The following is a 57,671-nucleotide window of genomic DNA, read 5'->3' as shown; positions in this document are numbered from 1 at the left end:
GGAGGTTGAGTTGGTCTATCGCGATGATGGGCGCGGAATCGCTCCAGAGCATTTGGGGCAGGTCTTTGAGCCGTTCTTTACTACCCGGCGAAGCAGGGGCGGTAGCGGGCTGGGCATGCATATTGTCTACAATTTGGTAACTGTGCAATTGCTAGGCACCATTGAACTACACAGTGAGCCTGGTTGCGGTGTGGAAGTTAGGATCCGCTTCCCTGCGAATATTCACCCGGGAGCGCAAATTAACAATGGATAATAGCGTGTCGCAAGAAAACGATAAATTACAACTGGCGGCCGACAGTCCCGCTGCGAGCTGCAGACACAGTGACCCCTGGGTGCTGTTGGTGGTTGACGACGAAAAAGTCGTGCACTCAGTGACGAGGCTTGCTCTGGAAGATTTCGAGCTAGGCGGGCGCGGTTTGCAGATGATCAGTGCGTATTCGGCCGCCGAAGCACAAGCGCTACTTCAGCAACACGACGATATCGCCGTGATTTTGTTGGACGTCGTTATGGAAACTGATCATGCGGGGTTGGAGCTGGCACGTTATATTCGTGAAGAGCTCGGCAATAACTTGGTGCGAATTATCCTGCGTACGGGGCAGGCAGGACAGGCGCCTGAGCACGAGGTGATTACGCGCTACGACATCAATGATTATAAGGAAAAAACCGAACTGACCCGCCAGAAATTATTTTCTACCGTCTATACTGCTCTGCGCTCCTTTAGGGATCTCAGTGCGTTAGATAATAATCGGCGCGGACTATTGCGGGTCATTGAGGCCTCTGCAGCAATTTTCGAGCGCAGGCAAATGCATGCTTTTTATGACGGTGTGCTCGAGCAGATGATCGCGTTGTTATACCTGAATCGTGATGCGATGCTGATTCGTGCTTCGGGAATCGTAGCCGAAGCCAGTGCGCGTAAACTACAGATACTGGCCTCGGCAGGTAAATTTACGGATTTTGAGGGCGAAGTGAGTTGCAGTGCATTTGATGAGGTGACACGTGAGCGCTTGCGTAGCGCGTTTGAGAAAAAGACCAATAACTATGGCGACAATTACTGGGTGAGTTATTACCAAACACAGGCTGGAACCGAGCAATTATTGTACGTTTCCGCGCGAGATGATTTTTCGGTTCCCGATATCCAAATGATTGAATTATTTGTAAGGAACGTGGCGATCGCGCACGATAACGTGGAATTAATAGATAGCCTGCGAGATGGAAAGGGCGATGACGGGAGTGGGAGATAACAGTGGCTATCGATGACCCCCTAATGCTGGCGGCAGACACCTCGATACAGGGTGAAAATCAAACGCCAAATCAGGCGCTAAAAACGTGGAAGATCTTGATCGTCGACGATGAAGAAGAAATCCATGTAGTGACGCGTTTGGCACTGCATGACTTCACCTTTGGCGGCCGGCAATTGGAGTTTATCAGCGCATACTCGGGCGCTGAAGCGAAGGCCATGATTCGCGACAATCCCGATGTGGCAATTATTTTGCTGGACGTTGTGATGGAAACGGACAGTGCCGGTTTGGATGTGGCGCAATATATTCGTCAGGACCTTGGCAATCATTTTGTTCGCATTGTATTGCGAACTGGGCAGCCCGGCCTGGCTCCAGAGAGGCGGGTACTCAAAGTCTATGATATCAATGACTACCGCGCGAAAACGGAGCTTACTCAGGACCGTTTGTTCTCGGTTATTTACACGGCTTTATCATCCTATCGCGACTTGGTTTCCCTGGCGAGAAGCCGTCACCAGCTTATCGGCTTAGTCAATGAAATTGAGCAGTTGTCTCACTTGGCGGCAAGAGACCTGCAGGTGCCGTTAAACGACGTTGTCGGTACGATTCGGCGTTTGTCCTCGCAAAAGCAGGAGGCATTACCTGCTGCGATTGCCGAGGATGTCATGGATATGCGGGAAAATATTTATGCGATGCAATCGGCGTTGAATAAACTCGTTGCCCTGACGTCGGTTGGGCGTTTCAACGAGAGCCGTGAAACGGTCGACTGCAATGCGGTGATCCACGAGGTGCTGGTGAATCTCGATGCTGAATTTCGCGCTAGCAGCGCCAATCTCCACTGTGAGACATTGCCCACGATTCACGCCTGCCACCGGCAAATGGTTCAGCTATTCCAAAACTTGATCAGCAATGCCATTCGCTTTACAGAAGGTCACGCTCCAGACATTTACATCAATGCCGTTACCCATGAGCGGAATTGGTTGTTTTCGGTGACGGATACTGGTCGAGGTATCAGCCCTGAGCAGCACACCAGCTTGTTTAACTTGTTCCACCGCGATAGCACCGAGGGCGTCTCCAAAGAGTCTGGTGTGGGGCTGGCGATATGCGAAAAAATTGTGCGCTGGCACGGCGGGAAAATCTGGTTGGAGTCTGAAGTCGGCAAGGGATCGACCTTTTACTTCACCATTCCTCTGAGCGAGTAAGGGGCGAGCGATGCGTGCTGACTGGATCGTTTCGGGCCTCTCACGGGCGATACTGTGCGCAGATAGCGAGGTTAACATCTGTTATCTGAACCCAGCGGCTGAACGGTTGTTAGCGGTAAAGGGTGGCGATGTGTGCGGCAAGCCGGTCAGCGAAGCGCTCGGGTTAAAGGATGAGTATGGCGGCACGTTAACGGCGGCCGCGCTGAATGACATCAGCTTGCAGGGTCATGAAGCGAGGCTTCGTTTATCAGCAGACGGAGGCGCGCACGAAGCCGAGTTGGCAGCCTGCGTGTCGCCTGTTCACAATGGGGCGGGAGAGCAAGTGGGTTACAGTCTCATGCTTGCATCTCATACCTTGTCGAATCTCGACAATGCCGGCGCTGTGAGCCATCTCGACCCATTAACCTCCTTGGAGGGGCGAAAGGAGTTCGAGCACCGTATTGATAACTTGGTGAATGACGCCGCCACCAGCTCCCGCACTCATGCATTGCTCTACATCGATATTGACCAATTTAAGTTAATCAACGATACCAGCGGGCATGGCGCGGGTGACAACCTGATTAAGGTGGTAGGGGAGTGTATACATGATGAATTGTTTACCGGCGACCTACTTTACCGATTGGGCGGTGATGAGTTTGGTGTACTACTAAGCAATGTGGACGCGTTTGAAGCCCGCGCTGTTGCCTCGCGTTTGGTTAAGGCAGTTAAGCGCATCAATTTCAGCTGGGGTAATATCAGCCACCGAGTATCGGTAAGTATTGGCGTTGTCCTTATTGACCAGTATTCCCTGGAGCGTCAGACCGTGATGAGTCAGGCCGACGTGGCGATGTACTCCGCCAAGGATGATGGCCGAGATCGCGTTCACATATACGATGTACAGGATAAAAACCTCAGTCGCCTGCACGATGAGATGGATTGGGTGCACCGTATAAACGAAGCCCTGAGCAACGATGACTTTTGTCTGGTGCGCGAGCACATCGTAGCGCTAGGTGATGACACCTCAAAGCTATGCTATAGCGAGTTGTTGCTTCGCATGAAGTACAAAGGCGAGCTGCTCAGCCCCGGGCAATTTATGCCAGCGGCGGAGCGCTTTGGCCTCATGCCGCAGATAGACCGGTGGGTTGTGAATGCCGCCATTGCATACCTTCGCGCGAATCCGCAGTTAAAGCCTGGCGAAAATATGTTTTCGGTTAATATCTCCGGGCAGTCGCTGTGTCAGGAAGCCTTCCTGGAGTTTGTCTATAGAAAACTTCGCCGTGGTCATGTTGATCCGGGGCTGATTTGCTTCGAAATTACTGAAACGGTTGCGATCACCAATTATTCCGTAGTGACGCGCTTTATTGAGCGCGTGCATGAACTGGGCGGACAGTTCGCGCTCGATGATTTTGGTACAGGCATGTCGTCCTTCGGATACCTACAAGAACTGCCGGTAGATTTTGTCAAAATAGATGGGCTCTTTGTCCACGATATGGACACCAACCCCGTGCACGAGGCCATGGTGCGATCTATTAATGACATCAGTCATGTACTGGGTAAGCGGACCATCGCAGAGTTTGTCGAGCGAGAGTCAGTGCAAGACAAGCTGCGTGATTTAGGTGTCGATTTTAGTCAGGGGTATTTGCACGGTCGCCCAGCGCCGCTGCTAGATGACAGGGCTCAGGCCAATTCCTGATAAGTCCTGTTTGACTGGAATTCCTGCCACAATTTACTCAAATGCCCGGATTTCTACTCCATTTCGGCTCTAGTTCACACTCTTTTGGCATGCTATAACTGTGCGTTATTGTGCAGTAACCTGATTTCCGGGGCGCTGTGTCGACCAAAGAGTGTAGTTATGCTGCTTTCCAAGCAATGTAAGTCATTGAGTAACAAGATTTTTCGTGCGCCGGGTGCCGAGTACCTCACCACGAGTAAAGCGATTATTGATAGCGCTGAACTTTCTCCCGAAGGGACGGGAATGGAAGCAGGCGATGTCGATGCGATATGGCAGAAAGCTGAGGCTTTACACCGCAGTGGTATGCATCCAATGGTTAGCATGACTCTTCGTCGCAACGGTAAGCTTTTGATTAATCGCAGTATTGGCTACGCACGCGGCTTGGAAAGCGGCTCACCGGAGGTTGCTGAGCTTAATACCCCCGTGTGCTTATTTTCCGCCTCCAAGGTAGTAACGGCGGTACTGGTCCACAAACTTGCCGAAGATGGACTGATTGACCTCCTCAATCCGGTCAGTCACTACATTCCCGAATTTGCTCAAGGTGGTAAGGCAAATATCACCATTTACCAGTTATTGGCGCATCGCGCGGGCGTTCCAGGTGTGCCGCCGGGTACGCCAACCGACATTCTTTTCGATCCGCAGGCCGCGCTGGAGAAAATCTGCGCGGAACCGGCCTTGTGTGAAGACGGCAGGGTCGTTGCCTACCATGCAATCACCGGTGGTTTCGTGCTCGCCGAACTTATTCGAATATGTACAGGCAAAGACATCAATACCTACCTTGATGAGGTGATCCGCAAGCCAATGGGCATGCGCTTTTTCCGTTACGGGCTAGAAGAAGCGGACCACCATCACGTTGCAGAAAATTATATTAGTGGTGTGGCAAATATCGGCCCGGTAGGTCGGCATTTGGAGAAGGTGCTGGGAACCGACGTCGATTCCGTTGTGCATTTGTCCAACACCGCAGACTTCTTGAATGCGCAAATCCCAGCGGGCAACCTGTACGCGACGGCTGAAGAAGCCAGTCGTTTTTTTCAAATGCTGGTGCAGCAAGGGGAGTGGCAGGGCAAGCAGGTATTATCGCCGCTGACAGTCAACCGCCTTACTAGGGAAGCGGCGCGCCCACAATTTGATCGCTCGCTGATTATTCCTATGCGATATAGTGCTGGCGCCATGTTAGGTGGCCGCCACATTGGGGTATACGGACGTAATACGCCCTACGCATACGGGCACTTAGGATTTTCTAATATCCTCTGTTGGGCAGACCCCCAGCGGGATATCGCGGTGTCCATTCTCAATACCGGCAAGCCCGTTGTGGGCAATCACATACTGAGCTTGCTCGGCTTGGTGGACGGAATCAGCACGCGGTGCGCGCCATGCAAGAACATGGAGATATTGAACAGTAAAATGCCGCGATTTTCGTTGAACACCTAGTCATTTTATTGTTCGCCGACTCTGTTATTATTGTATAACTAACTGGCACTAGTGAACTAAGCATCAGTGCTGATACTCGGTTCGCACACAAGCTGCTACGGTGATGTGTGATTGCCTTGTTACACGGCCAAAACAGGAAGACCATGCCCTCTACAATTAAGAAGCTCGACAAGAAATTGCAGGAAGCCTCCAGCTTTGATGAGTGGAAGTCGCTGGCTCAGGAACACGACCGCAGCTCGGGCCGAGCTCACTGGAAGAAGATCGACAAGACTAGCTTGTACGATTACGCCTCGATTCGCTCTCGGCTCGAGCGGCTCAGGTATTTCCGCGAGAACAACGACAATATTGGGCTGCTGTTTACCCTCAATGAGGGGATACACGGCAATATGGGAGGCATGGGTAAGCCTGTGCTGTACTCCCGTGCAAAATTTGGTACCAAAGAGCTCATTGGCGACTACGTCGATGCCATTGTCGATGCCCTGGATCATCTGAGTAACTTGGACTGTGACCAGCCCGGCTTTGTGGAGCGCCTGGACTTTTTCCGTCGCGCTAATAAGTGTTATGGAAAGTCGGCCTTAATGCTCAGTGGCGGGGCGATACTGGGGAATTTCCACGTAGGCGTGGTTAAGGCGCTGATTGAGCAAGACCTATTGCCCGACGTCATCTCCGGCGCCAGTGCCGGCTCGCTGATCGCCGCCGTGCTCGGCACAAAAACTGACGAAGAGTTGGGGTATTTCCTCGATACCGATAACTTGTTGCAGGAATTGCGCTTAGAAATGGAACTGGTCAACAACGACCTGTCCAGCACGACTCCCCGCATCAATCACCGCATGCTCAAGGAGAAGATCGCTAAGCTGGTGCCGGATATGACCTTCCAGGAGGCCTTTGAAAAAACCGGTCGCCACATTAACATTTCGGTCTCGCCGTCCGATGTTCACCAGACTTCTCGCCTACTCAATGCGGTTGCCTCGCCCAACGTCTATATTCGCAAAGCGGTTCTCGCATCGTGTGCAGTACCCGGCGTATTTCCGCCAGTGATGTTGGAGGCGAAAAACGTCCACGGACACCCACAGCCCTATTTGGCAACGCGCCGTTGGATCGATGGCTCCTTCAGTGACGATTTGCCTGCTAAGCGTTTATCCCGCCTGTACGGCGTAAACCACTTTATTGTCAGCCAGACCAATCCCATTGTGCTGTGGATGTTGCACGATGCGAAGTCGGATCAGGCGGGTGTCGTTAAGTCACTGAGGCACTTTACAATGCGCAGCCTTAAAGAGTGGTATAAGGTTAGCAACGGCCTGATTCAAAAATACTTTAAGTCCTCACCGAAGGTGCGACGGCTGGCAAATATGGCCAATGCGGTCATCAGTCAAGAGTACACCGGGGACATTAATATCATCCCACGCTACCGCTTTTTTGATCCGCGCAAGCTTCTCAATGAGCTGACGGAAGATCAATTGCGCTTCTTTATCAAAGAAGGGGAGCGAGCGACCTGGCCGAAGATTGAAATGATTCGTACCAGCACCAAGATTAGCCGGAAGTTGGCAGATATTTTGGAGCGCTATGAAGATGAAGAGATGGTGCGACTGGGTAAGCATCACCAACACCACCTCGGCGCAGAAATGCCGCGAAGCCGTCGCGCCTAAGTCAATAATCTCTCGCTAAGCCCCGCTTGAGCTTGAACCGCAGCGGGGCTGCTCGTACTATTTGCTCTCCTCAGGCCTGCCTAACAACGGAGAGTAGTATGGTAGAAGCTACAACCTTTACCCCCTATATATCAGCTTTTGGTGGCGCCTTAATTGGCTTGTCAGCGGTTTTGCTTATGTGGTCTGTGGGCCGTATTGCCGGGATATCTGGAATCGTTGCCGGGGCGGCCTTGGATCGCGGTGAGGAGCGTAACTGGCGACTGCTGTTCCTGTTGGGCTTATTCATCGGGGCGGGCGCAACAGCGGCGCTAAGCGGGGCACTGGATGATATTCAGCCGCTGGTGTCGACGCCGGTGTTGGTGGCCGCAGGCGTACTCGTTGGTGTCGGTACGTCGATGGGCTCGGGTTGCACGTCTGGTCACGGCGTATGCGGCATCTCGCGTTTTTCCTGGCGCTCAATTGTTGCTACTTGCCTGTTCATGTTGAGCGGCTTTGTTACGGTATTTGTGATGCGCCATGTACTGGGAGAAGGCCTGTGAAGAATATTGTCATTGTGTTGGCGGGGGCTTTATTTGGCGCCGGTATTGCGATTTCCGGAATGGCCAATCCGGCCAAAGTGCAGAATTTCCTCGACCTGTTTGGGGTGTGGGATCCGAGTTTGGCCTTTGTTATGGGCGCAGCGCTCATCGTTGCAACACCCGCCTATTTTTTCGTTTTTAAAGCGGGTAAACCGAAATTTGCTGAGCGTTTTCACTTGCCCGAACGCAAGGATATTGATCGCAAGCTAGTGGCCGGAGCCGTGCTGTTTGGCATGGGGTGGGGCTTGAGTGGTCTTTGTCCCGCGCCGGCGCTGGTAGCGATACTCAGCGGCATAGGTCACTTTGTTGTGTTTGCCCTGGCAATGCTTGCCGGCATGATCCTGCAGCGGCAGTTTATGTCGCGATAGCGTCTGTGGAAAGTGCCGGATTGAGTGTAAACTGCAGGCTCTTAAAAAAATAAGCGCCTAGCGCGAAGGGAGTGCTCATGACGGTAAGTTTGCAATTTGAGCAGGATCTGGAAACGGTATGGAACCGACTTCAAGACCCTGATTTTCGTGTGGAACGCAGTTTAGCGCTGGGCGAACTCAGCGCCGATTGCGAAATTGAGGATCACGGTGACACGCTTACCGTGCATATGACGCGTGAAGTGACGAGGGAATTGCCGTCAGTACTGGCTAAGGTTTTTAACCCGAAGCAAACGCTCAAATTTGTCGAAGAGTGGCAGGCAGATGGTGACGGATGGTCCGGTACCATTCAGATTACCGTAGATGGCCAGCCGGTGGTGCTATCTGCCGAAATGTCACTTCAGCCAAAAGGTAGCGGGTGTGAATACCGCGTCAGTCATCGCTGCAAGGCAAAGATCCCACTGGTTGGCGGCAAAGTTGAGAAATTCGTCTTGTCCCAGACCGATAGCGGTGCGGTGGATGAATTGAACTACCTCAAGTCAGATCTTGGCTGAATCCTTCTCAGGCTGCTTGCTGGTGATCCAGTAACGCAGCCTGCAGATCTTGCGGCGCGCGTAGGCGTTTAATCTCTTCGAATAGCCCTGCGGCCTCTGGGTAGTGGCGGCGCAAATATCCCAGCCACTGCTTCACGGGGCCGCCAACATGACGGGGCGCACAGTTGACCAGGCTGTCCTGAAATAGCTCGCACACCATTGGAAATATTTGTTGCCAGTCTTTGTCTTGGTAGCCATTGCCGGCCTGCGCGGCTTTAATCGACAGGGCGAGGTCTGGGCGCGACAGAATTCCTCTACCCAGCATAATATTGCTGCAACCGCTGTCTTTTAGGCATTTTTCGGCATCTGTAGGGCTCCATATCTCGCCGTTCGCGACAATGGGTATTGCGAAACGCTCGCCTGCGGGGGCAATTTCGTGCCAGTGGGCAGGCGGCGTGTAACCGTCGTCGCGTGTGCGAGCGTGCACTGTCAGCTGCTGGGCGCCGCCGTCCACAATGGCGGCAACGACATCCAAAAATCGGCTGCGGTCGCGGTAACCTAGGCGGATTTTTACGGTCAAAGGACAGTGCTTGGGGAGTGCCGCTCGGATTTCACTCACGATGTTGTGGATCAGTTCGGGCTCGTCCAGCAGCACAGAGCCGCCTCGATGGCGATTGACGCATTTAGCCGGACAGCCAAAGTTTAGGTCGACGCCCAGCGCACCTAACTCGGCGGCGCGCGCCGCATTGTCGGCCATCGGTAACGGCTCGCTGCCCAGCAATTGAACGTACACAGGAACGCCACTGGGGGTTTTGCCATCGAGTTGCAGTTCAGGGCAGAGGCGATGGAACACCCTTGGCGGCAGCAATTGGTTGGTGACGCGAACAAACTCGGTAATACAGCGGTCGATGCCGCCTGCACTGGTCAGCAGTGCGCGCATGCGTGCGTTGACGACACCCTCCATCGGGGCGAGATGAATTTGCATGGCGTGGATGCTCTGACAAACGTAAAATAGGCGATCAATGTCGGCGCATTATAGCGAGCTTGCCGGCATCTTTGGGGAATTTACCATGGCAGTGACTAAACGTTCCGGCATATTGTCGATATTGCTACTGGCAGCTACTGCCGGCGTTGTGCTGGCTGTGGTTCAGGCCTACTCGACAGCGCCAGATGCTGAGACGCTGGCCGAAGAGTCAGAAATATTTAACGCGGACGACGCGCAGTGGTTTGGTGAGGAGCCCGAGATCCGCAGAGTCGTTGTGGGTTTGTCCGTGCAGCAAGCGCAGGGTAGCGAGCAGGCCCTGGTTGCGGTTGATGGTCAGGAGCGCTTTGTTCGGTCGGGTGACACTTTGGCGGCGCCCTGTCTGCGCGTTGCGGAAATTCTGGACGAGAGCCTCTTGCTGGACAGTTGTGGGGCATACCAATTGCTGCCCATTGGCGGCAGTGGTTTCCACTATAAGCCTCTGGCGACTGGCAGGGCCCAGCCGGCAGCGAGGGTGGAGACCGTTGATCTGCGCGGCAACAATGCAGTCACCACATTGGTTGCTGAATACCTTGAGCGCTTGTACACCTCACCACTGTCGCTGCGCGGGGCGGTGAAAGTAGAGCGTAAAAAGTCGGACTCCGGTGAGCGGGAGTACTACCTTTACCCGGGCAAAGATGAACGCCTTTTTTCCCAGCTGCCGCTTCGTAGCGGTGATCGCTTGCACGCCGTGAATGGCATTGCGCTGAGCGATAGCGAGGCGTTGAGCGACTTGTATGAGCGTCTCGATGAGGTGGAGGCGATCACCATTACTTTGGCGCAGAATCAACAGAGCACCAAGATAGTATTGGTGTCCTTGCCGGCAACCGTTCAGGCAATGATTCGTCTCGCAGCCGAGTAGTTGCTTTGCAGACTTCGATGCGCCTTTCCTTGCGAAATGATTGACTTTCCTTAATATTTTGTCGGTCTCTCGGGTAGTATACTGAGCCAAACAATAGCGGCGACTCAGCTGCCTCGCAGCACTGTATGGAGAGAACGATGAGCGACTATAAAAAATGGGAATGTGTTATCTGTGGCTTCATTTATGATGAGGCAGAGGGTATTCCCGATGACGGTATTCCGGCTGGCACACGCTGGGACGATGTTCCCGAAGACTGGGAGTGCCCCGATTGCGGTATCAGTAAGTTCGACTTCGATATGGTTGAGGCTTAGTCACTGACGCTGCACTCTGCCGGTAGTTTTCAGCAGAGTGCAGCACCCCTCAAAAATTACCTTCCACTGTGCGCCTCGCACATTGCCTCTGTTACACTAGGCCGGATTTGGCGCAAAAGCGTCGTTCAACTGTCCAAGACCAGAGGTAATTATGCAAATGATAAAAAAAGCCTTGTTACTATCTTCACTGTTGTTGGCTGCAGCCTGTGCTCCTGAAGTGGGTTCCGAGGCATGGTGCGCGGCGATGAAGGAAAAGCCCAAAGGTGATTGGAGCGTCAACGAGGCAAGCGACTACACCAAACACTGCGTATTTAAATAGTGATAAGCCTGTCCAGGCCGGGTAGCTTTGCCCGGCTTTGATGACGGTTTGATGAAAAGGGCATTGCAAGCCTAGCTGGCACTGGCTAAAACCTTGCAAAGGCGTCGTTCGTGGTAAGAAAAATGTCACACTGTTTCTCTACTATGCGTCGCTTAGCTACAACGGTAGGGATGATGTACAACTGTGGATAAATTGGCGGTAGTAAAAATTTTGCGTAGCTCCCAGTTGCGCTCCGCCATCAGCGCCTTGCTTTTAGTGTTGTTGATTGTGTTGCTGACCGAGCTATTTTGGAGTGTCGCCAGCATCTTGCGCACGCCAACGTTGCCCCCTGCCAGCGTTGCCACGGTTGATGTTGCGACAGGCAATGGCCCCGACTACAGTGTTCAGTCTTTGCTCGCCGTCCCCCTGTTTGGCGAGCCACCCAAGGCGGCGGTGGATGAGCAGACGATCCAGAAGGATATCAAGCGCAGCCGTCTGAAAATTACCGTGCTTGGCGTTGTCGCCGGCAGTAAAGACAGCGGCGTGGCGATTCTGCGCCACGGCAGCAAGACGAAAGCCTACGGCGTGGGAGAAAAGATAGAAGTCGCCGGGGCCGTGAAACTGTTGGCGGTAATGCCTGACCACATTGTGATTGAGAACAACCGCAAGCAGGAAAAAATTGAACTGCAAAAACGCCGCGTGAGCCAGGGGATTAGCGCGACAGCTACTCCTTCAGCGGCTAATGGCGATGTGATCGACCTGAATCGTGCTGAAATCCGTGATCTTATTGGCGACCCGCGGCAGACGATTCAAAATAGCCCGCTGCGTTTGGCGCGCTTTTTTGCCGCGAGCCCGGTCATGGAGGGCGAGCAGCTCATTGGCTATGAGATGAAGCCTGGGCGCGATCCACGCCTTTTTAAGCTACTTGATTTGAAGCCGGGCGATGTCGTTTTATCTGTGAATGGCCAGTCGTTGTCGGAGTTGCCGACTACCGAATTAATGAAGCTGATGGAAACCACGCAATCCTTCGAGCTGCTTGTGCAGCGCAACAATACGATTTTGAGCAAAAGACTGGATATATGAAAACTTTTCTCCTAAGCCTATCACTGCTGGTGGTAATGGCCGCGCCGCTGCAAGCTGCTTACGCCGAACGCTTCGAGCTCGACATGCAAAATGTTGATATCGGTGAATTTATCGATACGGTTGCCAAATTGACGGGCAAAACTATTGTTGTAGATAGCCGAGTTAAGGGCAAAGTCAGCGTTCAGAGCCACAGAAAACTCGACGCCGATGAACTTTATCAAATCTTTCTGCTGCAACTTGGGGTAGAGGGCTACTCTGCGGTCGAGGCCGGCGACGGTGTGCTCAAAGTTATTCCAAATCAGGCGGCGAAAATAGAAGGCATTGAAGTCCAGCGCTCCTCTGCTGCAGTAGGTCGCAGTGAGTCCATCATTACCCGCATTGCGCAGCTACAGAACGCAGATTCCGACGAGCTGGTGAAGTCATTACGGCCCCTCGTCGATAATAAAGTCGGGGTAATCACCAGTTACTCCGACGCCAACATCATCTTGATTACCGATCGCGAATCCAATGTTCGCCGCCTGATGTCTATCATCTCGGCCGTTAACTCTGTCGACTCCCAGTTGATGGAGACCGTGGTGTTGCGCAACTCCTCGGCGGAAGAGGTGGAGCGCGTTTTAAACAAAGTGCTGTCGCAACAAACGCGCAAACGGGGATCATCCAAGCCTGTTGTCGCGGCAGACCCACGGACGAATACGCTTATTCTATTTGGTGACGACGAGGCGCGTAGTTATCTGCGAAGGCTAGTTGCTGACCTCGATAGCGAGGTGTCCAGCCAGTCGAATATTCGCGTTAGGTATTTGAAGTACGCCAAAGCAGAAGAGTTAGCCAAAGTCTTAAAAAGCATAAGCGACACCATTGTTAAAGAGGATCAGAGCGCGGGTCGAAATGCGGCGCCGGGTGTGTCGTCATCAATTAATATCGAGGCACACGAGCAGACCAATTCCATTGTTATGTCGGGTAGTCCGCACATTATTTCTGACTTGGAAAAAATCATCCGCGACCTGGATATTCGTCGTGCGCAGGTGCTGGTCGAAGCCATCATTATTGAAGTTACTGACAGTAAGGCTAAAGAGCTAGGGGTACAGTGGCTATTTAGAGGGTCTCAAGAGGGCAGCACACCTGCAGGTGGCATCAATTTCGGCGGCGGTGCATCGGGTACCAGCGGTACACCGGGAATTATTAGCCTGTTGGCCGGCAGTGATGCAGCGGCGGCGGCTGCGTCAACGGTCAAGGGCGCTGCCATAGGTCTGGGGAAGCTGTCAGACGGCTTTAGTTTTGCCACCTTGGTTTCGGCGTTGGCGAGTGACTCGGAGTCAAATATTCTCTCTACACCCAGTCTACTCACCCTTGATAATGAAGAGGCGTCTATTCTGGTGGGGCAGGAAATCCCTGTCATCACCGGCTCGACTGCGAGTTCCACAAATACCAACCCTTTCCAGACCATCGAGCGGCAAGAAGTCGGGACCAAGCTCCTGATGACGCCGCAGATTAACGACGGGGATGCTGTGCAAATGACGATTGAGCAGGAGGTGTCCTCGCTCAGCCCGGCAACGAATGCCGCCGATGTAATTACTAATAAGCGCACCATTAAAACGACGGTACTGGTGAACGACGGTGCAACAATCGTGTTAGGCGGCCTTATTGATGATCAGGTCAATGAGCAGACGGCGAAGGTGCCTTTGTTGGGGGATATCCCCCTGTTGGGCAGATTGTTTCGTGCGGATAACACCAGCATGTCCAAGCGCAATTTGATGGTGTTTATCCGGCCAACGATTGTCCGTGACCAGGCAACGCTCTCTGAGCTCAGTGGCAGAAAGTACAACTTTATTCGTACAGAGCAGTTGGCTAAAGCCGCATCCGGTATTTCCTTGTTCCCGTTCACCGAGCTATCGGTACTACCAGAATGGTCCGGCCTGGAGCCGTCGCCGGTAGATTTGCTGCCCCGCGAAACGCTCGCTGAGCCGCCGGTTAAGGCATCGCCACCCGCCAACACTGAATCCGCACCGGAGAATGCGCCAGCGCCGCAGCCGCCGGCGCAGCAGGGCGCCGCTGCCAGTCCCGCAGAGGAAGCGCCGGTTACGGCCGAGCCCATAGAGTGGCGTAAGGATGAATGCAGCCGTCGAGTGCGCGCTGGCTCGAAGATGCCGCGCCGCTGTGACGGCGCTGAGGATGGCCAAGCCTGATGTCGCGCCCTTTAAGTTACGCCTTCGCACGCACTAATCGCCTGTTGGTGGAGGATGGCGAGCATGGCCCTCAAGTGTTGGTTTGCCGCACCACGCCAGCGCCTGCCTTGGCCGAGGTTCAGCGAGCGCTGAATGCGCCATTTTCAATGGCGTTATGTGATGAGGAAGCACTGCAAGAGAAGATTAACGAGGCTTTTCAGCGCCAGCAGGGCGATGCGATGTCGGCGATGGGCGATATCAGCGACGAAGTGGATCTTGACCGCTTGGCGGAGGAGATCCCCGAGTCTCAGGACCTGTTGGACGCGCAGGATGACGCGCCAGTTATCCGCCTGATTAATGCCTTGTTCGGCGAAGCGCTAAAGCGCGACGCCTCCGATATTCATATTGAAACCTACGAGAAAACCATGTCGGTTCGCTTGCGAGTGGACGGCATTCTTCAAGAAGTATTAACACCCAACCGTCGCCTCGCCCCCTTACTGGTGTCGCGCATAAAGGTGATGTCTCGCCTGGATATTGCGGAAAAGCGTGTGCCCCAGGATGGTCGCGTGTCACTGCGAATCGCCGGGCGGTCGGTGGATGTGCGGGTGTCGACCATTCCATCGAATTATGGCGAGCGCGTGGTGATGCGCCTGCTGGATAAACAGGCCGCGAGAATCGATCTCTCTCATCTCGGTATGCCTGAGAGAACACTGGCCAAACTGACCGACCTGCTGCACCAGCCCAATGGTATTATCCTGGTGACCGGGCCAACTGGCTCCGGTAAAACCACTACGCTTTATGCCGGGTTGATGGCCTTGAACGACCGCAAGCGGAATATTCTCACCGTGGAAGACCCGGTAGAGTACGACATTGAAGGGATCGGTCAGACGCAAGTGCATGCCAAAGTGGGTATGACCTTCGCGAGGGGCCTGCGGGCGATTCTTCGCCAGGACCCCGATGTCGTGATGGTCGGCGAGATTCGCGACCAAGAGACGGCCGAAATTGCCGTACAGGCGTCGCTAACCGGTCACATGGTGTTATCGACCTTGCACACCAATACCGCCATTGGCGCCATTACGCGTCTGGTCGACATCGGTGTAGAGCCTTACTTGATTGCGTCGAGCTTAAAAGGTGTATTGGCGCAGCGTCTGGTGCGTCGTTTGTGTCAGTCCTGCCGCCAGCCAATCACACTGGATGCGACGGAAGCGCGCCTGCTGGGAGATACCCAGTTAGAGGGTCAGCAAGCCTACAATGCCGGTGGCTGTGAAGCATGCCAGCACTCTGGCTATCGCGGTCGTCAGGGCGTCTATGAACTGTTGGTGATCGACAGGGAGCTGGCGGAAATGATCCATAATCGCGCCGGCGAGCAGGAAATTCAACGCTACGCCAGTGCCCGAATGACAACGTTGATGTCAGAGGGGCGGCGGTTGGTGGTCGAAGGTCAAACGAGCCTCGACGAGCTATTGCGCAGCGTTCGCGAGGGTGCCGATGCCGGCCTTTGAGTACCGTGCACTCGACGCTGGCGGCGCCAGTCGCAAGGGCATCGTAGAAGCCGATTCGATCCGCATGGCAAGACAAGCCCTGCGGGATCAGCAGTTATTTCCGGTAGAAGTCAAAGCCACTCGCGATAAATCTTCCGGTAAGGGCGGCTTGTCATTGTCGCGGCCGCGTATCGGTATTGCCGATCTCGCGCTGTTCACCCGCCACTTAGCAACACTGATACATTCCGGAATACCGGTCGAAGAGGCCTTGGCGGCAACGGCAAAGCACAGCCGCAAAGAGGCACTCAAGCGTATAATTCTGGAATTGCGTTCGCGAGTATTGGAGGGGCATTCGCTCGCCGATGGCCTGAACGACCACCCCCACGTTTTTAACTCTGTTTACCGCGCTCTGGTCAGCTCTGGCGAAAAATCCGGTGACCTGGCAGAGGTGTTAAACCAGCTCGCAGAATACACCGAAGACAGCCAAAAGCTGCGCGGTGTGATTGTGCAGGCGGCGCTCTATCCCGTGGTATTGTGTTTTGTCGCCATCGGCGTCATTACCGCGCTGATGACCTACGTTGTTCCAAAGGTCACCGCACAGTTTGAACACTATGATCAGACGCTGCCGTTTTTAACACGGGCACTAATTAGCATCAGCGACGGCCTCGCCAGCTACTGGTATGTGATGATTTTTGCGATAGCGGCTATCGCGTCGGGCGTTTATTTATGGATGCGCGATCCGCAACGGCGCTTGCGAGCCCACCGCTGGGTATTGAAGGTGCCACTTTGGGGGCTGCTAATGCTGGAGCTCGACGCGGCGCGCATGTTGCGTACGCTGGCGATTTTGCTGTCGTCGGGGGTGCCGTTTTTGGAAACGCTGAAAGTGGCCTGTGCAACGCTGGGCAATGAGCATTTAAAACAAAGCATGGATCGCGTGCGTGAGCAGGTGCGCGAGGGCAAGAGCTTCAGCCGGTGTTTACAGGATGAAGCGGAATTGCCACCAATGGCGGTGTATATGATCGCCAGCGGCGAGTCCAGTGGTGAGTTGGAGCAGATGGTTCAGCGCGCCGCCGCCAACCTGGAGCGAGAGCTTCAGGCCCGTGTGCAAATGTTTGTCAGCCTTTTTGAACCCCTGTTAATCGTGGTTTTGGGGCTGGTAGTCTTAGCGATCGTGTTGGCAATTCTGCTGCCGATACTGCAATTGAATAACCTTACTCAGTTTTAGGAGGTCGACGTGGAGTCGCGTGCATTGAGTTCTCGCCGCCAACAGGGTTTCACACTGTTGGAAATCATGGTCGTTATCGTCATCTTGGGGCTCTTGGTGGCCGTTGTTGCTCCGAATGTGTTGCAAAACCAAGACCGAGCGATGGTGGAGAAGGCCCGCGCAGATATAGCGGTGTTGGAACAGTCACTGGATATGTATAAGTTGGATAACCACGTTTACCCAACCACCGACCAAGGGCTAATGGCGCTGGTCAAGCGGCCTGAAGCGGGCCCCTCACCGAAAAATTATCGCAGTAATGGCTATATTAAACGCCTGCCTGAGGATCCCTGGGGTAACCCCTATAATTACATCCAGCCTGGTGAGCACGGCCCCTACGATCTGTATTCCACCGGAGCTGATGGTGAAGAGGGCGGTGAGGAGTTAGCCCGTGACATCGTCAACTGGCAGGAGTAGTCAACGCGGCTTCTCTTTGCTGGAGCTGTTGGTTGTTATCTTTATTATTGGCCTGATGAGCGGTGTTGCCGTTCTGACTCTGCCCAGCAGAGGTGGCGAAGAGCTGCTGCGCGAAAATCGCGCGGTAATTCTGCTGGCGCTGCGCACAGCAAGGGCGGAGGCGGTGTTTAGTGGCCGCAGTTTGGGCTTGTTATGGGACGGCGATAAAGGCCGCTTTCTGAGCCGCAATGCCGACGGCTGGTCAGCTATTACCCAAGGGCCATTAGCCAAACCTTTGGAGATAGACGACGACTTGCGCAGTGAAATCCTGTTAGCAGGCGAGCCATTAAATCTGCCTGAGGGTGATGACCGGCGCGTATTGACACCCCAGATACTGTTTTTGGGCGACGGCCAGACCAGTCCATTTCAATGGCGCCTATTATCTGCCGATGGCGGCTCCATCAGTGTTGATGACCGCTTGCGGCCGGAGGCGGCGCGGTGAGGAAGCAACGCGGGTTTACACTGCTTGAGATCATGGTCGCGCTGATGATTTTTGCTACCGCAGCTGTGGCCTTGAGTAAGAGCTTGAGCGAAGCGACCCTCAGCACAGGTGAGTTAGAAAAGCGCCAATTTGCCGACCTGCTCGCACAAAATCTGCTGATAGACATTCTACGGGAGGGCTACGGGAACCGTAATCTGGGGGAGAAAAGCCTTGCGGGTTACGATTTTGTTTGGCGTCGGCGCTTGAGTGATACACCGGACCCCGCCATCCGCCGAGTGGATATCAGTGTTCAGCTCTCTGGCGAACAAGACACCTTAGCCAGCCGCAGCGCTTATATGCCTAAAAAGGTGGGCCAGTAATGCGCAGGCAGGGCGGGTTTACTCTTGTCGAGCTACTGATTGCCATTGGCATCATGGCCTTGTTGGGCGCAATGGCCAGCGCCATGTTGAACGGCGCACTGTCGAATCAAGAGCAGGTAGCTAAGCGCCAATACCAGCTGGAGCGCCTGGCACTGGCCCTGCAGATGATGCGCCGGGATTTGGAGCAACTTACGCCGCGGATTCCCCGGGATGAACAAGGTGACGCGATGGGGGCAAGAATCGTCGCTGAACAGATTGGTGAAAACAGCGAGCTGGAGTTTGTTCACGGTGGCCGCCGTGTATTGCCGGGGCAGCGTTTAGCCAGCACCCTGGAGCGTGTGCAATACCGCCTTGAAGACGGGCAGTTGCAACGCCGCAGTGCTGGCGTTGCCGACCCAACACAGAATAGCGCCTGGCAAAAACGCGTGATGCTCGAAGGGGTGGATCGCTTTGTTGTCAGTTTTTATGACGGCAGTCGCTGGACCAATTTTTGGCCGCCCAGCACGCAGTTAAATGCCCTGCAGCCCAAGGGCCTGCGTGTCGAGCTGGATGTTGGCCCGTGGCCAGGCATCGAGATGAACGTTGTGCTACCGGAGCTGGTGCCATGAATCTGCCGTCGAAGCAGCGCGGTGCAGCGCTGCTAATGGTATTGCTGATGGTCTCCATTATGTTGGTGTTGTCAGTGAACCTGGTGGAGTCTGTGCGTTACAGCAGTCAGCGGCTGTTGAATCAACGCTACATGGATCAGGCCTATTGGTATGCGTTGGGCGGCGAGTACATCGCCGCGAAGTCGCTGGAAGATGTGGCGGGTGAGGACGTTATTGCACTGAACCAGAACTGGGCGCGCCGCGATGTTGTTTTTCCCGTGGAGGGCGGCTCTATCGCAGGGCTTATCGACGACCAGCAAGCTTGCTTTAATGTCAATCGCTTGCACCGGCCTGATGGCAGCGAACAGAGTGGCCAGAAGAGCGGCGCGCAACAAGTATTTGAGTTGTTGCTGTTGAATGTGGAGGTCGATGTTCAGCGCGCTGAGTATATCGGCCAGCGCTTAAGCGACTGGGTGGATAGCGACTTCTCGCCCGAGGGCCCTTTTGGGGCGGAAGATTTGAGCTACAGTGGTGAGGATTATCCCTATCTACCGCCCAATCAGGCCATTGACTCGGTGAGTGAGCTGGGCTTATTCGCCGATTTTGACGCGGAGGAACAGGAGGCGCTGCGGCCCTTTTTATGTGCGCTGCCCGAATTTGATACCCGCTTGAATATTAATACGCTGGGCGAGGAAGATGCCCCACTATTGGCGGCAGCTATCGGTAACCTGCTGGCCGTGGAGCAAATACAGCGACTTATTGCTGAGCGTCCTGCGGAGGGTTGGGCGTCCGTTGAGAGTTTTATTGCCAGCTTGGGCCTTCCCGAAGGGCAACAGGTCGCCGCTGAATTCCAGGCGGGACTGGGGGTGAAGTCCAGTTACTTTCTGGGGCTGGCCGATGTGTTTTACGAGCAGCGCCGACTGCGCTTATACAGTCGCTTTGTACTTCGCAATGGCAAAGCCTATGCCTATGCGCGGGAATATGGAGAAGTTTTTTGAGCGAACGATTACTGCTATCAATGCCGGCGCCCAGTGAGCCTACAGTGCAATGGCTCCAGTGGGACACCGAGGCCGAGCAAATGCTCGACAGTGGTGTTGTCGATGCGCAAGCCAGCGCACTTGCCACACTGGCCGAGCGCTTTGCTTCGCTGCCCTGCTTTGTCGTGGTGCCGGGCGAGTGGGTGAGCTGGCAACGGGTCGTGCTTCCAAAAGGGGGGCGCGTTGGCTTATCGGCGCTGCCATTTTTGCTGGAAGAGCAGCTGTGCAGTGACCTGGAACAGGTTCACCTGGCCTGTGGCGTTATACGTGCCAATGAATCCACCGATGTGTTGGTGGTTGACCGGCAATACATGGACCGGTGGCACGGCCTACTGGCCAACAGCGGTTTGAAAATTAAAACGGTGGTACCCGATTACGCTGCACTGCCTGCCAATGTTGCGCTGATCGATGACACGCGAGCAGTCGCCCATATTGGACAGCAGGCAATTGCCATCGCCAAAGATAACCTCAGCTATTGGTGGCAGCTAGCGGCAGGTCAAGATACCTCCGCGCAAATATACCACCTGCAGGGTACTGAACTGCCCGCTGGCTTAAATGAGCAAGGCCAACAGGTCTTTGAGCATCGCTTAGCGATGATTGCCAAACTATGGCAGCCCTGGCCAGTAAACTTGTTTAGCGGCGCCTATGCGTTGCGCGATGAGAGTGCGGCGCAATGGAAGCAATTTCGCTGGCCAGTGCTACTGCTACTAACGGTGCTGTTCACTCATTTCATTCAATTGGCCTTGGACGTTCGTGATAACCGGCGCCAGATCGAATTGTACGAGCAGGGCATGGTAGATATTTATCGCGATGTTTTCCCCGGTGCTCGAGTCGTGAACGCGCGTAGTCAAATGCGCAGTCAGTTAAATGCTCTGGAGGGCGTGCGCAGCGACAGTGACTTCCTTCCCTGGCTGGAGCGGATTGCCAATGCCAGCAAAGGCAATGTATCCCTGCGCATTCAGCAAATGACCTATGCCAATAGCGCGATCAAAATACTCGTCGAAGCAGACAGCTACGACGGCGTCGATCGCTGGGTGGCGGCACTTGCCTCTCAGGGCTTTGAGGTGGAGCGGGGCGCCTTTGGGCAGATGGATAAGGGGATCAGCGGGCAGCTTGAACTGCGGGAGGCAGCGCAATGAACGCGTTGATAAATTGGTTCGAGAGCCGCAACGAGCGAGAGCGCACGATTTTGCTGGTGGGGCTAATTGCCGGTGTCCCACTGCTAATTTGGCTGGCCGTTTGGCAGCCCTTGATCAGCGCTAAGCAGCAGTCGTCTGAGCGATTAGAGCAGCGTCGAGAGGCGTATTTATGGATGCAAGATGCGGCAGCAAAAGTGCGCGCGGCGCAACGCAGCGGTCGTAAAGTCGCAACGGTAACCGGCTCCACCCAGCAACAAATCACCAGCGCTGCCAGGCAGTATACAGTTGCCATCAGCCGCATTGAGCCTCAGAGCGGCGGCCGCTATGCGGTGCAGGTTAGCAATAGCGACTACAACAATATTGTGCGTTTTATCGATGCCCTGGTCGCTTCGGGCATGCCGTTGCACACCGTCTCAATGAGCCGATTAGATGTGCCGGGTAAAGTGTCGCTGCGAGTGGTATTAGGAGGCGAGGCTTGAAGCGCTTAGCGATAATTGTTGTTTGCATACTGTTTTTTATCGTCGGCGTTGTTTGGCGAGCTCCCGCTTGGCTGCTAAGCGATGTAGTGGGTGAGCAGTTAGCTGGCGTCGAGCTGGGTGTTGCCAAGGGCTCGCTTTGGCGTGGCGAATTCAGTCATGTTGGAGTTCAGGGTGTCACGCTTCGCGGCGTAAGTTGGCAGCTGTCTCCTCTGCAGAGTTTTTCCGGGAACCCCCTTACTCTATCTGTTGCCGAGCCCGCCAACGTGGCGCTAACGGCCGGTGTTAAGGGTGATACCTTGCTGATTTCGGGGCTGACTGCCACAGGGCGTTTGGCGCCTGTACTTGAGGCCATACAGGTACCTGCGATGGGCTTTGACGGCGTATTCAATGCGCAGGCATCTGAGGCAAGTATGACCGCCCAGGGGTGTCAGTCGCTCACCGGGGAGGTGGAAATAGGGCAGCTAAGCGGTGACATTGACGGCTTGGAAAGCCTGGGGCAGATTCGAGCGGAGGTCAGCTGCGATGCCGGTAGACTGCGGATCGTCATCGATGAGGCTAACCCTCACCGCCTACGTGGCACTGTAACGCTCGATTCGCGCGGAATACCCCGCGGTCAAATTAGTTTAACGCCACCGCCGCAGAGTGATATTTATCGCAGCCTCAGCCAAATGTTTGGGCGCCCGCGCAATGGCAAGGATTTCACGCTGCGTTTGTAAGGGATGGAACGTCATGTGCAGGCCACTAGTTGCTTGCAGAAAGCCCACACTGTTTAAGGAGTTGCGAGCTTAGCGAAACATGCTTACGGTGGGTTGCCGTCACTGCGTTGAGCAGTGCGTCGCGCTCGGTTTGCCACTGATTGTAGGCGGCGGGCAGGGCGGCGTCGCCAAGATGCTCGGCTAGCGTGGTCTCGATAGCCCGCGTTGCCGTTAGCAGCGCATGCTGATGACGATAACTCTGCGCTGCGAGCACTTGAATCGCGCCGATAAACTGCCTGTGCAGCACTGCCGCGTAGCGCTGAGCGCGCGGCGTCGGTGCCCCTTGCAAGCACAGTGGTCGCCCATCAATACGCTGCCGAAGGAGCGCATTGGCCTGTTGCAGGCCGGCCAGTGCCTGGGCCTGGAAGTGCAGCATTTCACCGCCGAGCCCGGCGCGTAGCGTTTCCAGTATGGCGACAATTTCGGTGTGCGCGTCGTAGCGTTGCCCGTTCAACCACTGTTGTTGCAGGTGCTGCCAGCGCTGCAGAGCGCGAGTGGCCTGATCCTGATTCGCATCGGGGTAAGCTTGGCGCTGGTCTGGTGAGCTGCTCCAAAGTTGGCGGTATTCCCTGCCGCCGAGCAGTGCGTTGGCAAGCCGGTGGGCGAGCTGCTGCTGTTTGTGATCTCTCACCGCTGCCAAGGTATTGGCAAGGCCGTTATCGTCTTCCGATTTCAGATAGGCAATGCAGGGTTCCACCTCGTCGAGAAATCGCAAGCTAAATACCAGGTCGGTGGCGCTATCGCGGTGCCGACCCAAAATACTATTCTGTTTAGCCAGCGTTTGTGACAGGGCGCAGCGGCGCAAACGCAGGAATTCCAACAGGTTGATGTCATCGCCATTGATCGGGAGCTTTACCGATGCCGGGTGAGGGTAGCTAGGGCTGCTAACGCTAACCGCCTCAGCCTCTCGCTCAAGCACTCGCTGCAATCCGCTAATATAGCGGTCCCACGCGGCGGCATGGGGCTCATCGTGGCTGCTGCATGCGGCGACAATAGAAAAGGTCGCGGCCACGAGACCGCGAACGACTGCCCTCATTGATCCAAAATGGCGGTGACGGCATTTACGAGCTCCTCAGAGAGTGGCGTCACTGCCGACGGGAAGGTTTGGCCAATACCGGTTTGCGGGTCGAACACCGTCTTGAAGAAGTTCCAGCTTGGCGAGATTCCGCTACTGTCCTGCGCTAACGCCAGCAGCGGGTGGGGCGAATCGCAGCGAATACAACCGCGATGGAATACGGGGAAACTCACACCAAAATTTGCGTGGCAGACTTTCGCGGTGCGTTTGCTGTCTGAATATTCCTGATTGCCGAAATCCGCAGTGGGTACACCGAGTACAAGTAGCCCTTGGTCTTTGAAACGCTGGTATAGGGCTTCCAGTCCCTTGAATTGCGGCGTGTAGCCGCACAGACTGGCAGTGTTGACGATGACGACAGCCTTTGCAGAGCGAAGCGTGTCGCAAAGTTGTAATGTGCCCGCTTCAAGTGTTGCCAATTCGTTGTTCAAACCTGCCGGGCATTGCCAATGTCCCTCTGTGGAGGGCTTGGCCTGCACCGCTAGGCTGCCCAGCAACAGTGCGATGGCAGTGAGAAATCTCCCTTGGCAGGCTAGCATATCGCTCACTCCTTAAAATTCTGCATCTTCGTTAATGCTGCGATGGCAGTTCTTCGCTGTGGTCTGCGATTTGATCGGTACCGGCACAACCGCGGGCTTAACTGGCTGGGCCGCTTGCCACAATCGGATAAAATAGTCGCATAATCTATTAATCATTGTGTACCTCTATGCTATCGGTTTGCGAGTTGTTTCGTGAAGGTGTACGGAATTTAGTTTAATTGCGATGTAAGGCGGCGCTGCCGATCACCGTGGGGAGGGTTATGCTGTCAAACATGCGCCTAGCAATGCTGGACCTGGAAACAACGGGTGCGTCCGCATTGCGCGATGAAATCACCGAGATTGCTGTGATTATTCGCGACGCTGAAGAGCAACACTCCTGGCAATCGCTGCTGCGTGTTCATCGCGATATTCCCTCTTTTATTCAGCGACTCACAGGCATTACTCCCGAGATGCTGGTCGATGCGCCCAGCTTTGAGTCGCTGGCGCCCCAGCTGATGGAATACCTTGAGGGGGCAGTGCTGGTAGCCCACAACGCGCGCTTCGATGCTGCATTTCTCAAACAGGCATTTCGACGCCTGGGGTTTGACTACAAGCCCAAAGTGCTTTGCTCGTTGAAGCTGGCCCGCAGTTTGTACCCAGATTGGTCGAAGCATGGTTTGGACGCGTTGTGCAGCCAAATTGGCTACGAGCGAGACTGTCGCCACCGCGCGATGGCAGATGTGCTTGCCTTGAAGGCATTTTTAGAATTTGCGATCGCAGACCTGGGGGAGGAGCGGGTGACAGCGGAAGTGCACGCTCAGTTAAAAATACCGTCCCTGCCTGTGCATATCACCGCTGAAATGCTGGATGAGATTCCTGACCGGCCGGGGGTGTACCGCTTCTATGGCGAAAATGACGCGCTGCTGTATGTAGGCAAAAGTGTCGCGATGCGCAGCAGGGTGTTATCGCACTTTAGTGCGGGCGGCCGCCAAGGTAAGGCCATGCGCATCGTTCAGCAATTGCGCCGCATTGAGTGCAGCGAGACAGCAGGTGAATTGGGGGCGTTGCTTCAGGAAAGTGCAGAGATAAAAACGACAATGCCGTTGCACAACCGCCAGCTACGCCGCCAGCGCGAGCTCTGTGCTGCGAGCCTGCGACCAGACGAGGATGGCTACATCGGCCTGCAGTTTTTAGCCGCAGATCAGCCATTACCAGAGACGGAGTTTTGTCTTTTTAAGCACCGCAAGCAGGCGCAGCAGTTGCTTCGTGACTTTGTCAAAAGTGATGGCTTGTGCCCTCAGCGCCTGGGCTTGGAGCGAGGTGGCAGCTGCTTTTCATACCAACTGGGCCACTGCGCTGGCGCCTGCTGTGGCGAGCAATCGCCAGAGCAATACAACGCGCTGCTCAAAAAGAAGCTCGCCCTGCGTTGTGTGGAGAGTTGGCCCTATGACGGCCCAGTACTTATTGCTGAGCCGAGTAGCGATGATAGTCGTGTCGACTGGCATCTGGTCGATCGCTGGCGTTATTTCGGTACTTTCACCGGTTGCCGCCCAAAGTGCGATGACTGCGAACAGCGCCTGCACGCGGCTCAGCCCTTTGACTACGATCATTACCGCATATTGCAGTCTTTTCGTCAGCGTTTGACGTGGCAGTCGCTAAAGCCGTGAAGCGCGTGCGCGGATGCCCTACAATAGCGCCATGTTTTTGCCTTGGTCGCCCTGCTGGGGTGCCGCTGAATTTTTCACTGACTTTGAAAAGGCCGATTATGAGCATTTCTTCTTTCCACCCTCCTGTGCGTACCTTGATGGGGCCGGGCCCCTCAGACGTTCACCCACGTATTCTTGAGGCATTGGGCCGCCCAACCCTGGGACATCTTGATCCATTATTCGTCGGAATGATGGACGAGCTGAAGAGCCTGCTTAAATACGCTTTTAACACCGATAACGAATTAACCTTGCCCATCTCCGCTCCGGGTTCTGCCGGTATGGAGGCGTGTTTTGTTAATTTGGTAGAGCCAGGTGATACCGTTATCGTTTGTATCAACGGTGTTTTTGGTACTCGTATGCGCGAGAACGTGACCCGCATCGGTGCAACCGCGGTAACCGTTGACGGCGAGTGGGGAAAGCCTGTTGACCCGGCCCAGCTCGAAGAGACGCTGAAAGCGCACCCCGAAGCAAAAGTCGTGGCGTTTGTTCACGCGGAAACGTCTACTGGCGCCCTGAGTGATGCCAAAACGTTGTGTGCCTTGGCGCGTCAGTATGACTGCCTAAGTATTGTCGATGCCGTTACCTCTCTCGGCGGTGTGGAATTGCGCGTTGACGACTGGGGGATCGACGCCATCTATTCCGGCAGCCAGAAATGCCTGTCGTGTACGCCAGGTTTGTCCCCGGTCAGTTTTAGTGACGCTGCCATTGCGGCCATCAAAGCCCGCAAGCACCCCGTTCAAAGCTGGTTCCTGGATATGAACCTGATTCTGGGTTACTGGGGAGAAGGTGGTAAGCGCGCCTATCACCACACGGCGCCCGTCAACGCTCTGTATGGCCTGCATGAGTCGTTGGTCATGCTGCAGGAAGAGGGGTTGGAGAACGCGTGGGCCCGCCACCGCCGTATGCACAATGCACTCGCTGCGGGTTTGGAGAGTCTCGGAATGCGTTTTGTTGTGGATGCCGACAGTCGCTTGCCGCAGCTGAACAGCGTGTACATCCCTGAAGGGGTGGATGATGGGGCTGTGCGTCAGCAATTGCTCGCCGATCACAACCTGGAGATCGGCGCTGGACTGGGTGATTTTGCCGGAAAAGTGTGGCGAATTGGCCTGATGGGCTACAGCGCAAGGATGGAAAACATCGAGCTGCTGCTGGCGTCATTGGCCGAGGCCATGCAAGGGCAGTGTTACGACTGTGACGCTGAGGCAGCACTCGCGGCAGCACGCGCGCAAGCCTAAATTCGTCTCGGTTTATGCCGATAGTGCTCAACACAGATTCTGCTAGGCTTGAGGCGAAAAAATCGGTCTACAGGAGTTTGTCGCTTGAGCACTAGCGGACAATTTATCGAACAAATTCGCGCAGATCTGCTTCGCGCCATCGAAGACGATGCGGTAAGCCTGCCTACGCTTCCAGAGGTCGCTCTGGAAATTCGTGAAGCAGCCAGTGACCCAGACGTTGAGATTCCGGTCTTGGCGGCGATCATCGAGCATGATAGCTCCATCGCCGCTCGCCTTATTCGGGTGGCGAATAGCTCACTACTCAGAGGCCTGGAACCCACCTACGATGTGAAAGGTGCGATTTCGCGAATCGGTCTGGCCTATACCTCGACCATGGTTACGACCCTGGCGATGCAGCAAATCTTCCTGTCGAACAAAGATGCATTGAACAAGCGGATGCGGGCAGTGTGGGTGCATAGCGCAGATGTTGCCGCGATATGTCATACCCTAGCGAAAACACAGCGTCACTTGAAACCGGAACTCGCCACGCTTGCCGGTGTGATCCACCAGATTGGTGCATTACCTATTCTTTCCTACGCCGTGGGCCGGGGGGTGATTCGCGACCATCCGCAGTTGCTCGACCAGGTGTTGATTGCGCTGACACCGGAATTGGGGCGGGTCATTCTTGAGTCGTGGGGCTTTCCTGAAGAGTTGGTGATTGTCCCCGAGGCGCATCTGGATTTCAGTCGCCACTTGGAACGGCCCGACTACGCTGACCTCGTCACGGTTGCCAATTTGCACACCTACGCCGGTACAGAGCACCCCTTTGGTCAAGTTGAATGGGCGGGCGTCGCCGCCTTTGAGCGCTTGGGGCTGCCGGTCAATCCCGGTGAAATGGACGAGAGCTACCAACAGCAGATCGAGCAAATGCAGGACCTGCTTCGGGCGTAATGCTGCCTTGGCCTAGTCTTTTGGCTGGGCGTCGAATTGTTGCCCGTTCACCTCGCGGCTGTCGTCGCTCATCAAATAGAGATAGAGCGGCATAATGGCCTCGGGGGAGGGGTTGTCGGTCGGGTTCTCACCGGGGTAGGCGCTGCGGCGCATTTCAGTGTTCGTGGCCCCTGGGTTAATACTATTCACCCGCGTGCCATTTAAGTCGTATTCTTCGTCGGCAAGAATCTGCATCATCGCTTCGGTGGCAAATTTTGAAACCGAGTAAGCGCCCCAGAAAGCGCGCCCTTTGCGGCCGACACTTGATGAGGTAAACACCAGCGAGCCATTTTTCGATGCTGCGAGTACGGGTAGCAAGGCTTGCGTCATCATAAACTGCGCGTTCACATTGACCTGCATAACTTCTTCCCAGCTGTCCAGTGTGGTTTGGGCAAGTGAGCGCCGCTGGCCGAGAATGCTGGCATTGTGAAGCAGGCCGTCCAGGCGGCCGAATTCCCGCTCTATGGTGTCGGCCAATTCCTGGTAGTCGTGTGCGGCGGCGCCACGCAGGTGCATGGGGTAAATGGCGGCTTGTGGCGCTGACATGGCTTCGATTTCGTCGTACACCGCTTCGAGTTTTTCTATGGTTCTGCCAAGCAATATGACAGTGGCACCGTGCTTTGCAAAACTCAGTGCTGCCGCGCGCCCGATGCCGTCGCCGGCACCTGTGACCAAAATAACTTTATCTTTCAAACACTCTGCATCGGCAGTGAAATTTACAGGTAGGCGTTGTGGCACGGATTGTCCTCTTAGGCTTGCAGTTGCTGAAGGGCGTCATCAAGTTGTTGGGCGTGGTCGATAATAATATCGGCCTTCCAGTCGCCAATATCCTCTCCCAAAGGGACATAGCCATAGCGACAGGCGATCGTTTTCATGCCGGCATTGCGTCCCGCATCAATATCGCGGCGGTGGTCGCCGACATAGATGGCTTCTGAGGGGCGAATACCGAGGTGCTTACAGGCCAGGTACATCGGCTCTGGATGAGGTTTGCGGTTGCTCACATCGTCCGGGCACACTGCGGTCGCGCAGCGACTGGTCAAGGCCAGCTGTTTCAGTAGCGGCGTGGTAAAGCGCGCGGGCTTGTTGGTAACAATGCCCCAGGCGATACCGCGGCTTTCCAATTTTTGGAGCTGGCCCTCCATGCCGGGAAAAAGGCTGGTTTCCTCTGACAGCGAAGCCTCATAGCGGTCTAAAAAAGCGTTCAGAAGTGGTGCAAAGGCCGGGTCTTCTGGCTCGAGCCCGAAGCCCAGTCGTACCACCGCGCGCGCGCCTTCAGAGACGCAGCACCGAACTGAATTGTAGTCTTGCAACGGTCGCTGATGCTCGGCTAACAGGCCGTTGAGAACGCGGGTAAAATCGGCCGCGGTGTCGAGCAGGGTGCCATCAAGGTCAAATAAAACGGCTTTTAGCATTGCAGCGGCTTCTTAACGTGAACCATATAGTTCACATCGACATCGTTTTCATTCAGGCGATAGCGCTTGAACAGTGGGTTGTAGGTCAGCCCGGTCATGTGCTGTAGCTGAAGATCACTTTCTCTCAGCCAGTCGGCCAGTTCAGAGGGGCGAATGAACTTGCTGTATTCATGGGTGCCCTTGGGGAGCAGCCCGAGAATATACTCAGCGCCGACAATGCTTAGCGCAAAAGCTTTGGGGTTGCGGTTAATAGTCGAAAAATAGAGGTTGCCGCCTGGCTTACACAATTTGGCGCAGGCGCGGATGACGGATGCCGGGTTCGGCACGTGTTCAAGCATTTCCAGGCAAGTGACGATGTCGTAGTGGCCAGCCTGGTCTTCGGCGATTTCCTCTGCAGTGGCCTGGAAGTACTCAACCTTGGCGCCCGACTCCAGTTGATGTAGGCGTGCAACGCTCAGCGGCGCCTCACCCATGTCGATACCGGTGACTTTGGCGCCACGCAAGGCCATTGACTCCGAGAGTATGCCGCCGCCGCAGCCGATGTCTATCACGCGCTGCTCCGCGAGCGGCGAGCGTTCATCAATGTAGTTTACCCGCAGCGGGTTGATGTCGTGCAGTGGCTTAAACTCGCTGTTGCGGTCCCACCAGCGATGCGCCAGCTCCTCGAACTTGGCGATTTCTGATGGATCGACATTGCTGTGTTGTGATGATGCTTGCATGCTACTCTCCACTGATTTTTTGCCGCCAGTACTGCGCTTTTTCGATAACTTCGCGGCTGTCCAGCGTGGTTAGTTCGCCATTATCCAGCATACGTCGGCCTTTGATCCAGCTGTGGCGCACGCAATGGCTAATATTGGTGTACACCAGTTGTGAAACCGGTGTGTAAATGGGTTGTTGTGGCAGGTCGGTCAGGTCGATTGCGATCACATCGGCGTGTTTGCCGAGCTCCAGGCTGCCGGTAATGTGGTCGATGCCCAGTGCGCGGGCGCCATTAAAAGTGGCCATTTGCAGCGCGTAGTGGTCCGGCACTGCAGCGGCATCCGCGGCGACCGCTTTGCCAAGCAGGGCGGCGGTGCGCAATTCGCCGAACATATCCAGGTCATTGTTGCTGGCCGCGCCATCGGTGCCCAGGGCAACATTAATACCCGCATTGCGCATTTTTTCCACCGGCGAAAAGCCACTGGCTAGCTTTAGGTTGGATTCGGGGCAATGAATCGCGTGGCTGCGGTGCTCGGCCAGCAGGGCGATATCGTCATCGTTGAGGCAGGCGAGGTGCACACACTGGCTGCGCGGCCCCAGTAGCCCCAATTTGGCCAGCCTTTCGATAGGTCGTAGGCCGGTTTGTTTGAGCGCGTCGTCAACCTCGTGTTGTGTTTCATGGAGGTGGATCTGTATGGCGCAGTCGAGTTCTTCGGCAAACATTACCACCTTGCTCATCGCCTCATCCCCGACGGTGTAGGGGGCGTGCGGGCCAAAGGCAATGTTGATCAAGTCGCTGTGCTTGTAGTCGTCGCGCAGAGCTAAGCCTTTGCGAAAATACTCGTCGGGGCCGCTACCCCATGCGCTTGGAAAGTCGAAGATGGGAAAACACAGTTGCGCCCGTATTCCGGCGCGCCGCGCGACCTCGGCCGCGGCTTCAGGGAAAAAGTACATGTCGCTAAAGGTGGTGGTTCCGCCGCGTAGCATCTCGGCAATTGCCAGTGCCGTCCCATCACGCACAAATTCCTCGCCCACCCATTGGCCCTCGGCCGGCCATATATGCTCGTTGAGCCACTGTTGAAGGGGCTGGTCATCCGCCATGCCGCGAAACAGGCTCATGGCGGTGTGACCATGGGCATTAATGAGGCCAGGCATGAGCAGCTGGTCGCCGAGCGTAATGTGTTCATGTGCGGAAAGGCCGCGGGCCTCGGTCTCTGGGATAATACCGCTGATGCAGCCGTCGGTAATGGCCAGTGCGTGGTTTTCAAGCAGGGGGCAGCCTTCGCTCATGGGTAATAGCCAGCGAGCGGAGATCAGGGTGTCAATGCGGTTGAGGGCAGCACGGCTCATGGTGTACGACATTCCTAGCGTGAAAGCGGCAAGTATACCTGTTCCTGTGTGCAGTTGTGACGATAAGGCGCTGATATTCGGCCTTTATACGCTGTCTATGCACACTTGGAATATGCTAATATTCTCGCTTTGTTTTCCGCTTGGCCACCGCCAGATTGGTTGGGCGGCAGGGCAGTAAAAACGCGCATTGGGCGGCGCTACTGCCGCTCAACGGTCGCTGACAATAAGGATGCTTGCTATTCATGGCTGACAATGCAAATGAAATTCTGCCGGTAAACATCGAGGATGAGCTGAAACAGTCCTACCTCGACTATGCAATGAGCGTAATTGTTGGGCGAGCACTGCCCGATGTGCGCGACGGGCTCAAGCCGGTGCACCGCCGGGTGCTGTTCGCGATGAGCGAACTCAACAACGACTGGAACAAAGCGTATAAGAAATCTGCTCGTGTCGTTGGTGATGTGATTGGTAAGTATCACCCCCATGGCGATTCAGCGGTCTACGACACGATAGTCCGCATGGCACAGCCATTTTCCATGCGGTACATGTTGGTAGATGGTCAGGGTAACTTCGGCTCCATTGACGGCGATAACGCGGCGGCGATGCGTTACACCGAGATTCGCATGCAGAAAATCTCTCACGAGATGCTTGCAGACCTCGATAAAGAGACCGTCGACTGGGTACCTAACTACGACGGCACCGAACAAATCCCTGCCGTATTGCCCACAAAAATTCCCAGCCTGTTGGTCAATGGTTCCTCGGGTATCGCCGTTGGTATGGCGACGAATATCCCGCCCCACAATCTGACCGAAGTGGTTAACGGCTGTTTGGCGCTGCTGGACAACCCCGACATCTCGATTGATGAGTTGATGGAGCATATTCCGGGGCCGGACTTCCCAACAGCGGCGATCATCAACGGTCGAGCCGGTATTGTAGACGCCTACCGAACCGGTCGCGGGCGGATTTATGTGCGCTCTCGTGCTGAAGTGATCAGCAATGAAAAAACCAACAAAGACACCATCGTCATTACCGAGCTGCCTTACCAAGTCAACAAGGCGCGCTTGATCGAGAAAATTGCCGAGCTGGTAAAAGACAAAAAAATTGAGGGTATCGCCGAGCTGCGCGACGAGTCTGACAAAGACGGCCTGCGCGTTGTGATTGAAATGAAGCGCGGCGAAAGCGGCGAGGTGGTACTGAACAATCTGTACGCGCAAACGCAGCTGCAGAATGTTTTTGGCATCAATATTGTCGCTTTGGTGGACAATCAGCCGCGCATTCTCAACCTCAAGGAGCTGCTCGAGTACTTTGTTCGCCACCGCCGTGAGGTGGTAACACGGCGCACCGTGTACTTGCTGCGCAAAGCGCGTGAGCGCGGTCATGTGTTGGAAGGCCTTGCGGTAGCGATCTCTAATATCGATGAGGTGATTGCCACGATCAAAGCGTCGGCGACGACGCAAGAAGCCAAAGAAAATCTGATCTCCCGCGGTTGGGCACTCGGTGAAGTAAGTGCCATGCTCGAGCGAGCCGGTGAAGATGCTTGCCGTCCAGATGAGCTGGAAGAGCAGTACGGCGTTCGCGATGGCAACTATTGGCTGTCACCAGCGCAGGTTCAAGCCATCCTTGAGCTGCGCCTGCAAAAGCTGACCGGGCTTGAGCATGAAAAACTGTTGGCCGAATACCAGGAAAAGCTTGCGGAAATTGCCGAATATCTCAGTATTTTGGCCGATCCACAGGTGCTGCTGAACGTTATTCGCGGCGAGTTAGAGCAAGTCGTTGCGGATTTTGGCGACGAGCGCCGGACCGAAATTGTTGCGTCTCAGCTCGATTTAACCCACGAAGATTTGATCCCTGAAGAAGAGCGCGTGGTGACTATCTCCCACGGTGGTTACGCCAAGTCACAGCCGCTTGATGCCTACGCGGCACAGCGTCGCGGCGGAATGGGGAAATCGGCGACGGCGGTAAAAGAAGAAGACTTTGTCGAGCATCTGTTGGTGGCCAATACCCACGATACTATATTGTGCTTCAGTAATATCGGCAAAGTGTATTGGTTGAAGGTCTACCAAATCCCGGTCGCTGGCCGCAATTCTCGCGGACGCCCGATGGTCAACCTGTTACCACTGGGTGAGGATGAGCGCATAACCTCTATCCTCCCGGTTCACGAGTATACCGAGGGCTACTTTATCTTCATGGCGACCGCCAATGGCACCGTCAAGAAAACGCCCCTCGAAGCTTTCTCCCGCCCGCGTAGCGTCGGCTTGATCGCGCTAGCGCTGGATGAAGGGGATGTACTGATCGGTACCGAGATCACCGACGGCAGCAACGATGTCATGCTGCTGACCAGCGGCGGTAAAGCGGCGCGCTTTGCCGAGGGCGATGTGCGGGCCATGGGTCGTACTGCGCGTGGCGTGCGCGGTGTGCGCATGGACGAGGATCAGCAGGTTATTGCGATGATCATCCCCAAAGCTGGTGGACGGGTGCTGACGGTGTCAGAAAATGGTTACGGTAAGCGAACCGATGTAGAAGATTTCCCCTGTAAAGGCCGAGGAAATCGCGGCGTTATCGCCATGACGATGAGCGACCGTAACGGAGCATTGGTTGGCGCCGTACAGGTATTTGATGGTGATGACCTGATGCTGATCACCGACCAAGGAACCTTGGTGCGTACCCGCACCGATGAGATCTCCTTGCTCAGCCGTAATACTCAGGGCGTGAAGGTGATTCGTTTGCGTGACGACGAGCATTTAGTCGGCGTACAGCGTGTTGCAGAGCAAGACGTCGACGATGTGGTTGACGATGTTGAGCTCAGTGCTGAGGCGCCCGCTGGCGAAGCCCCTGCTGCTGATGACGCAGACAACAACAGTCCGGCTGCCGAATAAGGCGGATTACACATTTTTTAAACATGGTTGGAGCGAAGTAAACAATGGCGCGTGTTTATAATTTTTGCGCAGGACCTGCGGCAATCCCTGAGGCGGTGTTGAGCCAGGCGAAGGATGAATTGCTGGACTGGAGAGGCCGCGGCTTATCGGTAATGGAAATGAGTCACCGCTCAGAAGAAATGGTATCCATTGCCAGTGAAGCAGAAGCAGATTTGCGTGAACTGATGGGGATCGGCGACGACTATGCGGTGTTATTCCTGCAAGGTGGCGCCAGCTCACAGTTTTCAGCCGTGCCGCTGAACCTGTGCGAAGAGGGTGCCACGGTTGACTATGTGAACACTGGGCAGTGGTCGAAAAAAGCGATTAAAGAAGCCAAGCGTTATGCCAACGTCAATGTTGTTGCCAGCTCAGAGGCTGATAATTTTGCCAGCATTCCTGCTTTCGACAGTTGGCAGCTTAGCGACAATGCGGCATACCTGCATTACACCCCGAACGAAACCATTGGTGGTGTCGAGTTCTTCTGGACGCCTGACGTGCAAGCGCCGCTTGTTGCGGATATGTCATCGACGATCCTGTCTCGCCCCATAGATGTGAATCAGTTCGGTGTTATCTATGCCGGCGCGCAGAAGAACATCGGCCCTGCAGGGTTGACCATTGTGATTGTGCGCAAAGATTTACTCGGTAAGTCACGTGCAATTACGCCAACCATGCTGGATTACCAAACCGCAGCCGATAACGACTCCATGTACAACACGCCGCCTACGCTGGCGTGGTACTTGTCGGGCCTGGTCTTTAAATGGCTGAAGGCACAGGGTGGTTTGGAAGCAATGGAAGTGGTGAATCGTCGCAAGGCCGAAAAACTCTATGGCTATATCGATGGCAGTGGCTTCTACAGCAATCCCGTTGAGGTGGCGAGTCGCTCGTTGATGAACGTGCCTTTTGTGTTGGCGGACAGTAGCCTCGACAAAGCGTTTTTGGCCGGTGCAGATGACGCTGGCTTGCTGAACTTGAAGGGCCACCGTTCGGTCGGTGGTATGCGCGCGAGCATCTACAATGCAGTGCCCGAGGCCGCTGTTGATGCATTGATCGATTACATGAAAGATTTCGCCAGAGAGAACGGCTAAGGTCATGACTACGCCCGAAGATAAGCCGGTTGACCTGAATTCATTGCGTCAAGATATCGACAGCATCGACAGTCAAATTCACGCTTTACTCAATCGACGAGCGCGTTGCGCGCAGCAAGTCGCTGAAGTAAAGCAGCGTGAGTTTGAGGCGGCGCAGCAATTTGAATCAGACAAGGGCAGCAGCAGTGCCCAACAGCTACTGTTTTATCGGCCCGAGCGCGAGGCGCAGGTGTTAGCGCGGGTTAAAGAAGCAAACCAGGGGCCGCTGGCAGACGACACCGTTGCCTATATCTTTCGGGAGATTATGTCGGCCTGTTTGGCCTTAGAAAAACCCATGGAAGTGGCCTATCTGGGGCCGGAGGGGACGTTTACCCAAGCGGCAGCGCTCAAGCACTTCGGCCATGCGGTAATTAGTGTTCCCCAGTCGACCATTGATGGTGTGTTTTCACAGGTGGAATCCGGCCAGTGCCACTACGGTGTTGTCCCTGTGGAAAACTCGACTGAGGGTATGGTGTCTCATACGCTCGATGCCTTTATGAATTCGCCATTGAAGATTTGTGGTGAAGTGGAACTCCGGGTTCGGCTCAATTTGCTGGTCGGTGAAGATGGCAGCGAACAAGCGATTACGCGAATTTGTGCTCACCAACAGGCATTGGCACAAAGCCGTCGCTGGCTGGATGCAAATTTCCCGAATGTGGAACGGGTCGCGGTCAGCAGCAATGGCGAAGCCGCAAGAATGGCTGCGGAGCAAAAGGGCATTGCAGCCATAGCTGGCGATTTGGCGGCGCAACAATACGGCCTGAGCAAGCTGGCGGTGAATATCGAGGATCAGCCTGACAACACCACGCGGTTCTTGGTGATTGGCAAGGAAGATGTGTCTGCCAGCGGCCAGGATAAAACGTCGATTGTTGTGTCTGCGCACAACCGCCCCGGCGCCCTGTTCAAGCTGCTCGAACCCTTCGAGCAGGGTAATGTCATGCTGACCCGCATCGACACCCGCCCATCGAGGACGGAGACCTGGACTTACGTCTTTTTTATCGAGTTTGAAGGCCATCAGAATGACCCGCAAGTGGCCGATATTCTCGATACCATCGCTCAGCAAACGGTGATGTGTAAAATTCTTGGCTCATACCCCAAGGCAGCTTTGTAAGCCTTGGCACTCAATTTACAGAGGCACTAGCATGGCGTGCGATTTCATTGCCCAGGCCAACGAAGGTATTCAGGGTTTACAGCCCTATCAGCCTGGCAAGCCGATAGAAGAATTGGAGCGAGAGCTCGGTCTGAGCAACGTCGTTAAGTTGGCCAGCAACGAAAATCCGCTCGGTGCGCCTAGCTCGGCGTTGTCTGCCTATGCCACGGCGGCAGCACAGCTCCACCTTTATCCGGATGCCGGCGGTTTTGCCTTAAAGTCACTGCTGGCGGAGTCCCTGGGTGTTGAGTCTGCCCAGCTGACCCTGGGTAACGGATCAAATGACGTACTGGATCTGCTCGGCAGGGTGTTTTTGGATGCCGAAAGCAGCGCCGTGTTTTCGCAATATGCCTTCATTGTGTACCCCATTGCGGTGCAGGCGGCTGGCGCCCAAGCGCGAGTTGCGCCCGCCAAAGACTGGGGGCACGATCTTGACGCGATGGCGGCGTTGATCGATGACACGACGCGGCTGGTTTTTATCGCCAATCCGAATAACCCAACCGGCACTTGGCTCGATGAGCAAGCCCTGCGCGGGTTTATGGCAGTGGTGCCCGAGAACGTTGTGGTGGTGTTGGATGAAGCCTATTGCGAATACGTGGACGAGGCGGCGTACCCAGACAGCATTGCGATGCTGGCAGACTACCCAAATTTGGTTGTCACGCGGACGTTTTCAAAGGCCTATGGGCTGGCCGGATTGCGGGTAGGTTATGCGATTAGTCACCCCGATATTGCCGATTTGCTGAACCGTGTGCGCGCCCCCTTCAATGTTAGTGTGCCGGCAATGGCAGCGGCGGCCGCTGCCTACCGCGATCACGAGTATCTGCAGCAAAGTCGCGAGGTAAACTCTGCGGGACGTGAGCAGCTTGCCGCTGCTTTTGATGAGCTCAGCCTGCCTTATATCCCCTCGGTGGGTAATTTCATTACTGTGGAAATGCCTAGCGATGCGATGTCGTACTACCAAGCCTTGCTTGAGAAGGGCGTGATTGTGCGTCCGATTGGTGTTTACGGTATGCCGAGGCACTTGCGGGTGTCGATCGGCCTAGAGCAAGAAAATCAGCGCTTTATTAGTGCCCTGAAAGAGGTGTTGGCTCCGGCGTGAAGATTGGCAAGTTAACCATTATTGGTCTTGGCTTAATGGGCGGCTCGTTGGCCAAGGCATTGAAGGCCAAGGGTGTTGTCGAACATGTTTGGGCAACGGGGCGGCGCGCTGCCTCATTAGAGCGCGGCTTGGCCCTGGGTGTGATTGATCACTGGACGTTGGACTTAGCCGAGGCGGTTCACGATGCCGATGTGGTACTCATTGCTACGCCTACGCTGGTTGCCGAGCAAGTGATGGCCGACCTCGCGCCGCTGCTCAGCGAGCGCACCATCGTTACTGACGTGGCCAGTGTAAAGGGAAATATTCTTCGCGCGGCGGAGTCAGTGTTCGGTGAACTGCCGGCGCGTTTCGTATTGGCTCACCCGATTGCCGGGTCTGAGCAAAGCGGGGTAGAGGCGGCAAAGACGGATCTCTTTGTCGATCATCGGGTGATTCTCACGCCGCTGGACAGCAATGATGCTGACGCCGTCGCAACAGTTCGCGAAATGTGGCAACACGCTGGGGCAGAAGTTGTCGATATGGCGGTTGATGAGCACGACGCGGTGCTGGCGGCGACCAGTCATTTGCCTCACGTACTGGCCTATACCCTTGTTGACGCGCTGGCTGCCAGTGGCAGCGCCGCCGATATCTTCCGTTTCGCCGCCGGGGGGTTTCGCGACTTTACGCGCATCGCCTCCAGCGACCCAACGATGTGGCACGATATTGTGTTGGCGAACCGCCAAGCGATTCTTAACGGCCTGGATACCTTTGCCGATCATTTGACCGAGGTTCGCCAGCTTATTGCGGACTCGGATGGCCCCGCGATTAAACAAGTCTTCAGCCGCGCGAAACAGGCGCGAGATGAGCACTTCCTCGGGCAGTACATGGTCGGGCGCAAGCAAACTAAATCTTAACGTACAGCAGAGACAATACTTGTGGAATTTTTAGCTCAACCCGGTGGTGCGGTGAACGGCACCGTTCGGGTTCCTGGTGATAAATCGATCTCCCATCGCTCTATTATGTTCGGTGCTATCGCCGATGGCACAACCACCGTTGAAGGGTTTCTTGAGGGTGAGGATGCGCTGTCCACGTTGAAGGCCTTTCAAGCGATGGGTGTCGAGATAGAGGGGCCTGATGCCGGTCGCGTGACGATCCACGGTGTCGGCCGAGACGGCCTTCAGGCGCCAGCGGGCGAGCTGTATATGGGCAATTCCGGTACCTCCATGCGCCTATTGGCGGGGCTGCTGGCGGGGCAACCGTTTGACGTGACGATGACCGGCGATGTGTCGTTAAGTAAACGACCGATGGAGCGCGTGGCGGCGCCGCTGCGTGAAATGGGCGCGGTGGTTGAAACTGCAGAGGGCGGGCGTCCGCCCTTAACCCTACGCGGTGGCCAACAACTGAAGGCGATAGATTACGTCCTGCCTATGGCCAGCGCCCAGGTGAAATCCTGTGTCTTGCTTGCCGGTATGTATGCCGAGGGCGAAACGCGCACCACCGAACCTGCGCCAACCCGTGATCACAGCGAGCGTATGCTGAAAGGCTTTGGTTATCCGGTGACAGTGAACGGTGCTACAGCAACGTTGAGCGGGGGACACCGCTTGAAGGCGGTACATATCGATGTGCCTGCCGATATCTCCTCCGCGGCCTTTTTTATGGTGGCGGCCAGTATTGCTCCCGGTGCAGATTTAACGCTGCAGCATGTGGGTATTAATCCAACCCGTATCGGTATTATAAATATCCTGCGGGAGATGGGTGGCGATATTACCTTGAGCAATGAGCGCGAGGTAGGCGGTGAACCGGTTGCCGATATACGTGTTCGCTACGCACCGCTAAAGGGCATCGATATTCCTGAAGAGCAAGTGCCTTTAGCTATTGACGAATTCCCCGTGCTGTTTATCGCGGCGGCCTGTGCCGAGGGGCGCACCGTGCTGCGCGGCGCTGAAGAGTTGCGGGTAAAAGAGAGCGACCGCATTCAAGTCATGGCAGATGGCCTGGTCTCTTTGGGGGTGAATGCGCAGGCGACGCCAGACGGCATCATTATCGATGGCGGTCCAATAGGCGGTGGCCGCGTGAATAGCCATCACGATCACCGCATTGCTATGTCTTTCTCTGTCGCTGCGCTGCGAGCAAGCGATACCATTCATATCGAAGACTGCGACAACGTTGCTACTTCCTTCCCCAACTTTGTTGAGTTGGCGACGCAAGTCGGTATGCGGATTGAGGTGTCCAAATGACCCCTCCCGTTATTTGTATTGATGGCCCCAGTGGCTCGGGTAAAGGCACGCTCTGTCAGATGCTGGCGCTCAAGCTGGGCTGGCATTTGCTCGACAGTGGCGCGCTTTATCGCTTAGTGGGGATGGCGGCTGATAAACATCAGGTGGATTTTACCGATGAACAGGCGGTGGCGGCTTTGGCGGCGGATTTAGATGTTGCCTTCCTGCCTGGCCAAGCCGGTGAGCCGAGTCGGGTAATGCTAGAGGGTGTGGATGTCAGCGGTGAGCTTCGTACTGAGACCACCGGGCTGCTGGCGTCGAAGGTTGCGGTATTGCCTGCTGTTCGACAGGCGTTGCTGCAGCGTCAGCGTGACTTTGTGCAGGCGCCAGGCCTCGTTGCCGATGGCCGTGATATGGGAACCGTCGTTTTCCCCGACTCACCATTGAAGGTGTTTCTCACCGCCAGTGCCGAGGAGCGCGCGCGTCGTCGCTATAAGCAGTTGAAAGACAAGGGCGATAGTGTTAACCTCGCGACCCTTTTAAAAGAGATCCAAGACCGTGATCGGCGTGACTCTGAGCGCGAGCATTCACCGCTTAAACCAGCGGACGATGCGGTGCTGATAGACAGCAGTTCACTGGGGGTCGAGCAAGTTTTTGAGCGGGTACTCACGGAAGTGAGTGCGCGTTTTTCTGCGTCTTGAGCGCAGTAGGTGTTTCTAAGGGTGTTTCCGGCGGTGTTAAAGCCAGCTAGCTGTCGGAAGGACTTTAAAAAACTGACCCGCGTTAGCTGGTAATGCGGCGATATGGTGGTTATACCACTGCTAATTTCAGGTAATGACTAATGAGCGAAAGCTTTGCTGAACTGTTTGAAGAAAGTTTAAAAACGATCGATATGAAGCCCGGTTCTATCGTAACCGGCGTAGTTATCGATATCGACAGCGACTGGGTAACCGTACACGCTGGTCTGAAGTCGGAAGGGGTTATCCCTCGCGATCAATTCGTTGCTGAAGGCGGCGATTTCTCTCTGCAAATTGGCGACGAAGTGCAGGTTGCGCTGGAGTCTGTTGAAGACGGTTTCGGTGAAACCCGTCTGTCTCGCGAGAAAGCAAAGCGCGCCGAAGCATGGACCGCACTGGAAGCTGCCTACGAGGCGGAAGAAACAGTAACCGGTATCATTAACGGCAAAGTAAAAGGTGGTTTCACCGTCGACATCAACAGCATCCGCGCGTTCCTGCCCGGCTCACTGGTTGATGTACGCCCCGTGCGCGACACCGCTCACCTGGAAGGCAAAGAACTCGAATTTAAAGTGATCAAGCTGGACCAGAAGCGCAACAACGTTGTGGTTTCTCGTCGTGCGGTTCTGGAAAGTGTTAACAGCGAAGAGCGCGAAGCACTGCTGGAATCTCTGCAAGAAGGCATGGTTGTTAAAGGTATCGTTAAGAACCTGACCGACTACGGTGCATTCGTAGACTTGGGCGGCATCGACGGCCTGCTGCACATCACCGACATGGCTTGGAAGCGCATTAAGCACCCAAGCGAAATCGTTAACGTTGGCGATGAAATTGATGTTCGTATCCTCAAGTTTGACCGCGAGCGCAACCGCGTATCTCTGGGTCTGAAGCAACTGGGCGAAGATCCCTGGGTGGCAATCAAAACCCGTTACCCAGAAAACAGCCGCGTGAAAGCCAAGGTGACTAACCTGACTGACTACGGTTGCTTTGCCGAGATCGAAGAGGGTGTTGAAGGCCTGGTTCACGTTTCTGAAATGGATTGGACCAACAAAAACATCCATCCTTCTAAGGTCGTACAAGTAGGCGACGAAGTAGAAGTGATGATCTTGGATATCGACGAAGAGCGTCGTCGTATCTCTCTGGGTATCAAACAGTGCCAGCAGAACCCGTGGGATGCCTTCGGTTCTCAGTTCACTAAAGGCGACCGCATTAGCGGTGCCATCAAGTCGATCACTGACTTCGGTATCTTCATCGGCTTGGACGGCAACATCGACGGCCTGGTTCACCTGTCAGATATCTCTTGGAACGAGAGCGGCGAAGACGCGGTTCGCAAGTTCAAGAAAGGTGACGAGATCGAGACCGTTATCCTGTCTATTGATCCCGAGCGCGAGCGTATCTCGCTGGGTATCAAGCAGCTGGAAGAAGACCCCTTCTCTGACTACGTGGCAGTGAACGATCGCGGCAGCATCGTGACCGGCACTGTTAAAGAAGTTGATGCCAAGGCCGCTGTTATTGTTCTGGCCGAGGAAGTTGAAGGTGTTCTGAAGGCTTCTGAAATCAGCCGTGACCGCGTTGAAGATGCGCGCAATGTGCTGAAAGAAGGCGAAGAAGTTGAAGTGAAGATCATCAGCGTAGATCGCAAAAATCGCGCTCTGAGCCTGTCTATCAAAGCGAAAGACATGGAAGACGAGAAAGAAGCGGTTAAAGCTCTGCGCGAGAAGGAAACTGAAGCTGCACCAGCAACTATCGGTGACCTGATCAAAGCTCAGATGGAAAGCAAGGACTAAGTCCTAATGCTGCGGGCATTCTCCTGTGAATGCCCGTAACATACTGGCTTATAAGCAAAAAAGTGCTAAGCTAGGCTTGATGTCGGAATTGACGGGATTAAGCAATGACCAAATCTGAGTTGATAGAGCTGATGGCTGAGCGTCAGCCGCAGTTATCTCACAAGGATATTGAACTGGCTGTGAAGACCATGATTGAGCATATGTCTCAAGTATTGGCGACTGGCAGCCGGATTGAAATTCGGGGATTTGGTAGCTTCTCTCTGCACTATCGCGAGCCTCGCATGGGGCGTAACCCGAAAACGGGTGAAACCGTGCAGTTACCAGGCAAATATGTGCCACACTTTAAGCCCGGTAAAGAGCTTCGTGAGCGAGTAAACCAGAGTTTGATCTCGAGCTAAGGCAGCGTAGCTAGCCTTCTCTAAACAGAAACGGTATGGTCTTTGGCCATACCGTTTTTTTTTGGGTGTCATGTCAGATGCAGATTCTTAAGTTCATCTTCTTATTACTGCTCATCGTTGCTGTTATTGCATTTGGACTGCTTTTTAGCATCGAGAACACAGCGTTGGTCCCGCTCAATATCCTCATTATGGAGTTGCCGGAACAGCGTATCTCGACTTGGATGATCGCCGCCTTTTTCACCGGTGGCGTCTGTGGGATGCTATCTGCATCGCTGCTAGTGCTGCGCTTACAGGCCAGCAGAATGCGTTTGCGCCGCAGCTTGCGGCAGCCTTCAACCCCGCCTGTGGAGGCCGGTCCTAGCCGCTAGCAGCAATGGAGCTATTGCTACCCTTTACCTTGTTGTTTTCCGCTACAGCGCTGGGTTGGCTGTTGGGGAGGCGGTCGCAGAGTCGTTCGGCGGTTTCAGGAAAACATCCGGATGACGCTTATTATCACAGCCTGCGCTTTCTGCTCAGTGAGCAGCCTGGTACGGCCGTTGATGAATTCATTCAGGCCATTGCCGTCAATGAGCAGACCCTGGATACCCATCTTTCCTTGGCGCGTTTAATGCGTGGCAAGGGCGAACTGGAGGCGGCTACGCGGATCCACCAGAACCTGTTAGCGCGACCCAACCTTCCCAAAAGTGGCTTGCAGCAAGTGCATTTGGAGCTGGCCAAGGATTATATATCCGCCGGCTTACACGATCGGGCTGAGCGACTATTGCGGGACTTAGTGGCGGAGGAGAGTGATAACGAGGCCGAGGCACTCGACTACCTCCAGCAAATCTATCAGTCTGAGAAAGACTGGGAAAAGGCGATCGCCGTTGCGCGGCGGCGCTTACCCAAGCGAGCCTGGCTACTTAAGCAAAAAGCTGACAGCGACCCTCAAGTTTCAACGGCATTGAGTCACTATTATTGTGAGCTCGCCGACGAACGCGCTTCTGCTGGGGATTGGGCTCAGGCGAAATCGATATTGCAAAAGGCGCGGGAGGCCGACGCCGAAAACCCGCGGGCGGCAATGTCATTGGCGAAGTTGGTGATGGATGAGCAGCCCGAGTATGCGTTGAATTTGTTGCATGCCGTCGCGGAGGGGCAACCCGCTTATGCCAGCGAAATATTGCCGCTGTTTCGCGATGCTTTCAGTCGTCTTGCCGACGCACCGTCATACGCTCAAGCGCTGCGTGCGCTGGCACAGGTGACGCAGAGCTCTACCTTGCACAACGAGGTGGCGAAGGAGTGCGAGAGCCTTGAGGCGGCGCGAGCCTATCTGAAGGGCGCGGTGTCTCAGCGCCCGACCATCAAATTACTGTTGGCGCTACTTGAGCGGGAGTTGGACTCAAGCGAATCCGGGCGAGAAATTGTTTCCGAGTTAAATAGTTTATGTGCAAGTCGCCCCAGTTTTTGTTGTCGACATTGCGGATTTTCGGGGCGGAAACAACACTGGCTGTGTCCCAGCTGCGAGCAGTGGGGTACTATTGCGCCCATCCGTAGTAGCCAAGGCGATTAACTTTCCATGACCACGCATTCCCCTGTACTGGTTGCACTCGATGTCGCAACGGAAGAAGAGCTTCTCAAACTTATCGACCAGCTTGACCCGAGTGAGTGTCGCGTCAAGGTGGGTAAAGAACTTTTTACCCTATTCGGACCGAGAGTCTTGGATATTCTACACCAACGCGGTTTCGAGGTATTTCTGGATTTAAAATTCCACGATATTCCCAACACTGTGGCAGCAGCTGTGAGAGCTGCGGCTGAGCGCGGTGTGTGGATGGTCAACGTTCATGCCAGCGGTGGCTCAGTAATGATGAAGGCGGCGCGTGAGGCTTTGCAGCCCTATGGTGACAAGGCGCCGATTCTTATTGCTGTGACGGTGCTGACATCCATGGGTGAGGATGACCTGTCAGAACTGGGCGTCGAGCGCAGCGCGGCTGAGCAAGTGAGTCATCTCGCCCGTTTGGCCGAAGACAGCGGTATGGACGGCGTGGTTTGCTCTGCACAGGAAGCCGAGAAACTGAGAGCAGAGCGCGGAGATGGTTTCTTGCTGGTTACGCCGGGCATTCGCCCCCGTGATAGCGCTGGCGATGATCAGCAACGTATCGCCACGCCGGAGGAGGCGGTGCGTATGGGAAGCAACTATTTGGTTATTGGTCGTCCAATTAGTCGCGCCATCGATCCCTTGGCCGCGCTGCGTGATATTAACCGAGCGCTCGGTGTCTGAGCTCACTCGGACGTCGATCGGTGATAATGCCTCGACAAATGAATTACGAATACAGGGAATAGAGCAGTAATGGCGGTAATTGACGTATTTAATGGTGATGCTGACGGATTGTGTGCGCTGGTGCAGTTAAGGTTAGCCGACCCCCAGGAAAGCCAACTCGTCAGTGGTGTTAAGCGGGATATCGCCTTGCTTGATCGCGTAGATGCGGGTGAGGGTGACCGGGTAACCGTGTTGGACGTGTCGCTTGATAAAAACCGGGAAGGGTTAACGGCATTGCTGGCCAATGGGGCTGATGTGTTCTACGTGGACCACCACTTTGCTGGAGATATTCCGGAGCACGCGAAGCTGTCTACAAAAATCAATACCGCTGCAGACGTCTGCACTAGCTTACTGGTAAATGGGCACCTCCAGGGTGAGTACGCCCTGTGGGCAATTGTCGGCGCTTATGGCGATAATCTGCGCAAGAGCGCGCAAACCTTGGCGGTACAACAAAATGTTGCCGAGGCGGATCTCGAAAAACTTGAGAACCTGGGAATCTACCTGAACTACAACGGCTACGGTGCCAGTTTGGATGATCTCCATTTCACACCTACAGAGCTGTTTGCAGAGTTGCTACCGTTCAGTAATCCCCTCGACTTTATTGCCGATTCGGCAGGCACGTTTAGCAAGCTGGAGTCGGGCTACCACAGTGATATGACCGCCGCCGCGAAATTGCCGCCGGTTCGCAGCAGTGATATTGCGGCGGTCTACGTATTACCCAATGAGCGCTGGGCCCGCCGCGTGAGTGGTGTATACAGCAACGACCTCGCCAACGCTCACCCGGACCGGGCCCATGCGGTGCTCACTGAAAAAGCCGACGGGAACTATCTGGTTAGCATTCGCGCACCGCTAAACAACAAGCGCGGTGCTGATGAGTTTTGCCGTCAATTTCCAACAGGCGGCGGGCGCGCAGCGGCGGCGGGGATTAATGACTTGGCCGGTGATACGCTTGAGCATTTCTGCGAACAGTTCGAGGCATTCTACCGGAGCCTAGCTGACTAAAATGCTCACTCTGGATGCTTGGCTGACACTGGCGGTAATCGCTGCCTGTTTGACGGCACTGATTTTCAGCCGGCGACCCGCTGACATGGTGCTGTGTGGTGGTGTCACCGTGCTGTTGCTACTGGGCGTCCTAACACCGGAAGAAGCGCTGGCGGGCATGTCCAATGAGGGTATGGTCACGGTGGGTGTTTTGTTTATTGTCGCCCAAGCCCTGTCAGAGACCGGTGTAGTGAGCTGGATTTCCAACAACGTACTGGGACGCCCCAAATCGGCCAGCGCTGCACAGCTGCGTTTGATGACGCCGGTGGCGGTATTTAGCAGTATTTTGAATAACACGCCGGTAGTCGCGATGTTGATTCCCGCCGTGCGGGACTGGGCAAAACGCAATGGCTTGTCGGCCTCACAATTGATGATGCCTCTGAGTTACGCCGCCATTGTTGGCGGAACCTGCACCTTGGTTGGGACCAGCACCAACTTGGTAGTGAACGGCATGATGCTGCAGGCCCTCCCTGAGCAAGGGCTGGGCATGTTTGAACTGGCCTGGATCGGTGTGCCCTGCACCGTACTGGTGATTCTGTTCGTACTGCTATTTTCCCGGCGTTTACTGCCCGATCGTGGTGGCCAGGACGAGCGCTTTGGCGATACCCGTCAATACATAGTCGAAATGTTGGTCGAGCCGGGCAGTCCGGTGGTGGGGCAAAGCATCGAAGAAGCGGGTCTGCGGCAACTGCCGGGAATGTTTCTCGTTGAGATCGTGCGTGCACAACAAATAATCACCGCTGTTTCGCCCAATGAAAAATTGTTTGCGAATGATCAGCTGGTATTCGCTGGAGACGTGCGTTCCGTCGTTGACTTAAAAAATATCCACGGTTTAAAACTGGCGGAGAAGCAGGTCTTTAAGCTTGAAGCTGGCAATCTAAATCGCTGCTTGGTTGAGGTTGTGATTTCACACAACTTCCCTCAGCTTGGGCGGCGTGTGCGCGATATGCGTTTTCGCAACCACTATGGTGCCGTTGTTATCGCGGTGTCCCGCAATGGCGAGCAACTAAAGGGAAAGTTGGGAGATATAGAGCTGGAGGCGGGCGATACCCTATTGCTTGAAGCCCATGAGGACTTTGTTAGCAACCAGCGTTATTCGCGCGATTTTCTATTGGTGAGTGCCATTGAAAATTCTCGCCCTGTTCGTCATGAGCATCGCCTGCGTGCTTCGCTAATCATGTTGGGAATGGTGCTCGGTGTCGCATTTGGCTGGTTATCGATGCTTAAAGCTGCATTTTTGGCGGCGAGTTTAATGATCCTGACACGATGCATACAGGCGAATGAAGCCCGCCGAAGTGTCGATTGGCAGGTGCTATTGGTGATTGCGTCTTCGATTGCCCTTGGTGGGGCGATGGAGAAAACCGGCGCGGCGTCAGCCATAGCGGAAGGCCTCGTTAACATCGCTGCGGGGTCGCCGGTTGCGACATTGGCGGCAATTTTTCTCGTAACAGCGTTGTTCTCCGCGGTGATCTCCAATCTTGCTGCGGCTGTTATCGTATTCCCCATCGCACTCGCGGCCAGTCAGCAGCTAGAGGTCAGTCTATTACCTTTTGCGGTAACCTTGATGATGGCCGCGTCGGCAAGTTTTGCCACGCCGATTGGTTATCAAACTAACCTGATGGTGTACGGTCCCGGGAACTATCGCTTTACCGATTTTTTCAAAATGGGGGTTCCGTTAACAGTGCTGGTAGGCGTAATGACGCTGCTGATCGTCCCACTCGTCTGGCCGTTTTAACCGCTGTTCAGCGCTGGCAGTATCGCTCAGTGACGCCCTTAACGTTGTTGTTTTGCTCGAGTGTGCGATGGTCGGTCACGGCAACGGCGACATCAATATTCGTGAAGCCATTTTGTAGCAGTAATTTGCAGGCCGCTTTGGCAAGGCTTTTGGCCTTGATACGTTCGGTATTTGCGCTGAGCATCAGCCGGTTGTAGCGAAGCCACACGGCCTTGTGAGTAGCGAAGGCCGGGGTATTTTCAAAGTAACGTTGCATCGCCGTATGGCCGCCGCTATAGGTGGGCTCTGCCATTCCTGAATACGGCAGCAGCAGCGCCATCGTTATTATCAGATATTTCATTCCTACCTCAGCAGCCCATTACTCGGGGCAGTGTACCGCGTTAATGCCTGGACCGGGAGTCTCTGCAGTGGTGACCAGTCGGGCGTTGCTATGGCATTGATTGCTTTTCTTGTGTCGTTATACTGGCCCTTACCACTGAACAATAACAATAAACTGTTGTGGAGTGACTATGTCCCCCAGATTGCTACCGGCCTTGCAGAGCTTGGCCTGCGCCGCCATTTTGTTTCCGCTGTCAGTCAGCTTGCATTCCGCGACCTTGGAAGAGGTCATCGTGACAGCGCAGCTGCGTGAGCAGAGCCTTCAAGATGTGCCGGTTTCTGTCAATGCGGTGTCCGGCGAAAAGCTGCTAGAGGCAGGGCTAAATAAGATACAAGATCTCCAAGCCTATGTGCCGAATCTAACCATGTCGGAGAACGGTATTGGCACAGCCATATACATTCGCGGCATCGGCTCTGGAATTAATCAGGGTTTTGAGCAGTCGGTGGGCATGTATGTGGATGGTGTTTACTACGGCCGCGCCCAGTTAGCGCGAGCGCCGTTTTTGGACCTTGCCCGCGTTGAAGTGCTGCGCGGTCCCCAGAATATTCTTTACGGTAAAAACAGTATTGCTGGGGCAATTAGCATTATTACAGCCAACCCAGGGGATGAATTCGAAGGTTTTGTGTCGGCGGTTTACGAACCGGAGTTTGATGAGGAGGTCATCGACCTCGCCCTGTCCGGGCCCATCAGCGATGCCATAGGCTTGCGCTTTGCGGCGCGTAAACGCGAGTTTGGTGGGTATATAGAAAACCTCACCTTGGGTCGAGACGAGCCGAACTATTCAGAAGAAACCGTCCGCCTCAAAGTACTCTGGGAAGCCTCCGACGAACTGAGCCTAAGTGCGAAGATCGAGATTGGTAGTTTTGATGTGCTTGGCCGTCAGGTCGAGATTATCAACGACCAACCATCTGACAGCACTAATCCGCTGTTTACCGGACGTACTTACGCTGAGATAGCCGATAGCACCCAAGTACCGGGTGTGTTGGATATCGATAGTCACGACTCCGTACGCAATAACTTCCAGGATTTTAAGCGCTCTTCAAACGGTGACTACAGTAACAACGATACGATCAACGTGACCGTCAATGCTGATTGGTTTCGCGGCGGGCATCAGTTTACTGCGACGACTGCCTACGTTGCCTATGAATACGACGATCTCTGCGATTGTGACTTCACCGCCGCCGAGGGCTTTAAGCTGGTACTGCAAGAAGACTATGAGCAATTCAGTCAGGAGTTTCGTTGGATGTCTCCCATCGACGGCAACTGGGAATACATTGCCGGTTTGTATTTTCAGAAGAACTCGCTGTATTTTTTCGACAGCATCATCGTCGATTCAGACCTGATCGTGCAACTGCTCAACGCTGCTGATGCCACAGAGGGGGGCGCGCGGGGTGATCGCGACCCCAACCCCTTGGGCGGCTCGCCGGAAGAAATTCTCGGCATTGGAGATGCTGGTAACGCGATAGCGGGTTTAACTTCACCGCGTGATTTTAACAGTGATTCCCTGCTGGGCTCTGGCTTTATGCAAGCGACCTGGAAGCTGCGCGATGACCTGCGCCTAACGTTTGGTGGGCGATACACCTACGAGCGCAAGACCGGTAGCCGCAAGTTTCGCTTCGGCAACCTAGACTACAGCGACCGTCCCTTCGGCGAGACCGATACCGTGGCCGCTATCAGCTTTGCCGCCGAGCGCCACGATCTGAGCGGCAAGCGGACGGAGTCCCAGCTATCGCCGTCCATTAACCTCCAGTTCGACGTCACCCCGGATGTGATGACCTATATCACCTGGAGCCGGGGCTTCAAATCTGGCGGATACGACGCTCGTTCAAACGCCTCGCCGAGTGCAGAGCCGGTTCCGCGCAACCCCAATGCTCCCGCGGACCCGAGTCCCCGTCCGGTATTGATCGGTACCTTTGAGTACGAAGAAGAAGAGTCGGAAAGTATTGAGCTTGGTGCAAAAATGTCACTGCTTGACGGTGCCGCGGAGTTTAATATTGCACTGTTCAATACCCGCTACGACAACCTTCAAGTCAGCATCTTTGACGGCACACTCGGCTTTAATGTCGGCAATGCCGCCAGTGCGGTGACTCAGGGCATAGAGCTCGACGGTCGCTGGCAGGTGACCGAGACCCTAATGTTGGCCGGCGCTCTAGCACTACTTGATTTCGAGTTTGAAGACTACGAAAACGGCCAGTGCTTGGCGGGCCAGGCTCCCACTGCTGCTGATGGCATTAACTGTGATTACAGCGGCATGACTAACCAGTACGTTGCCGATTGGGCTGGCAACCTGCTGGCGGTATGGCGGGTGCCCATCAGCGATACGCTGGGTATGGCAATTAGTCTGGACGCGATATTTACCGACGACTACAACCCTGCGCAAAACCTCGATCCTGCAGTAGACCAAGAGGGCTATGTGAAATGGAATGGGCGCATTGGTATTGGCGCTATTGATGAAAGTTGGGATGTCGCTCTCGTGGGTAAAAACCTCACGGATGAAACCGTTATTACCTATGCCAGCGATACCCCCACGTCCTACACGATATTTGGTTCTAAGGGGCACTATGCCTTCCTTGAGTCGCCGCGTAGTATTGCTGTGCAGGCGAACTACCGTTGGTAAAGGTATTGTACTAAAGCTTCCATCAGTTTAATTCCAGGACCAAATCGTAGACGCCGTTATCAGCGCATAGTGTGGCTAGGGGTTGTTTATTCTTCTTTAAGCGCTACTCTGAAGATAAGGTATCTGACATACATCTTCGGTACGCATTCGTGTTTGTTATCGCTGGCTTGGTAGTATTTACTGCCAGCAGGTGCGTAACTCAATAGTGCTGAGTTTATGACGTTAGGTTCAGTACAGATCTTAAAAAAACAATACAAAGTGAAGTGTCCACTACCTGAGGGGGGTTATATGTTGATGAAGAATACAAGAGGGTTAGTGAGTCGAGTCGTGTTTGGCTGTCTCGCTTTGACATTCTCTGGCGCCAGTCTTGCGGGGGCTGAACTCAGTGCAGGGGTATGGTGGGTCTACCAAAATGCCTCAGAGGGCGATGGTGATGGAGAGTTTGCAGACCCCGCGTTAATTATTTATGCCGGTGATGATGGCAGCCACGGCCCTTGGGGCTTCAGTGCAGAGATGCGTATAGGGACAGGCTCATTTACTGGTTCAGACAGTAATAACAGTGGTGACAATTTCACCATGCACAAGGCCTGGATAAGCTATCAGCTGGATGAACAGCATCAGGTCATACTTGGAAAAAGCCAAGTTCCTTTCGGTTGGAAAACCGGCAATTTTTGGCCGGGTGATATGCTGCAAGGGGGATACGGCGACCAGATGGATATCGGTGCCAAGCTGAGTGGGCAATCGTCGGGTATTCACTATGACGTTGCTTACTACACCCAGGATGACTGGGGAAAAACTAGCACAGATACCGTTGACGACAATGGCCACTGGGGTAGTGCCGCGTCCGGTGCGGAAACCTACCGCAAAGGGGAAACATTGGTTCTCAACGTTGATGTTCCCTTTGGCGAAGGTCATACCATCGGGGCTTCGGCGCAGCAGGGGAGATTGGTGGACCTCACCGCTTTTGCCGCGAACGGTAGTACAACCGATCAGGGTGACCATCGTGCAGTGGATTTGCACTACACCTATTCGTATAACAACTTCAACTTCAAGTACCGTTATATCGATGTTATGCGCGATTTCACCGAGCTAGATGCCTGTGTTGCGGCGTCGCGTTGCCCAAATGTTGAGGTTGAAAATCAGCGCCATGCGATACATGTCGATTATAAACAAGATAAATGGCTTTTTTACTTTGAAGCCACCACGGCTGAGACAGATACCGAGGGTAATACTGCTGACAAAGTGACGGCCTTTTCGCCAGGTGTAAGTTACAACTACGGCCCGGGCTGGCTCTACCTTGAGTACCTCTGGCAGGATGGTTTTATTGATCGCTTTGGTGATGTCGGCGAGGGTGACTTTCGCTCGTTGTACTTATCATTCGATTTTTATTTCTAGATCAATAGAAAACATCACGTAAATCAATCAGCAGTATGGCGGCAATTAAAAGAGGTAGATATGTCATATGAAGACGATAAATACAGTATAGAAAATACTGACTACACCGTCGGTCGGGATAATATTCAAAAGTGGGGTTTTGATGTCCATAATCCCGTTTTTGGTGTGAGTGCAGGGTTGATTCTGCTCTTTTTGGTCGCTGCTCTGGTTGCCGATCCGGCGAGTGCAAAAGCGGCGCTCGATGGCTTGAAGTGGGATATTATCGGCGCGTTCGATTCCTTCTTTGTCTGGTCTGCCAACCTGTTTGTCGTGTTTTGTCTGGCCTTGATCTTCTCGCCTTTCGGCAAAATTAGACTCGGTGGTGCAGGTGCTAAACCCGAACATTCCGTGTTGTCTTGGTTGGCGATGCTTTTTGCCGCCGGGATGGGGATCGGTTTAATGTTTTGGGGAGTTGCCGAGCCGGTTGCATACTATACCGGCTGGTACGAAACGCCGTTGGGCGTGGAAGCGAATACTCCAGAAGCGGCCAGCCTTGCCATGGGTGCTACGATGTATCACTGGGGTATTCATGCCTGGGCGATTTATGGGGTTGTTGCTCTCTCGCTAGCATTTTTTACCTACAACAAAGGCTTGCCACTGTCTATTCGCTCCGTTTTTTACCCTGTACTGGGAGATCGGGCTTGGGGCTGGCCCGGGCATCTCATTGATATTCTTGCGGTATTGGCAACCCTTTTCGGTCTTGCAACGTCTTTGGGGCTAGGGGCGCAGCAGGCCGCATCCGGTATCAGTCATGTTTTTGGAAATGATGCCGGGCTGGGTTTGCAGATTCTCGTTATCATCGGCGTTACGTTGCTAGCGATTATTTCCGTTGTCCGCGGGCTTGAAGGCGGCGTTAAAGTTCTCAGTAATGTGAACATGGTTATCGCCTTTGTGCTGCTCGTATTTGTTGGTCTGGTGGGACTTTCGGTTGCCGTAGGTAACCTGGGAACAACGCTAGGCGGTTACCTCCAAAACATTATCCCGCTTAGCAATCCACATGGCCGTGAAGATGAAGCCTGGCTTCAGGGCTGGACTGTCTTTTACTGGGCGTGGTGGATTTCCTGGTCTCCTTTCGTTGGCATGTTTATCGCCCGTGTATCTTCAGGGCGTACTGTCCGAGAGTTTCTCATTGCGGTACTGATCGTGCCGACTCTTGTAACTGTCTTATGGATGTCCATTTACGGCGGTATTGCCATCGATCAAGTGGTTGCGGGTGTGGGTGCACTGGGTACCGAAGGGTTGACCGATGTACCGCTAGCGATGTTCCAAATGTTCGATGAGCTTCCTATGAGCAAATTGTTATCGGTCATCGCGGTAGTATTGATATTGGTGTTCTTCATCACCTCGTCGGACTCCGGGTCTCTCGTGATCGATAGTATTACCGCCGGTGGGAAAATCGATGCGCCGGTGCCACAGCGAATTTTCTGGGCAAGTATAGAAGGCTTGATCGCTGCGGCGTTGCTGTGGATTGGCGGAACGGAGGCCATTGAGGCCTTACAGGCGGGGGCTATTTCGACGGGTTTGCCGTTCACATTTGTACTAATACTCATGTGTTTTAGCCTGATTTTGGGGTTCCGCACCGAGCCGATGTCGTCACGTCAATAGATGAGCGACCGTAAATCGATAGTTGCGTTTGCCTAAGGGATTGATAATGCGCTAACACCATAGCTGACGAACAGGCGCGTCTGGTGGGTAGTGATACGCCAGCTGTGCCTGAAGTAGTTCGGCGGTTGCAATGGCATCAGTGGTGGCGTGGTGCAGTTGGTAGGGCGGCAAACCATAGCGCTTTCTGCAGTCTGGCAGGCGCATAGAGGGCTGGGGCTGGTTTAACAGCCTTGCCAATATGCCGCGCTTTCGCTGAAGTGCCTCTTGCTCCAATGCCATTGTATCAATGACTGGAAAGCGTATGCCTTCACCGATTCGTCGCATCAGAGCCTGAAATAAAAACTCCCGCTCAATATGGCGATAGTGCACTACGACAACTTGACCTGCGATAGCATCAAGCAAGTCACTCAATATCTCGTGTAAATCTGGCGCATCGTCTATATCGGAATGGGTTATTTGATGGATAACGATGGACTGTTCATCTAGGGTCCGTCTTGGCTTCACAATCCAATGTTGAGCCTCCGCGCAGCGGATGCGATGGGTACTAAATGGTACTAAGCCAATACTGACAATATCGTCGTGCTTGCTGTTTAAGCCGGTAGTTTCAAAGTCCAGAGCAACTAGAGGAATGTCGGCGATCGGCGTGCTGCCGCTTACCATGCCCCTTTTATAGAATGACCGTAGGAACTCATTGCGGCTGTTTTGTCGCAGTTGCTCGAATTCTTTCGCCCAATCCAAAGGGGTATTTTTATCAATTGCCATCCAGGTCCTTATATCCGCACGCTAGCTTTATAGCGGAATTTTAGAAAATTTTGGGCGTTGTCTAAGACTCTGAATGCCTCCTTGAGGTTTCGTCGTTCAAAGCTCGATAGCATATCGGGTTGAACATTATTGTCAGCTTCTTCACCTGACTCAATCGCCAGTGCTTGGTGTCGGGCTCTTACAATGGAAAGGTACTCGAGGGCGTCACTTAGGTCCTGGGCTTTGCCGGGCGGGAGCAGGCCGGCTTGTTTGATATCCTCGATGCGCTCAAAGGAATTCTGAGACATCGAGCCGATAGCGAGCGCGTGGACTCGAATGGCATCGGTTAACGGCGCGGTTCCACGCCGTTTTAGATTAATTGATTGACGGTGCTTTCCGTCCTGCTCCAGTACAAACTCTTTAAAAAAGCCAAGTGGAGGGGTGCGATTTAGTGCATTGCGAGCCATGCTCGCCAGAAAAGCGTGATGCTTCGGGGCCTTTTCAGCAACAAACTGGCGCAAGGTCTCGGCCATGCGCTGCTCTCCCCAAACGCTGTCAAGGTCGAAGAAGATACAGCTATTCAATAGCGCCTTGGGGTTGGGCGCTTCAATCCAGTCGCTGAACTGCATTTTCCATTGGTCAAGCGTCAGCCGGTATTCGGCATTGGTGGCCATGATATTACCGCTACAGTATGGGTAGCCGCACTCTGCTAGGCCATCGCTGACAAATTTGGCAATGTTTTCAAAGTAATGTCCGTGTTGAGCTTCCACAAAATCGTTATGCAAGATAATGGCATTATCCTGATCGGTAACGATTAACTGCTCGTCACGTGCCATCGACCCCAGTGCCAAAAAACTGTAGGGGATTGGTGGCGGTCCGTATTTCTCCTCAGCGAGTTCAAGCAATCTCTGCTTGAAGCTGCGTCCTATGACCGACATTGCACTGCCGATCATATGGGAATTTGCGTCTTCGTTTACCATTCTCACAAACACCGCCGGTAACTGTTGCGCATAATGCCGAAGCGCCTCAGTAGTCTGCTGGGCAAAAATACCACGAGTCAGCAGAATACTGCTCTGTGACTCATGCCGAAGAATATCGGACATAGAAATCACGCCGATGCAGCGACCGCGGCGCATGATAGGCAAGTGATGGACATTAAAGCGCAGCATCGAAAGCATGGCTTCGAAAATGTAGGCATTGTCATCAAGCGTTACCAGGTTTTCTGACATTACTTCGCCTACGGCGACGTCGAAGTCGAGGCCCTCTGCCATTACCCGAGAGCGGATATCTCGGTCGGTGAGTATGCCAGCAATATTTGAAGCGTCATTGTTTTCAGCAGAGGGTTGCTGGACGGATTGCGTAACGAGGAGCAGCGAAACCGATTGCTCCGTCATTTGCTTGGCAGCTTCCCGAATCGTTGTATGTGGAGCGCAGGTGACGAGGTCTCGGGTAATCAGCGAGCTCACTTTTACCGTCGTGAGATCGTTACTCTCAGCTTGCTCTGAAACTGCGTGACGCAGCAGCGTTTTGTCTTCTGTTTCAAAATAGTCGGCAAAGCTGTCGAAGCGCTCGCAGAGGTCGTTGAAGTAGGCTACTGGAATACAGTACACCAAACTGTCCTCCAGTGCCTTTACAGGGAAGCGCACGCGGTGGTTCAGCATTAAGCCCATGTGGCCGAAAATACCGCCTTCTCCCAAGCGGTTGTAAAGCTCGCCAGTCCGGCGGAACGTTTCAACAGCACCGGCACGCACGACGTACAAGTCGTGAATTGGCTCTCGAAATTGCAGGATATCTCGTCCGGCTCGGTAGTAGCTGATTTCAATATGTTGGGCAAGGTCATTGAGTGTCTGTTCAGGCAGCTCACTGAAGGGAGGGTGTTGTTGCAGGAAGCTCGCAATTTCCAGTTGTTCTGCTTGCACCGCTGTAGTCCTCGAATTTTGAGCCTGGGCTTTGAAGGCGAGTACGCAAACGCTGATCTTGCTACGCCGGCAGAGGGTGTTAACAGCTCTATTCAATTATCGGGCGCAGAGGGCAGCTTTTGCCAAGCATAGCCGATTATAGAGGTGATGGGTTTGGTGCGAATGCTAATTTGATGCGAAATGCGTAGTCAGGGGAGAGGGCGTGATGGCGTCAATACTGGATATAGCAGCTAGTGCGAGGCAGTTCTATTGTTCGTGCTCTGCTTGCTATGGAGCTCAGTATCTCACTGTGGTGGCTGAGGTCTGCAGATATAAAAAAGGGGTTGCACATATGTGCAACCCCTTTCATCTGTTTGGCTCCGCCTGCTGGGCTCGAACCAGCGACCCAATGATTAACAGTCATTTGCTCTACCAACTGAGCTAAGGCGGAATAGCTGTCTCAACAGCTGAGGCCGCGCATATTAAAGGCCATTCTTTTGGGCGTCAAGCTTTTGGCCAAGAAAATTTATAAAAGCATTTTCTCTAGCCTTTTCCTCTGCTTAGCCATCGCTTTAACGGGCTTCTGCGTACTGCCTTCACAATGGTGTAAACTGGCCGCTTTGCCAGCAATTCCAGTGTCGAGGAGAGTTATGGCTAAGCCCTTTCAAGTTGTTTCCAAGTTTGCTCCGGCCGGAGATCAGCCTTCCGCAATTAAGGGCTTGGTGGAAGGGGTGAATGCGGGTCTGCACGCGCAGACGCTGCTGGGGGTAACCGGTTCGGGTAAAACCTTCACCATTGCCAATGTGGTGGAGCAACTGCAGCGGCCGACTATCGTAATGGCGCCCAATAAAACCCTCGCGGCTCAGCTTTACGGCGAGTTTAAAGAGTTTTTTCCGAATAATGCGGTTGAGTACTTCGTCTCCTACTACGATTACTACCAGCCCGAGGCCTACGTTCCGGCGTCGGACACGTTCATAGAGAAAGACGCGTCGGTAAACGACCATATTGAACAAATGCGCTTGTCGGCGACCAAGGCGCTGATGGAGCGTTCCGATGCCATTATTGTGTCGTCGGTATCGTCGATCTACGGCCTGGGGGACCCCGAGCTTTACTTTAAAATGGTGCTTCACCTGGTGC

At 54.4% G+C, this 57,671-nt stretch carries 56 protein-coding genes and 1 tRNA gene (2 of these 57 only partly in view); 45 read left to right on the top strand and 12 right to left on the bottom strand.

Translation table 11 applies throughout. From position 1 onward, the window contains the following. The 9 genes from H573_RS16700 to H573_RS0102135 all read left to right on the top strand — a co-directional run. Window positions 1-253, top strand: partial view of a sensor histidine kinase gene (locus tag H573_RS16700; RefSeq protein ID WP_154653817.1) — the end only. 965 nt of this gene lie to the left of the window's left edge; only the last 253 of its 1,218 coding nucleotides appear in the window; its start codon lies beyond the left edge, outside the window; the stop codon is at window positions 251-253. An 88-nt stretch (window positions 254-341) separates the two neighbouring features. Beyond that, window positions 342-1,241 carry a DUF3369 domain-containing protein gene (locus H573_RS16695; RefSeq protein ID WP_161624227.1) on the top strand — a complete coding sequence of 300 codons (900 nt, stop codon included), beginning with the start codon at window positions 342-344 and terminating at the stop codon, window positions 1,239-1,241. A gap of 2 nt (window positions 1,242-1,243) precedes the next feature. After that, window positions 1,244-2,437, top strand: a complete 1,194-nt coding sequence (locus tag H573_RS18755) for a sensor histidine kinase (protein ID WP_051170867.1) — start codon at window positions 1,244-1,246, stop codon at window positions 2,435-2,437. Window positions 2,438-2,447: 10 nt separating this feature from the next. Beyond that, window positions 2,448-4,109, top strand: coding sequence for a sensor domain-containing protein (locus tag H573_RS16685; protein ID WP_051170865.1), 1,662 nt, complete (start codon window positions 2,448-2,450; stop codon window positions 4,107-4,109). Window positions 4,110-4,268: 159 nt separating this feature from the next. Beyond that, window positions 4,269-5,579, top strand: a complete 1,311-nt coding sequence (locus H573_RS16680) for a serine hydrolase domain-containing protein (RefSeq protein WP_051170863.1) — start codon at window positions 4,269-4,271, stop codon at window positions 5,577-5,579. 143 nt (window positions 5,580-5,722) lie between these two features. Beyond that, on the top strand, window positions 5,723-7,225 hold the full coding sequence (locus tag H573_RS0102150) for a DUF3336 domain-containing protein (protein WP_036255461.1): 1,503 nt from the start codon (window positions 5,723-5,725) through the stop codon (window positions 7,223-7,225). A 98-nt stretch (window positions 7,226-7,323) separates the two neighbouring features. Then, window positions 7,324-7,764 (top strand): YeeE/YedE family protein, encoded by a 441-nt coding sequence (locus H573_RS0102145; RefSeq protein ID WP_027872831.1) that lies wholly within the window; start codon window positions 7,324-7,326, stop codon window positions 7,762-7,764. Continuing rightward, a complete protein-coding gene (locus H573_RS0102140; RefSeq protein ID WP_027872830.1) occupies window positions 7,761-8,171 on the top strand; it encodes a YeeE/YedE family protein in 411 nt (136 codons plus the stop codon). Before H573_RS0102145 ends, H573_RS0102140 begins: the two co-directional genes overlap by 4 nt. A gap of 77 nt (window positions 8,172-8,248) precedes the next feature. Next, window positions 8,249-8,722 (top strand): DUF2505 domain-containing protein, encoded by a 474-nt coding sequence (locus H573_RS0102135; protein WP_027872829.1) that lies wholly within the window; start codon window positions 8,249-8,251, stop codon window positions 8,720-8,722. 7 nt (window positions 8,723-8,729) lie between these two features. On the opposite strand, the gene H573_RS0102130 is transcribed toward H573_RS0102135, so the two are convergent. Beyond that, the gene (locus tag H573_RS0102130) at window positions 8,730-9,686 is read right to left on the bottom strand and encodes a tRNA dihydrouridine synthase (protein WP_027872828.1); all 957 of its coding nucleotides are present in this window, start codon (window positions 9,684-9,686) and stop codon (window positions 8,730-8,732) included. A gap of 37 nt (window positions 9,687-9,723) precedes the next feature. Between H573_RS0102130 and H573_RS0102125 the strand changes: the two genes are divergently transcribed. The 15 genes from H573_RS0102125 (at window position 9,724) to gspN (ending at window position 22,395) form a co-directional block, all read left to right on the top strand. Next, a complete protein-coding gene (locus H573_RS0102125) occupies window positions 9,724-10,584 on the top strand; it encodes a hypothetical protein (protein WP_027872827.1) in 861 nt (286 codons plus the stop codon). 137 nt (window positions 10,585-10,721) lie between these two features. Next, a complete protein-coding gene (locus H573_RS0102120) occupies window positions 10,722-10,895 on the top strand; it encodes a rubredoxin (protein WP_027872826.1) in 174 nt (57 codons plus the stop codon). A gap of 151 nt (window positions 10,896-11,046) precedes the next feature. Beyond that, the gene (locus tag H573_RS19240) at window positions 11,047-11,214 is read left to right on the top strand and encodes a DUF3012 domain-containing protein (protein WP_204997026.1); all 168 of its coding nucleotides are present in this window, start codon (window positions 11,047-11,049) and stop codon (window positions 11,212-11,214) included. A 183-nt stretch (window positions 11,215-11,397) separates the two neighbouring features. Continuing rightward, window positions 11,398-12,276 carry a type II secretion system protein GspC gene (gene gspC, locus H573_RS0102110; protein ID WP_027872825.1) on the top strand — a complete coding sequence of 293 codons (879 nt, stop codon included), beginning with the start codon at window positions 11,398-11,400 and terminating at the stop codon, window positions 12,274-12,276. After that, entirely contained in the window at window positions 12,273-14,459 is a 2,187-nt protein-coding gene (gspD, locus tag H573_RS16675; protein ID WP_234701822.1) for a type II secretion system secretin GspD, read from the top strand. The genes gspC and gspD overlap by 4 nt, the downstream gene beginning before the upstream one ends. Beyond that, window positions 14,459-15,940, top strand: coding sequence for a type II secretion system ATPase GspE (gene gspE, locus H573_RS0102100; RefSeq protein WP_027872824.1), 1,482 nt, complete (start codon window positions 14,459-14,461; stop codon window positions 15,938-15,940). Before gspD ends, gspE begins: the two co-directional genes overlap by 1 nt. Beyond that, window positions 15,927-17,144 carry a type II secretion system inner membrane protein GspF gene (gene gspF / locus H573_RS0102095; RefSeq protein ID WP_027872823.1) on the top strand — a complete coding sequence of 406 codons (1,218 nt, stop codon included), beginning with the start codon at window positions 15,927-15,929 and terminating at the stop codon, window positions 17,142-17,144. Before gspE ends, gspF begins: the two co-directional genes overlap by 14 nt. Before the next feature lie 9 nt (window positions 17,145-17,153). Further along, window positions 17,154-17,597, top strand: coding sequence for a type II secretion system major pseudopilin GspG (gene gspG / locus H573_RS0102090; RefSeq protein ID WP_027872822.1), 444 nt, complete (start codon window positions 17,154-17,156; stop codon window positions 17,595-17,597). Further along, window positions 17,572-18,078: a type II secretion system minor pseudopilin GspH gene (gspH, locus tag H573_RS18750; RefSeq protein ID WP_084497864.1), complete on the top strand. Its 507-nt coding sequence runs from the start codon at window positions 17,572-17,574 to the stop codon at window positions 18,076-18,078. Before gspG ends, gspH begins: the two co-directional genes overlap by 26 nt. Continuing rightward, window positions 18,075-18,437 carry a type II secretion system minor pseudopilin GspI gene (gene gspI, locus H573_RS16665; protein WP_036255459.1) on the top strand — a complete coding sequence of 121 codons (363 nt, stop codon included), beginning with the start codon at window positions 18,075-18,077 and terminating at the stop codon, window positions 18,435-18,437. Before gspH ends, gspI begins: the two co-directional genes overlap by 4 nt. Further along, window positions 18,437-19,045, top strand: coding sequence for a type II secretion system minor pseudopilin GspJ (gspJ, locus tag H573_RS0102075; RefSeq protein WP_027872820.1), 609 nt, complete (start codon window positions 18,437-18,439; stop codon window positions 19,043-19,045). The genes gspI and gspJ overlap by 1 nt, the downstream gene beginning before the upstream one ends. Continuing rightward, window positions 19,042-20,022 carry a type II secretion system minor pseudopilin GspK gene (gene gspK / locus H573_RS16660; RefSeq protein WP_051170860.1) on the top strand — a complete coding sequence of 327 codons (981 nt, stop codon included), beginning with the start codon at window positions 19,042-19,044 and terminating at the stop codon, window positions 20,020-20,022. Before gspJ ends, gspK begins: the two co-directional genes overlap by 4 nt. Beyond that, window positions 20,019-21,200, top strand: a complete 1,182-nt coding sequence (gene gspL / locus H573_RS0102065; protein WP_154653816.1) for a type II secretion system protein GspL — start codon at window positions 20,019-20,021, stop codon at window positions 21,198-21,200. The genes gspK and gspL overlap by 4 nt, the downstream gene beginning before the upstream one ends. Continuing rightward, the gene (gene gspM / locus H573_RS0102060; protein WP_027872818.1) at window positions 21,197-21,679 is read left to right on the top strand and encodes a type II secretion system protein GspM; all 483 of its coding nucleotides are present in this window, start codon (window positions 21,197-21,199) and stop codon (window positions 21,677-21,679) included. The genes gspL and gspM overlap by 4 nt, the downstream gene beginning before the upstream one ends. Then, a complete protein-coding gene (gene gspN, locus H573_RS0102055) occupies window positions 21,676-22,395 on the top strand; it encodes a type II secretion system protein N (protein WP_027872817.1) in 720 nt (239 codons plus the stop codon). Before gspM ends, gspN begins: the two co-directional genes overlap by 4 nt. A 25-nt stretch (window positions 22,396-22,420) precedes the next feature. Here the strand turns inward: gspN and H573_RS0102050 are convergent, their stop codons facing one another. Genes H573_RS0102050 through H573_RS19465 form a run of 3 tightly spaced genes read right to left on the bottom strand, consistent with a single transcriptional unit; the run spans window position 22,421 to window position 24,201 of the window. Next, on the bottom strand, window positions 22,421-23,470 hold the full coding sequence (locus H573_RS0102050; protein WP_027872816.1) for a DUF3080 family protein: 1,050 nt from the start codon (window positions 23,468-23,470) through the stop codon (window positions 22,421-22,423). Continuing rightward, a complete protein-coding gene (locus tag H573_RS0102045; RefSeq protein WP_036255603.1) occupies window positions 23,467-24,045 on the bottom strand; it encodes a glutathione peroxidase in 579 nt (192 codons plus the stop codon). The genes H573_RS0102050 and H573_RS0102045 overlap by 4 nt, the downstream gene beginning before the upstream one ends. Before the next feature lie 12 nt (window positions 24,046-24,057). Beyond that, window positions 24,058-24,201, bottom strand: coding sequence for a hypothetical protein (locus H573_RS19465; RefSeq protein WP_154653815.1), 144 nt, complete (start codon window positions 24,199-24,201; stop codon window positions 24,058-24,060). Window positions 24,202-24,305: 104 nt separating this feature from the next. Between H573_RS19465 and H573_RS0102035 the strand changes: the two genes are divergently transcribed. The 3 genes from H573_RS0102035 (at window position 24,306) to H573_RS0102025 (ending at window position 27,895) form a co-directional block, all read left to right on the top strand. Then, window positions 24,306-25,691 carry an exonuclease domain-containing protein gene (locus H573_RS0102035; RefSeq protein ID WP_027872814.1) on the top strand — a complete coding sequence of 462 codons (1,386 nt, stop codon included), beginning with the start codon at window positions 24,306-24,308 and terminating at the stop codon, window positions 25,689-25,691. A gap of 98 nt (window positions 25,692-25,789) precedes the next feature. Then, window positions 25,790-26,965, top strand: a complete 1,176-nt coding sequence (locus tag H573_RS0102030) for a pyridoxal-phosphate-dependent aminotransferase family protein (protein ID WP_027872813.1) — start codon at window positions 25,790-25,792, stop codon at window positions 26,963-26,965. A gap of 84 nt (window positions 26,966-27,049) precedes the next feature. Continuing rightward, window positions 27,050-27,895, top strand: coding sequence for an HDOD domain-containing protein (locus H573_RS0102025; RefSeq protein WP_027872812.1), 846 nt, complete (start codon window positions 27,050-27,052; stop codon window positions 27,893-27,895). Window positions 27,896-27,907: 12 nt separating this feature from the next. Here H573_RS0102025 and H573_RS0102020 read toward each other — a convergent pair whose 3' ends face one another. Genes H573_RS0102020 through H573_RS0102005 form a run of 4 tightly spaced genes read right to left on the bottom strand, consistent with a single transcriptional unit; the run spans window position 27,908 to window position 31,395 of the window. Then, window positions 27,908-28,672 (bottom strand): YciK family oxidoreductase, encoded by a 765-nt coding sequence (locus H573_RS0102020; protein ID WP_027872811.1) that lies wholly within the window; start codon window positions 28,670-28,672, stop codon window positions 27,908-27,910. A gap of 11 nt (window positions 28,673-28,683) precedes the next feature. Next, window positions 28,684-29,346, bottom strand: a complete 663-nt coding sequence (locus H573_RS16655; protein ID WP_036255458.1) for an HAD-IA family hydrolase — start codon at window positions 29,344-29,346, stop codon at window positions 28,684-28,686. Next, a complete protein-coding gene (gene ubiG / locus H573_RS0102010) occupies window positions 29,340-30,065 on the bottom strand; it encodes a bifunctional 2-polyprenyl-6-hydroxyphenol methylase/3-demethylubiquinol 3-O-methyltransferase UbiG (RefSeq protein ID WP_027872810.1) in 726 nt (241 codons plus the stop codon). Before ubiG ends, H573_RS16655 begins: the two co-directional genes overlap by 7 nt. Window position 30,066: 1 nt before the next feature. Next, entirely contained in the window at window positions 30,067-31,395 is a 1,329-nt protein-coding gene (locus tag H573_RS0102005) for a TRZ/ATZ family hydrolase (protein WP_027872809.1), read from the bottom strand. 242 nt (window positions 31,396-31,637) lie between these two features. Between H573_RS0102005 and gyrA the strand changes: the two genes are divergently transcribed. The 14 genes from gyrA to H573_RS0101935 all read left to right on the top strand — a co-directional run bounded on the left by gyrA (window position 31,638) and on the right by H573_RS0101935 (window position 47,860). Then, a complete protein-coding gene (gene gyrA / locus H573_RS0102000) occupies window positions 31,638-34,268 on the top strand; it encodes a DNA gyrase subunit A (protein ID WP_027872808.1) in 2,631 nt (876 codons plus the stop codon). A gap of 44 nt (window positions 34,269-34,312) precedes the next feature. Further along, entirely contained in the window at window positions 34,313-35,392 is a 1,080-nt protein-coding gene (gene serC / locus H573_RS0101995; protein ID WP_027872807.1) for a 3-phosphoserine/phosphohydroxythreonine transaminase, read from the top strand. A 4-nt stretch (window positions 35,393-35,396) separates the two neighbouring features. Next, entirely contained in the window at window positions 35,397-36,542 is a 1,146-nt protein-coding gene (gene pheA, locus H573_RS0101990; RefSeq protein ID WP_051170857.1) for a prephenate dehydratase, read from the top strand. Window positions 36,543-36,573: 31 nt separating this feature from the next. After that, complete coding sequence (gene hisC / locus H573_RS0101985; RefSeq protein WP_027872805.1) at window positions 36,574-37,680, top strand: histidinol-phosphate transaminase; 1,107 nt, start codon at window positions 36,574-36,576, stop codon at window positions 37,678-37,680. Beyond that, window positions 37,677-38,573 carry a prephenate dehydrogenase/arogenate dehydrogenase family protein gene (locus H573_RS19705; protein ID WP_027872804.1) on the top strand — a complete coding sequence of 299 codons (897 nt, stop codon included), beginning with the start codon at window positions 37,677-37,679 and terminating at the stop codon, window positions 38,571-38,573. The genes hisC and H573_RS19705 overlap by 4 nt, the downstream gene beginning before the upstream one ends. A 21-nt stretch (window positions 38,574-38,594) precedes the next feature. Next, window positions 38,595-39,896 (top strand): 3-phosphoshikimate 1-carboxyvinyltransferase, encoded by a 1,302-nt coding sequence (gene aroA / locus H573_RS19700; protein ID WP_027872803.1) that lies wholly within the window; start codon window positions 38,595-38,597, stop codon window positions 39,894-39,896. Then, on the top strand, window positions 39,893-40,576 hold the full coding sequence (cmk, locus tag H573_RS0101970) for a (d)CMP kinase (protein WP_027872802.1): 684 nt from the start codon (window positions 39,893-39,895) through the stop codon (window positions 40,574-40,576). Before aroA ends, cmk begins: the two co-directional genes overlap by 4 nt. Before the next feature lie 140 nt (window positions 40,577-40,716). After that, window positions 40,717-42,393 (top strand): 30S ribosomal protein S1, encoded by a 1,677-nt coding sequence (gene rpsA / locus H573_RS0101965; RefSeq protein ID WP_027872801.1) that lies wholly within the window; start codon window positions 40,717-40,719, stop codon window positions 42,391-42,393. 104 nt (window positions 42,394-42,497) lie between these two features. Further along, on the top strand, window positions 42,498-42,791 hold the full coding sequence (locus H573_RS0101960; RefSeq protein ID WP_027872800.1) for an integration host factor subunit beta: 294 nt from the start codon (window positions 42,498-42,500) through the stop codon (window positions 42,789-42,791). Window positions 42,792-42,868: 77 nt separating this feature from the next. Then, window positions 42,869-43,159 carry a lipopolysaccharide assembly protein LapA domain-containing protein gene (locus tag H573_RS16650; protein ID WP_161624226.1) on the top strand — a complete coding sequence of 97 codons (291 nt, stop codon included), beginning with the start codon at window positions 42,869-42,871 and terminating at the stop codon, window positions 43,157-43,159. A 5-nt stretch (window positions 43,160-43,164) separates the two neighbouring features. Then, window positions 43,165-44,337: a hypothetical protein gene (locus H573_RS0101950; protein WP_027872799.1), complete on the top strand. Its 1,173-nt coding sequence runs from the start codon at window positions 43,165-43,167 to the stop codon at window positions 44,335-44,337. Window positions 44,338-44,343: 6 nt separating this feature from the next. Further along, complete coding sequence (pyrF, locus tag H573_RS0101945) at window positions 44,344-45,045, top strand: orotidine-5'-phosphate decarboxylase (protein ID WP_027872798.1); 702 nt, start codon at window positions 44,344-44,346, stop codon at window positions 45,043-45,045. A gap of 69 nt (window positions 45,046-45,114) precedes the next feature. Then, window positions 45,115-46,086 (top strand): hypothetical protein, encoded by a 972-nt coding sequence (locus tag H573_RS0101940; protein WP_027872797.1) that lies wholly within the window; start codon window positions 45,115-45,117, stop codon window positions 46,084-46,086. A 1-nt stretch (window position 46,087) separates the two neighbouring features. After that, window positions 46,088-47,860, top strand: coding sequence for an SLC13 family permease (locus H573_RS0101935; protein WP_027872796.1), 1,773 nt, complete (start codon window positions 46,088-46,090; stop codon window positions 47,858-47,860). A 7-nt stretch (window positions 47,861-47,867) separates the two neighbouring features. Here the strand turns inward: H573_RS0101935 and H573_RS0101930 are convergent, their stop codons facing one another. Then, the gene (locus H573_RS0101930; protein ID WP_027872795.1) at window positions 47,868-48,200 is read right to left on the bottom strand and encodes a hypothetical protein; all 333 of its coding nucleotides are present in this window, start codon (window positions 48,198-48,200) and stop codon (window positions 47,868-47,870) included. A gap of 169 nt (window positions 48,201-48,369) precedes the next feature. On the opposite strand from H573_RS0101930, the gene H573_RS0101925 reads away from it, so the two are divergent. The 3 genes from H573_RS0101925 to H573_RS0101915 all read left to right on the top strand — a co-directional run bounded on the left by H573_RS0101925 (window position 48,370) and on the right by H573_RS0101915 (window position 53,895). Beyond that, window positions 48,370-50,856, top strand: coding sequence for a TonB-dependent receptor (locus tag H573_RS0101925; RefSeq protein WP_027872794.1), 2,487 nt, complete (start codon window positions 48,370-48,372; stop codon window positions 50,854-50,856). Window positions 50,857-51,144: 288 nt separating this feature from the next. After that, on the top strand, window positions 51,145-52,251 hold the full coding sequence (locus tag H573_RS0101920) for a hypothetical protein (RefSeq protein WP_154653814.1): 1,107 nt from the start codon (window positions 51,145-51,147) through the stop codon (window positions 52,249-52,251). A gap of 60 nt (window positions 52,252-52,311) precedes the next feature. Beyond that, window positions 52,312-53,895, top strand: a complete 1,584-nt coding sequence (locus tag H573_RS0101915; RefSeq protein ID WP_027872792.1) for a BCCT family transporter — start codon at window positions 52,312-52,314, stop codon at window positions 53,893-53,895. A gap of 51 nt (window positions 53,896-53,946) precedes the next feature. Here the strand turns inward: H573_RS0101915 and H573_RS0101910 are convergent, their stop codons facing one another. The 3 genes from H573_RS0101910 to H573_RS0101900 all read right to left on the bottom strand — a co-directional run bounded on the left by H573_RS0101910 (window position 53,947) and on the right by H573_RS0101900 (window position 56,985). Next, a complete protein-coding gene (locus tag H573_RS0101910) occupies window positions 53,947-54,657 on the bottom strand; it encodes a 3'-5' exonuclease (protein ID WP_027872791.1) in 711 nt (236 codons plus the stop codon). An 8-nt stretch (window positions 54,658-54,665) separates the two neighbouring features. After that, window positions 54,666-56,555, bottom strand: a complete 1,890-nt coding sequence (locus H573_RS0101905) for a putative nucleotidyltransferase substrate binding domain-containing protein (protein ID WP_027872790.1) — start codon at window positions 56,553-56,555, stop codon at window positions 54,666-54,668. Between the two features lie 354 nt (window positions 56,556-56,909). Then, window positions 56,910-56,985 (bottom strand) — tRNA-Asn (locus tag H573_RS0101900). Window positions 56,986-57,184: 199 nt separating this feature from the next. Between H573_RS0101900 and uvrB the strand changes: the two genes are divergently transcribed. Further along, window positions 57,185-57,671 carry the 5' end (the start) of an excinuclease ABC subunit UvrB gene (gene uvrB, locus H573_RS0101895; protein WP_027872789.1) on the top strand. The gene runs 1,541 nt beyond the window's last position, so the window shows 487 of its 2,028 coding nt (coding positions 1-487); it begins with the start codon at window positions 57,185-57,187; the stop codon falls past the right edge of the window.

Source organism: Neomelitea salexigens DSM 19753, from assembly GCF_000422345.1.
Classification (GTDB): Bacteria; Pseudomonadota; Gammaproteobacteria; order Pseudomonadales; family Spongiibacteraceae; genus Spongiibacter; species Spongiibacter marinus_A.
The sequence above is the reverse complement of the archived record's forward strand: the minus strand, read 5'-3'. Positions and strand labels throughout refer to the sequence as shown.

Coding starts and splice junctions, on each gene's coding strand:
- H573_RS0101910 (WP_027872791.1), bottom strand. CDS start 54,657: ATGGCAATTGATAAAAATACCCCTTTGGATTGGGCGAAAGAATTCGAG.
- pyrF (WP_027872798.1), top strand. CDS start 44,344: ATGACCACGCATTCCCCTGTACTGGTTGCACTCGATGTCGCAACGGAA.
- H573_RS0101950 (WP_027872799.1), top strand. CDS start 43,165: ATGGAGCTATTGCTACCCTTTACCTTGTTGTTTTCCGCTACAGCGCTG.
- H573_RS19465 (WP_154653815.1), bottom strand. CDS start 24,201: ATGATTAATAGATTATGCGACTATTTTATCCGATTGTGGCAAGCGGCC.
- gspF (WP_027872823.1), top strand. CDS start 15,927: ATGCCGGCCTTTGAGTACCGTGCACTCGACGCTGGCGGCGCCAGTCGC.
- H573_RS16650 (WP_161624226.1), top strand. CDS start 42,869: ATGCAGATTCTTAAGTTCATCTTCTTATTACTGCTCATCGTTGCTGTT.
- H573_RS0102150 (WP_036255461.1), top strand. CDS start 5,723: ATGCCCTCTACAATTAAGAAGCTCGACAAGAAATTGCAGGAAGCCTCC.
- gspK (WP_051170860.1), top strand. CDS start 19,042: ATGAATCTGCCGTCGAAGCAGCGCGGTGCAGCGCTGCTAATGGTATTG.
- gspJ (WP_027872820.1), top strand. CDS start 18,437: ATGCGCAGGCAGGGCGGGTTTACTCTTGTCGAGCTACTGATTGCCATT.
- H573_RS0102045 (WP_036255603.1), bottom strand. CDS start 24,045: ATGCTAGCCTGCCAAGGGAGATTTCTCACTGCCATCGCACTGTTGCTG.
- pheA (WP_051170857.1), top strand. CDS start 35,397: ATGACTACGCCCGAAGATAAGCCGGTTGACCTGAATTCATTGCGTCAA.
- H573_RS0102050 (WP_027872816.1), bottom strand. CDS start 23,470: ATGAGGGCAGTCGTTCGCGGTCTCGTGGCCGCGACCTTTTCTATTGTC.
- gspD (WP_234701822.1), top strand. CDS start 12,273: ATGAAAACTTTTCTCCTAAGCCTATCACTGCTGGTGGTAATGGCCGCG.
- H573_RS16685 (WP_051170865.1), top strand. CDS start 2,448: ATGCGTGCTGACTGGATCGTTTCGGGCCTCTCACGGGCGATACTGTGC.
- rpsA (WP_027872801.1), top strand. CDS start 40,717: ATGAGCGAAAGCTTTGCTGAACTGTTTGAAGAAAGTTTAAAAACGATC.
- gyrA (WP_027872808.1), top strand. CDS start 31,638: ATGGCTGACAATGCAAATGAAATTCTGCCGGTAAACATCGAGGATGAG.
- H573_RS0101915 (WP_027872792.1), top strand. CDS start 52,312: ATGTCATATGAAGACGATAAATACAGTATAGAAAATACTGACTACACC.
- ubiG (WP_027872810.1), bottom strand. CDS start 30,065: ATGCAAGCATCATCACAACACAGCAATGTCGATCCATCAGAAATCGCC.
- H573_RS19240 (WP_204997026.1), top strand. CDS start 11,047: ATGCAAATGATAAAAAAAGCCTTGTTACTATCTTCACTGTTGTTGGCT.
- H573_RS0102135 (WP_027872829.1), top strand. CDS start 8,249: ATGACGGTAAGTTTGCAATTTGAGCAGGATCTGGAAACGGTATGGAAC.
- gspM (WP_027872818.1), top strand. CDS start 21,197: ATGAACGCGTTGATAAATTGGTTCGAGAGCCGCAACGAGCGAGAGCGC.
- H573_RS16655 (WP_036255458.1), bottom strand. CDS start 29,346: ATGCTAAAAGCCGTTTTATTTGACCTTGATGGCACCCTGCTCGACACC.
- H573_RS16680 (WP_051170863.1), top strand. CDS start 4,269: ATGCTGCTTTCCAAGCAATGTAAGTCATTGAGTAACAAGATTTTTCGT.
- H573_RS0101920 (WP_154653814.1), top strand. CDS start 51,145: ATGTTGATGAAGAATACAAGAGGGTTAGTGAGTCGAGTCGTGTTTGGC.
- H573_RS0102130 (WP_027872828.1), bottom strand. CDS start 9,686: ATGCAAATTCATCTCGCCCCGATGGAGGGTGTCGTCAACGCACGCATG.
- serC (WP_027872807.1), top strand. CDS start 34,313: ATGGCGCGTGTTTATAATTTTTGCGCAGGACCTGCGGCAATCCCTGAG.
- H573_RS0101935 (WP_027872796.1), top strand. CDS start 46,088: ATGCTCACTCTGGATGCTTGGCTGACACTGGCGGTAATCGCTGCCTGT.
- H573_RS0102005 (WP_027872809.1), bottom strand. CDS start 31,395: ATGAGCCGTGCTGCCCTCAACCGCATTGACACCCTGATCTCCGCTCGC.
- hisC (WP_027872805.1), top strand. CDS start 36,574: ATGGCGTGCGATTTCATTGCCCAGGCCAACGAAGGTATTCAGGGTTTA.
- H573_RS0101940 (WP_027872797.1), top strand. CDS start 45,115: ATGGCGGTAATTGACGTATTTAATGGTGATGCTGACGGATTGTGTGCG.
- H573_RS0102145 (WP_027872831.1), top strand. CDS start 7,324: ATGGTAGAAGCTACAACCTTTACCCCCTATATATCAGCTTTTGGTGGC.
- cmk (WP_027872802.1), top strand. CDS start 39,893: ATGACCCCTCCCGTTATTTGTATTGATGGCCCCAGTGGCTCGGGTAAA.
- H573_RS0102035 (WP_027872814.1), top strand. CDS start 24,306: ATGCTGTCAAACATGCGCCTAGCAATGCTGGACCTGGAAACAACGGGT.
- H573_RS0101960 (WP_027872800.1), top strand. CDS start 42,498: ATGACCAAATCTGAGTTGATAGAGCTGATGGCTGAGCGTCAGCCGCAG.
- H573_RS0101930 (WP_027872795.1), bottom strand. CDS start 48,200: ATGAAATATCTGATAATAACGATGGCGCTGCTGCTGCCGTATTCAGGA.
- H573_RS0101925 (WP_027872794.1), top strand. CDS start 48,370: ATGTCCCCCAGATTGCTACCGGCCTTGCAGAGCTTGGCCTGCGCCGCC.
- gspE (WP_027872824.1), top strand. CDS start 14,459: ATGTCGCGCCCTTTAAGTTACGCCTTCGCACGCACTAATCGCCTGTTG.
- H573_RS0102030 (WP_027872813.1), top strand. CDS start 25,790: ATGAGCATTTCTTCTTTCCACCCTCCTGTGCGTACCTTGATGGGGCCG.
- H573_RS0102125 (WP_027872827.1), top strand. CDS start 9,724: ATGTCGGCGCATTATAGCGAGCTTGCCGGCATCTTTGGGGAATTTACC.
- H573_RS0102120 (WP_027872826.1), top strand. CDS start 10,722: ATGAGCGACTATAAAAAATGGGAATGTGTTATCTGTGGCTTCATTTAT.